Source organism: Rhodoflexus sp. (genome assembly GCF_053489755.1).
Window position 1 is genome coordinate 115,344 of sequence record NZ_JBRCHD010000053.1, and the last position, 47,438, is coordinate 162,781.

At 48.0% G+C, this 47,438-nt stretch carries 38 protein-coding genes, 1 tRNA gene and 1 pseudogene (1 of these 40 only partly in view); 20 read left to right on the forward strand and 20 right to left on the reverse strand.

Annotated elements, in window-relative coordinates; translation table 11 throughout:
* The 4 genes from hisC (ACWIP2_RS12255) to ACWIP2_RS12270 form a co-directional block, all read right to left on the reverse strand.
* Positions 1 to 362, reverse strand: the beginning of a protein-coding gene (gene hisC, locus ACWIP2_RS12255; protein WP_448520225.1) for a histidinol-phosphate transaminase. It extends 700 nt beyond the left edge of the window; only the first 362 of its 1,062 coding nucleotides appear in the window; its start codon is at positions 360 to 362; its stop codon lies off the left edge, out of view.
* Between the two features lie 69 nt (positions 363 to 431).
* Positions 432 to 1,964: an aldehyde dehydrogenase (NADP(+)) gene (locus tag ACWIP2_RS12260; protein ID WP_448520226.1), complete on the reverse strand. Its 1,533-nt coding sequence runs from the start codon at positions 1,962 to 1,964 to the stop codon at positions 432 to 434.
* Positions 1,961 to 2,374: a methylmalonyl-CoA epimerase gene (mce, locus tag ACWIP2_RS12265; RefSeq protein ID WP_448520227.1), complete on the reverse strand. Its 414-nt coding sequence runs from the start codon at positions 2,372 to 2,374 to the stop codon at positions 1,961 to 1,963. The genes ACWIP2_RS12260 and mce overlap by 4 nt, the downstream gene beginning before the upstream one ends.
* Before the next feature lie 12 nt (positions 2,375 to 2,386).
* Complete coding sequence (locus ACWIP2_RS12270) at positions 2,387 to 2,887, reverse strand: hypothetical protein (RefSeq protein ID WP_448520228.1); 501 nt, start codon at positions 2,885 to 2,887, stop codon at positions 2,387 to 2,389.
* 112 nt (positions 2,888 to 2,999) lie between these two features.
* Here ACWIP2_RS12270 and ACWIP2_RS12275 point away from each other — a divergent pair, with 112 nt between their 5' ends.
* Both ACWIP2_RS12275 and ACWIP2_RS12280 read left to right on the forward strand, forming a co-directional pair.
* Positions 3,000 to 3,197 (forward strand): hypothetical protein, encoded by a 198-nt coding sequence (locus ACWIP2_RS12275; RefSeq protein ID WP_448520229.1) that lies wholly within the window; start codon positions 3,000 to 3,002, stop codon positions 3,195 to 3,197.
* A gap of 71 nt (positions 3,198 to 3,268) precedes the next feature.
* On the forward strand, positions 3,269 to 3,934 hold the full coding sequence (locus tag ACWIP2_RS12280; protein ID WP_448520230.1) for a DUF697 domain-containing protein: 666 nt from the start codon (positions 3,269 to 3,271) through the stop codon (positions 3,932 to 3,934).
* Positions 3,935 to 4,125: 191 nt separating this feature from the next.
* Here the strand turns inward: ACWIP2_RS12280 and ACWIP2_RS12285 are convergent, their stop codons facing one another.
* Positions 4,126 to 4,839, reverse strand: coding sequence for a hypothetical protein (locus ACWIP2_RS12285; protein WP_448520231.1), 714 nt, complete (start codon positions 4,837 to 4,839; stop codon positions 4,126 to 4,128).
* A 397-nt stretch (positions 4,840 to 5,236) separates the two neighbouring features.
* Between ACWIP2_RS12285 and ACWIP2_RS12290 the strand changes: the two genes are divergently transcribed.
* Together ACWIP2_RS12290 and ACWIP2_RS12295 are read left to right on the forward strand one after the other, a co-directional pair.
* Positions 5,237 to 5,569, forward strand: a complete 333-nt coding sequence (locus ACWIP2_RS12290; RefSeq protein WP_448520232.1) for a PadR family transcriptional regulator — start codon at positions 5,237 to 5,239, stop codon at positions 5,567 to 5,569.
* A gap of 55 nt (positions 5,570 to 5,624) precedes the next feature.
* Positions 5,625 to 8,054 (forward strand): PspC domain-containing protein, encoded by a 2,430-nt coding sequence (locus tag ACWIP2_RS12295; RefSeq protein ID WP_448520233.1) that lies wholly within the window; start codon positions 5,625 to 5,627, stop codon positions 8,052 to 8,054.
* 384 nt (positions 8,055 to 8,438) lie between these two features.
* On the opposite strand, the gene ACWIP2_RS12300 is transcribed toward ACWIP2_RS12295, so the two are convergent.
* A complete protein-coding gene (locus ACWIP2_RS12300; protein WP_448520234.1) occupies positions 8,439 to 8,831 on the reverse strand; it encodes a hypothetical protein in 393 nt (130 codons plus the stop codon).
* A gap of 126 nt (positions 8,832 to 8,957) precedes the next feature.
* On the opposite strand from ACWIP2_RS12300, the gene ACWIP2_RS12305 reads away from it, so the two are divergent.
* Positions 8,958 to 10,940, forward strand: coding sequence for a putative porin (locus ACWIP2_RS12305; RefSeq protein WP_448520235.1), 1,983 nt, complete (start codon positions 8,958 to 8,960; stop codon positions 10,938 to 10,940).
* Here ACWIP2_RS12305 and ACWIP2_RS12310 read toward each other — a convergent pair whose 3' ends face one another.
* Positions 10,941 to 11,696, reverse strand: coding sequence for an SDR family NAD(P)-dependent oxidoreductase (locus ACWIP2_RS12310; RefSeq protein ID WP_448520236.1), 756 nt, complete (start codon positions 11,694 to 11,696; stop codon positions 10,941 to 10,943).
* Between the two features lie 112 nt (positions 11,697 to 11,808).
* Between ACWIP2_RS12310 and hisC (ACWIP2_RS12315) the strand changes: the two genes are divergently transcribed.
* Both hisC (ACWIP2_RS12315) and ACWIP2_RS12320 read left to right on the forward strand, forming a co-directional pair.
* Positions 11,809 to 12,912, forward strand: coding sequence for a histidinol-phosphate transaminase (gene hisC, locus ACWIP2_RS12315; protein ID WP_448520237.1), 1,104 nt, complete (start codon positions 11,809 to 11,811; stop codon positions 12,910 to 12,912).
* Positions 12,913 to 12,941: 29 nt separating this feature from the next.
* Positions 12,942 to 13,330: pseudogene (locus tag ACWIP2_RS12320) on the forward strand (VOC family protein).
* Here the strand turns inward: ACWIP2_RS12320 and ACWIP2_RS12325 are convergent.
* From ACWIP2_RS12325 to yidD, 3 genes are all read right to left on the reverse strand, one after another.
* Positions 13,294 to 14,229 (reverse strand): hypothetical protein, encoded by a 936-nt coding sequence (locus tag ACWIP2_RS12325; RefSeq protein ID WP_448520238.1) that lies wholly within the window; start codon positions 14,227 to 14,229, stop codon positions 13,294 to 13,296. The pseudogene ACWIP2_RS12320 and the gene ACWIP2_RS12325 overlap by 37 nt on opposite strands.
* Entirely contained in the window at positions 14,210 to 15,043 is an 834-nt protein-coding gene (gene cas6, locus ACWIP2_RS12330; protein WP_448520239.1) for a CRISPR-associated endoribonuclease Cas6, read from the reverse strand. The genes ACWIP2_RS12325 and cas6 overlap by 20 nt, the downstream gene beginning before the upstream one ends.
* A gap of 119 nt (positions 15,044 to 15,162) precedes the next feature.
* Positions 15,163 to 15,375, reverse strand: coding sequence for a membrane protein insertion efficiency factor YidD (gene yidD, locus ACWIP2_RS12335; protein WP_448520240.1), 213 nt, complete (start codon positions 15,373 to 15,375; stop codon positions 15,163 to 15,165).
* Positions 15,376 to 15,465: 90 nt separating this feature from the next.
* On the opposite strand from yidD, the gene sucD reads away from it, so the two are divergent.
* The 5 genes from sucD to ACWIP2_RS12360 all read left to right on the forward strand — a co-directional run bounded on the left by sucD (position 15,466) and on the right by ACWIP2_RS12360 (position 24,108).
* Positions 15,466 to 16,356 (forward strand): succinate--CoA ligase subunit alpha, encoded by an 891-nt coding sequence (gene sucD / locus ACWIP2_RS12340; RefSeq protein WP_448520241.1) that lies wholly within the window; start codon positions 15,466 to 15,468, stop codon positions 16,354 to 16,356.
* A gap of 54 nt (positions 16,357 to 16,410) precedes the next feature.
* Positions 16,411 to 16,950 carry a bifunctional pyr operon transcriptional regulator/uracil phosphoribosyltransferase PyrR gene (gene pyrR, locus ACWIP2_RS12345; RefSeq protein WP_448520242.1) on the forward strand — a complete coding sequence of 180 codons (540 nt, stop codon included), beginning with the start codon at positions 16,411 to 16,413 and terminating at the stop codon, positions 16,948 to 16,950.
* A gap of 205 nt (positions 16,951 to 17,155) precedes the next feature.
* Complete coding sequence (locus ACWIP2_RS12350; RefSeq protein WP_448520243.1) at positions 17,156 to 18,106, forward strand: aspartate carbamoyltransferase catalytic subunit; 951 nt, start codon at positions 17,156 to 17,158, stop codon at positions 18,104 to 18,106.
* 142 nt (positions 18,107 to 18,248) lie between these two features.
* Positions 18,249 to 19,955, forward strand: coding sequence for an ATP-dependent nuclease (locus ACWIP2_RS12355; protein WP_448520244.1), 1,707 nt, complete (start codon positions 18,249 to 18,251; stop codon positions 19,953 to 19,955).
* 43 nt (positions 19,956 to 19,998) lie between these two features.
* Positions 19,999 to 24,108 (forward strand): DUF445 family protein, encoded by a 4,110-nt coding sequence (locus ACWIP2_RS12360; protein ID WP_448520245.1) that lies wholly within the window; start codon positions 19,999 to 20,001, stop codon positions 24,106 to 24,108.
* A gap of 14 nt (positions 24,109 to 24,122) precedes the next feature.
* On the opposite strand, the gene ACWIP2_RS12365 is transcribed toward ACWIP2_RS12360, so the two are convergent.
* Complete coding sequence (locus tag ACWIP2_RS12365) at positions 24,123 to 24,731, reverse strand: fasciclin domain-containing protein (RefSeq protein WP_448520246.1); 609 nt, start codon at positions 24,729 to 24,731, stop codon at positions 24,123 to 24,125.
* Positions 24,732 to 25,426: 695 nt separating this feature from the next.
* On the opposite strand from ACWIP2_RS12365, the gene ACWIP2_RS12370 reads away from it, so the two are divergent.
* Positions 25,427 to 25,909, forward strand: a complete 483-nt coding sequence (locus ACWIP2_RS12370) for an Lrp/AsnC ligand binding domain-containing protein (RefSeq protein WP_448520247.1) — start codon at positions 25,427 to 25,429, stop codon at positions 25,907 to 25,909.
* Positions 25,910 to 25,914: 5 nt separating this feature from the next.
* On the opposite strand, the gene ACWIP2_RS12375 is transcribed toward ACWIP2_RS12370, so the two are convergent.
* Both ACWIP2_RS12375 and ACWIP2_RS12380 read right to left on the reverse strand, forming a co-directional pair.
* The gene (locus ACWIP2_RS12375) at positions 25,915 to 27,144 is read right to left on the reverse strand and encodes a bifunctional 3,4-dihydroxy-2-butanone-4-phosphate synthase/GTP cyclohydrolase II (protein ID WP_448520248.1); all 1,230 of its coding nucleotides are present in this window, start codon (positions 27,142 to 27,144) and stop codon (positions 25,915 to 25,917) included.
* Positions 27,145 to 27,192: 48 nt separating this feature from the next.
* Positions 27,193 to 28,608, reverse strand: coding sequence for a hypothetical protein (locus ACWIP2_RS12380; RefSeq protein ID WP_448520249.1), 1,416 nt, complete (start codon positions 28,606 to 28,608; stop codon positions 27,193 to 27,195).
* 95 nt (positions 28,609 to 28,703) lie between these two features.
* Between ACWIP2_RS12380 and ACWIP2_RS12385 the strand changes: the two genes are divergently transcribed.
* From ACWIP2_RS12385 to ACWIP2_RS12395, 3 genes are read left to right on the forward strand one after another with little or no spacing between them, the layout of a single operon-like run.
* The gene (locus tag ACWIP2_RS12385; protein WP_448520250.1) at positions 28,704 to 31,271 is read left to right on the forward strand and encodes a M14 family zinc carboxypeptidase; all 2,568 of its coding nucleotides are present in this window, start codon (positions 28,704 to 28,706) and stop codon (positions 31,269 to 31,271) included.
* Positions 31,272 to 31,320: 49 nt separating this feature from the next.
* Positions 31,321 to 32,655, forward strand: coding sequence for a vanadium-dependent haloperoxidase (locus tag ACWIP2_RS12390; RefSeq protein WP_448520251.1), 1,335 nt, complete (start codon positions 31,321 to 31,323; stop codon positions 32,653 to 32,655).
* Between the two features lies 1 nt (position 32,656).
* The gene (locus tag ACWIP2_RS12395) at positions 32,657 to 33,424 is read left to right on the forward strand and encodes a class I SAM-dependent methyltransferase (RefSeq protein WP_448520252.1); all 768 of its coding nucleotides are present in this window, start codon (positions 32,657 to 32,659) and stop codon (positions 33,422 to 33,424) included.
* Here ACWIP2_RS12395 and ACWIP2_RS12400 read toward each other — a convergent pair.
* Both ACWIP2_RS12400 and ACWIP2_RS12405 read right to left on the reverse strand, forming a co-directional pair.
* Complete coding sequence (locus ACWIP2_RS12400) at positions 33,402 to 35,123, reverse strand: AAA family ATPase (protein ID WP_448520253.1); 1,722 nt, start codon at positions 35,121 to 35,123, stop codon at positions 33,402 to 33,404. The genes ACWIP2_RS12395 and ACWIP2_RS12400 overlap by 23 nt on opposite strands.
* Before the next feature lie 111 nt (positions 35,124 to 35,234).
* Positions 35,235 to 35,308, reverse strand: a tRNA-Ala gene (locus ACWIP2_RS12405).
* Positions 35,309 to 35,314: 6 nt separating this feature from the next.
* Here ACWIP2_RS12405 and ACWIP2_RS12410 point away from each other — a divergent pair.
* Positions 35,315 to 38,986, forward strand: coding sequence for a hypothetical protein (locus tag ACWIP2_RS12410; RefSeq protein ID WP_448520254.1), 3,672 nt, complete (start codon positions 35,315 to 35,317; stop codon positions 38,984 to 38,986).
* Between the two features lie 6 nt (positions 38,987 to 38,992).
* Here ACWIP2_RS12410 and ACWIP2_RS12415 read toward each other — a convergent pair whose 3' ends face one another.
* The gene (locus ACWIP2_RS12415; RefSeq protein ID WP_448520255.1) at positions 38,993 to 39,634 is read right to left on the reverse strand and encodes a hypothetical protein; all 642 of its coding nucleotides are present in this window, start codon (positions 39,632 to 39,634) and stop codon (positions 38,993 to 38,995) included.
* Between the two features lie 108 nt (positions 39,635 to 39,742).
* Here ACWIP2_RS12415 and ACWIP2_RS12420 point away from each other — a divergent pair, with 108 nt between their 5' ends.
* On the forward strand, positions 39,743 to 40,777 hold the full coding sequence (locus ACWIP2_RS12420; RefSeq protein ID WP_448520265.1) for a quinone-dependent dihydroorotate dehydrogenase: 1,035 nt from the start codon (positions 39,743 to 39,745) through the stop codon (positions 40,775 to 40,777).
* A 7-nt stretch (positions 40,778 to 40,784) separates the two neighbouring features.
* Here ACWIP2_RS12420 and rlmD read toward each other — a convergent pair whose 3' ends face one another.
* A complete protein-coding gene (gene rlmD / locus ACWIP2_RS12425; RefSeq protein ID WP_448520256.1) occupies positions 40,785 to 42,227 on the reverse strand; it encodes a 23S rRNA (uracil(1939)-C(5))-methyltransferase RlmD in 1,443 nt (480 codons plus the stop codon).
* A gap of 68 nt (positions 42,228 to 42,295) precedes the next feature.
* On the opposite strand from rlmD, the gene ACWIP2_RS12430 reads away from it, so the two are divergent.
* Both ACWIP2_RS12430 and ACWIP2_RS12435 read left to right on the forward strand, forming a co-directional pair.
* Complete coding sequence (locus ACWIP2_RS12430) at positions 42,296 to 42,751, forward strand: NADH-quinone oxidoreductase subunit A (protein WP_448520257.1); 456 nt, start codon at positions 42,296 to 42,298, stop codon at positions 42,749 to 42,751.
* Positions 42,752 to 42,784: 33 nt separating this feature from the next.
* The gene (locus ACWIP2_RS12435; protein WP_448520258.1) at positions 42,785 to 43,918 is read left to right on the forward strand and encodes a glycosyltransferase family 4 protein; all 1,134 of its coding nucleotides are present in this window, start codon (positions 42,785 to 42,787) and stop codon (positions 43,916 to 43,918) included.
* 59 nt (positions 43,919 to 43,977) lie between these two features.
* Here ACWIP2_RS12435 and phhA read toward each other — a convergent pair whose 3' ends face one another.
* From phhA to ACWIP2_RS12450, 3 genes are all read right to left on the reverse strand, one after another.
* Positions 43,978 to 44,718: a phenylalanine 4-monooxygenase gene (gene phhA, locus ACWIP2_RS12440; protein WP_448520259.1), complete on the reverse strand. Its 741-nt coding sequence runs from the start codon at positions 44,716 to 44,718 to the stop codon at positions 43,978 to 43,980.
* 692 nt (positions 44,719 to 45,410) lie between these two features.
* A complete protein-coding gene (locus ACWIP2_RS12445; protein WP_448520260.1) occupies positions 45,411 to 46,841 on the reverse strand; it encodes a hypothetical protein in 1,431 nt (476 codons plus the stop codon).
* The coding region (locus ACWIP2_RS12450) for a hypothetical protein (RefSeq protein ID WP_448520261.1) at positions 46,801 to 47,438 on the reverse strand (638 nt) is incomplete at its 5' end. The genes ACWIP2_RS12445 and ACWIP2_RS12450, both read right to left, overlap by 41 nt.

A 47,438-nucleotide genomic window follows, 5' to 3' on the forward strand; every position in this document is an offset into this window, starting at 1 on the left:
TTGATTTCCGCGCTTACCTCATACATGCCGTAGGTAGGTGGGCAAATGATGACGTTATCCAAATACGGCTCGCAAAAAGCGCGATAGAGCAAGTCAATCGCCTCATCGCTGCCGTTGCCCAGAAAAATCTGTTCGGGGCGGCAATGTTTCAACTCGGCAATTTTGGCTTTCAGTTCGTGCTGATAGGGGTCGGGATAGCGGTTGAAAGGCTGCTCGGTAACCGAACCGAAAGCGTTTTCGTTGGCATCCAGAAATACGCCCTCTTTGCCGCTGTACTCATCGCGGGCGGAGGAATAGGGTTTCAACCCCGCAATATGCGGTCGCAATAATTTGCTGATAGTGAATGTATTAGCTTCTGTCATTTTTAAGACTGAGAGTATGCTTTTAACCTGACAGGTTTCCAAAGCCTGTCAGGTTTTGAGAATATCCCGCTACCGCAAAGATAGCGGCAACAAGGCTTCGGGGCAATTTTGAAAGGCGACGGGGCGCAGGAAGCGGCGCATCGCATCGGCGCCAACCGAACCAAACCGCGTATCGGTGGTGGCGGGGAACGGGCCACCGTGTTGCATTGCCGGCGATACTTCCACACCCGTAGGTACGCCGTTGAAAATCAGCCGACCCGCTTTTTCCATCATGGCAAACAAGCGGTTGCGGCGGGCTGTTAGTTCCTGTTCTTCGCCAAAAATGGAACAAGTAAGTTGTCCTTCCAACTGCGCCAGACATTGCCACATTTCGCTTTCATTTTGACAAACAACGGCTATGCTGCAAGGGCCGAAAATTTCATCAGCGAAAATCGGGTTTTCTGTGAACCGCCTCCCGCTGATTTTCAGCAAAGTAGGAATGCCGACGTTTTGGTCTTCCAATCGCGCTTTGCGGTCGGAGACCGCCAGAATTTCTACGCCTGTTTGTTCCATCGCGCGCGTGCGGCGATGGCTATAGTTCGTAGCGATGCCCGCGTTGAGCATCGTTTCAGCCGGAACTTGCGCAATGCCTTGCGAAAGATGACGCAAAAACTGATTGGTCGCGTCGCTCTCGGACATGAAAAGCAAACCGGGTTTGGTGCAAAACTGCCCCATGTTGTTGCAAATGGATTGCGTCAGTTCTTTGGCGATTGCCTCGCCGCGATTTTGCAGCGCCTCGGGCAAAAGCAACACAGGATTGACGCTGCTCATCTCGGCAAAAAATGGAATCGGGTCTGCTCGTTCTTGCGCCAAGCGGTAGAGCGCCATACCGCCCGCCAATGAGCCTGTAAATCCGCCCGCTTTGATGTGAGGATGCCGTATCAAGCAACGCGCCGCGTTTGTGCCGTTGTCGAACACCATAGAAAAAATACCTTCGGGCATTTGGGTATCTTTGGCAGCCTTAACGATAGCCTCGGCGGTCAGTTCGCTTGTGCGCGGATGCGCGGGATGCGCTTTGACAATCACAGGGCAGCCGGCAGCCCATGCGGCGGCGCTGTCCACCCCTGCCACCGAATAGGCTAAGGGGAAGTTTGCTGCGCCAAAAACTACCACAGGGCCAATCGGGATGAGCGTTTTGTGTAAGGATGGCTTAGGGATTGGCTGGCGTTGCGGTTGGGCGGCATCCGTTCGCGCTTCTTGCCAGCCGCCTTTTTCCAATAAGTCGGCAAAAGAGGTAAGTTGGAACTGCGTGCGTATGCGTTCGCTCATAATGCGGAACGGCGGCAGCGCGGTTTCCATCATAATTGCCTGCATGAGCGGCTCGGCAGCGGCTTCCAGTTCGGCAGCAACAGCGCGTAGAAAGGCAGCCCGCTGTTGGTCGCTGATTTGCAGCAGCTCCTCGGCTGCTTCTTTGGCAAGCTCAACGGCGCATCGGCATTCACTTTCCGTAGTTCTGTAAAAAACAAAGCCCGTAGGCTCGTTGGTGCGTGGATTGATGGAAGGAAAAGTTACGGCGCTTTGTCCGCTTCTGCCAAAACCCAAAAATTGCGCGCCCTGTATCATACCTCTTCTGGTTTAATTTCCTGACAGAGTTCTACCAGTACGCCGCCCGTAGATTTAGGATGCAAGAAACAAATGAGTTTGTTGTCTGCTCCGCGCTTGGGCGTTTCGCTGAGCAGTTGAAAGCCTTCTGCCTGCAAGCGCTTCATTTCCGCCTGAATATCAACTACTTCAAAGGCAATGTGGTGTAGCCCTTCGCCTTTTTTATCAATGAATTTGGCAATTGCGCTATCGGGGCGGGTGGCTTCTAAAAGTTCAATTTTAGTTTCGCCCATTTGGAAAAAAGAAGTCTTTACGCCTTCGCTACCTACCTCTTCAATTTTGTAATGCGCTTTGCCAAAAAGTTTGTGAAAAAGTTCATTGGCCTCTGAAAGCCCTTTGATGGCAATTCCGATGTGTTCTACTTTTATCATATGTTTGTTTGCTTATTGTTCAGTAAAATTGATGTGAAACTGCCCGCCTGTAACGCGCAGGCGCTCGTTTTGGTTGGCGATGTTAATTGCATTAGCCGTAAATCTGCCTTTGATGGTATTGCCCGCAATTTCTGTAATGATCAGTTGCAGGTCGTCGGGGGCGGTGGCGGCAAAACTGCGCGTATTGCCCAGAAAAAGCGTCAGCGAAACGTTGCGCTCCACGCGAAAAGGCGGGCGAATGTTACGCGCGTCAAAACCTGTAAAACGCAACTGTGCCGAACGGCGGTCGGCAGAGGACAGTTGGCGATACAAACTCAAAAAGCCGATAGGCATTGGCAGGTAGCCGTTGGCATCGGCCGCCGGAATATCGCCCGCGCTGCTGAAAATATAAACAATATTGTCTGTTTGCAAGCGAATTTGTCCTTCGGGAATCGTAACAGGCGTATCCAAGTCATTGCTGACCGACAACCAACTGCAACCGCCCAGCAGTATGCCCAACAGCATAAATTTCATATTGCAGATAATTGTGCGCATCGCCGCTAATGAGGTTTTTTCAATTTTATTTCGTAAATTACTAAGTGTAAATGGTTTTCAACAAATTTGTTGCAATCTAATCATCCCTGTTATGCCAAAGAAAATCAGCAAAAAACCGACGGAAGAACAAGCCAAGCCAAAAGTAAACAAAGCGTTGGAAGGCTTTGAAATAAGTATCAATTCGTTTGGCGAAATTGTTTCCACTAAGAGCATTGACGAAATCAATCGCTTTTTGGACGAGCATTTGCCCGACCGCAAAATCACCAAGCGCGATGAGAAGAACAAATAAGGGCTAACTTTATCAGGCGGCATCCGTTCAATACCATAGAGTTTCCGATGTCGGATTCAAACGCTTCAACAATGATAGACTATTTTTTAAACAAGATTAAAGAAAGCATGGGCAGCCGAAAAGATAAAGCCGAAGCTGTGATTAAAAGCAGCGTGATATGGTCAATGGGGGCGGGACTTATCCCAATCCCGGTGGCTGATATGGTAGCCGTTACGGCTATTCAGATGGATATGCTCAAACAGTTGTGCGTGATTTACGAAACCAATTTTTCCGAATCGCAGTTCAAAACTTTGCTTGCAACCCTAACGGGTAGTGCGCTTTCACGCATGGGTGCAGAAGCGATTAAGATTATTCCGGGATTAGGCAGTGTCATCGGCGGGGTGAGCATGGCCGCTATTTCGGGGGCTACTACCTATGCCGTCGGGCAGGTGTTTATGACTCACTTTGAAAACGGTGGCACGATGCAGAACTTTGACGTTGAGGCTTTTAAGGATTTCTACAAAAAACAGTTTGAGCGCGGCAAAGCCTTTGTGGAAGAGTTGCGCAAAGAGAAAGCAACGGCAGATGCAGGCAAAGCTACCGGCGGCGAACAACAGCCCCAATCGGCAGGCGGCCGTGCTACAAACGCCAGCGATGCGCTAACTAAACTCCGCGAACTTTCCGACCTGTTAGACAGAGGCTTAATCACGCCCGAAGAGTTCAAATTGCTCAAAGAAAACCTGCTGAAAACTATTTAACATAAATTAAGGTTGTTAAACTAGCTTTTTTGTGTAATTTTGAGAACTACACGAGCGCTTACGTTTCTATGCCATTTCAGGCACAAGAGGTTTAGGACTGCAAATGGTAGGATGTTCAATTTCTTTTTTCAAATCAATAGGGTTAAGTTGTAAGTTTGGAAAAACCTCGCCTGTTTTCAGGCGGGGTTTTTTTATTGTATGTACAGTCTCCGATATGCCTCCCATGCAATATCGGCGTAGCTATATTGTGGCCCTGCATAGCGTTTGCCATAAGGAAAAAGTGGCGTTTGCAGGTAATAGTGCAACTGTTCGGTGCTAATGTGCAGCCCCGCATTGTAAAAAACCGCTAATCGTTTGACGCGCTCTCTGGTGGTGCACAACGCCAGTTGAGTAGCTTGTCGCCAAGTTGCAATGCGTTCAAAAATCAGGAGATAGTGCAACTGAGCAGCCGGCAGTTTGAGGCGTTGGATGCGGAGGCTACGCGCTTCTTGCTGCGGTAGATGAGGCAGTTGCAGCCATTGGCGTTGTTGCACGGTCAGTAGGGGACAATCTGCCATCTTTTCCAATTGCTCGATAAACGAGGGCTTCATCTGGAACTGCCCGATGGAAAAATCCACAGCACGGCTGCCTTTCTTTACATAGAGCAATTCCAGCGCAGTTGTTTCAAGCAAATTGCTGAGTTCGTTATAGCGCACCATTTCCGGGAAAGCCGCTGCGAGTGCTACAGGGAAATGCTTTTCTGTAAACATTTGCCACGTTAAATGACGACGTAGCCAGCTTTCAGCCCGCTGATACTCACTTGCATATGCCTCGCGAAAATCTGCGGCTGTTTGTGCTGCAATCAGCATCGGCTGCAATAGAAATAATAGCAGGAGGCGTATCATACTGGTAATTAATACTATCATCGGGCGGGTAGTTGTTTCCGCTAAGAGCTAAAAATAAAAAAGGATACGACATTGCCGTATCCTTTAGTCTCACCAGTAAATATGAAAATGAAAAAACTATTTGCTCTTAAATCTGCCACAAATATATATTCGCTTTTTTGAACTACAAAATTTTATATTCGCATACGCAAATCTAAATACTCGGAAAGAGTCGAGTCTGTATCTCATAGTGCTGGTTATCAGCTGATTATTCTAAAAATTTATTTTTGCGCTCAGTATTAATTTTTTCTGTGAGGGGTCAGAGAAGAAATTTTTTTGCAAGGTACTTTGTATTGCAAGGTAACTTATTTAACTTAGTTCCGTATATCACCATGTAGCGATTGGGTAATTTAGCGAACCATTGAACTATGACACGATCATGAACCTTGAGAATACACAAATTCAGATGCGCAAAGGGGTGCTGGAGTTTTGCATTCTGAGCATTATTTCCCGTGGGGAAATATATGCTTCCGATATGCTGGAAGAGCTTACCCGCGCTAAAATAGTGGTGGTAGAGGGAACGCTTTACCCGCTGCTGAACCGACTGCGCAAGGCAGGGCTGGTAGATTACAAGTGGGTAGAGTCTGCCTTTGGGCCACCGCGCAAGTACTACACACTCACCGAAGAGGGGCGAAGATTTCTTAAAGAATTGCGTCAGACATGGGACGAACTGGTTGCTTCCACGCAGGCGATTGTCAATTTACAAGCCTGATCGCTGCAACCTCATAACTATATTTCACATCCTTTAGCATGATTTGACATTCACCATGAAAAAGAATATCAGTATCAACATCAGCGGCATTATTTTCCATATAGAGGAAGACGGCTACGATTTGCTGAAACAATATCTCATGAGTATTAACCGCTATTTTTCTACCTACGAAGACAGCGCAGAGATTATTTCAGACATAGAAAACCGCATCGCCGAAATTTTTCTTGCCCGATTGGGCGAAAACAAGCAGGTGATTACTGTTGAAGACATCAACGACCTGATAGCTACGATGGGTAGCGTTTCGGATTTTGAGGCAGCAGAAGCCGATAGCAATACTGCCTATCGTCGTTCTGAAGAGCCATTGCAGGCAGAGGAGCCGCTGCACAGCAAGCAGGCACCCGAAACCGACCGGCAGGCAAAAACCAAACGCAGCACGCGCAAACTCTACCGCGACCTGAAGCGCAAGTTAGTCGGCGGCGTAGCAAGCGGTATTGCGCACTACCTGAGCATTGACCCGCTTTGGATTCGGCTGGCGTTTATGGCTACGCTGGTAGATGTGATTTACTTTACCTCTCTGAGCGGCATTGCGCTCGTAACATATGCTATCCTTTGGGCGGTGTTGCCCGGCGCAGAAGATTTGCCCGATGACCAAAGCTACAAGCGGCTGTTCCGCAATCCCGAAGATCGCGTGTTGGGCGGTGTTGCAGGTGGTCTGGCGGCGTACTTCGGGGTAGATGTGCTGGTGGTGCGATTGCTGTTCATACTGGGAATTTTCTTAGGCGGGGTGGGAATTATCACCTATCTGATCTTCTGGATGATTACTCCTGAGGCTAAAACCCTCACCGACAAAATGCAGATGGAAGGCGAACCTGTTACCTTGTCTAATATTGAGCGAAAAATCAAAGAAGGACTGAACATGGATCCGGAGCAGGACGAGGAAAATACCTTTGTCAAAATTCTGCTCTTCCCATTCCGTTTGCTGTCGCTGATCATTGCCTCGCTGACGCAAATTATCCAGCCCTTTGGCAATTTTCTGGGGCAGTTGCTGCGCGTAGTAGCTGCTTCGGCGATGATTGTGGTGGCTGTCATCAGCGTAATCTCGTTGGTTATCCTATTCAGTATGCTGATGGGTATGGTTTACACAGACATTCATGTGGATAGTATTCCGCTAAGGGTCTTCAGCAATAGCGTACCTGTAATGGGAATTGTTTCGCTGTTTATCACGGTAGTTGTACCGATGATTGCGCTGGGTATTGCCGGGCTGTCGCTGCTTACTAAACGCCACATTGTAGGCTCGGTAGTAGGCTGGTCGCTGTTTGGTATCTGGATTTCAGGTATTGCGCTCACTTCAGCGATGCTGCCTTTCGTATTGCAACAATGGCAGACAGAGGAAATCCTGCGCACTGAACAGGTATTCGCAAGTGCACAAGCGCCTTTTGTACTGGAGGTCAATAAACTTGCCAAGAACAAATTTGATATAGTTGAGCTAACTATCAAAGGCTACGAGGGTAGTGAAATAAAATTGGTGCGCATGGTAAAAGCACGCGGCAGCAATGCACAAAATGCGCTGGAAAATGCTCGAATGGTGCGATACAATGCTACACAACAGGCAAATGTCCTTCGGTTCGACGAAGGTTATGGGCTGGATGCCAATGCAGTCTTTCGCGGACAACATATCAACTTAGAATTGCTGGTACCGTATGGGCAGGAGTTTATTATGCACCCAAGTCTGGGGCGAATCCTGCGCCATACGCTCTACCCGCACGGCTACAATGTGGGCGACCTTGACAACAACCACCGCTGGAAATTTACCGAAGAGGGGCTGAAGTGCCTCAACTGTCCCGAAAAAGAGACTAAAACTGCATTTGATGATCAGGAAATCGGTATTCATGCCAAGCGTTACACCAATTATGCCGACTTCAGCAAACTATCGTTAGAGGGCAATTATGATGTGCAAATCAGTCGGAGTAAGCACTTTGAACTTGTTATAGATGCGGATGATGAGCAAGCGCTGACGGGTATTAGTGTTGTGCAGGAAGGTAACTTATTGAAAATCATCAATAAGGCTAACGAAGAAGAAGTGCAGAATGTCCGCGTGATGGTTGGCTTACCAATGCTTGCCGCATTGTCAGTCAAAGGTGAAGGAGAGGTGAAAGTAGCCGAGTTCAAAGCCAAAGATTTTGACCTGAATCTGGACGGCGCTATTACATGTGAAGCCAACGTCAAGGCAAAAAATATTAAAACCTCACTTGGCGGCAGTTCTATTTTACAGTTAGCAGGGACAACTAATACACTGATTATCAATACCTCACAGGAAGCTGATTGCAATGCTTTCGGCATGAAAGCAAAGGAAGTAATCGCCACAGCAGCAGGTAGCAGCAACATAAAAGTTCATGCCGACAAAAAAGTGATAACAAATACTACGGGCGAAGCAGAAATCAGCTACAGGGGCAGTCCTAAAGTAGTGCAAACCAATCGCGATTAGCTTTATTTTGTGCATGATTCGCTCTGTACTTGCCTCTCTTATTTTCCCCTGTTGAAGGTAGATAGGAGAGGCGTTATTGATTATAAATTGGATGATGGGTCAATCGAGGCTGTCTAAAAAGGCTGAATGTAGCGCAGACTTTATTCTGTAGTTATTTGATTATCAAGTGATTAGCAAATCACAGGCTAAAGTCTGTGTTGCTTTTTGGACACCCTCTCAATATCGGTAAATAATTGCCCTGTAATACGCCCTCTAAGGTGTGCTGATGTAGATAAAAACTGCATGGTAGATGATTCACTTGCGCATTATTCGATGCTCTAAATTTTGGGGGACATTACACGGCCCGTGCAACAATAATCCACAGTCAATCAAACAGATAAGCGGTTATTTTGTCGGTGTATGGGTGGTGCGGGAGTCATCACCTACCGTACCGGTGCTTTTAAGCAGGAAACGGTTGGTACTATCCACTACGCTGCCTTTAGATGTGCGGATGTCAGTGCCTAATCTCGGCAGTGCGGTATGCTCTACACCGTTGATGGGAGTTACTACAACGCCGCGGTTCTGGTATGCCGTATCTGCGGCGGCGCTTCGGGCAGTAGGCGAAGCTACCGCAGAGATAATCTCTGTGCTTGCAGCAGTGCGCGGCGGCAACTCGGAGGCAATCACAGCGAGCGGCGGCATATCATAACGATCGTCTTCCCAGAGTAGCATCCCCAGAAGCGCAATATCTGCAAGGAAAAAAAACAAGAACAACCGAAAGCCTAAGCTCTGTATCAAAGGGGTAACAAATTGAGTTTGTGAATTTAGATAATTTACGGGCAATCTGGCATTTAACAAGTCTTGACAGCTTCAATATGCTTTTTTGGCATAGCTTTGCTGCCGCAAAAAGTACGAATCTTGCACATGAGCACAATAAAGGCAGCAAATTACCGTGCAAAAGTTTTTTTTCCAACAGCTCTGATTTTTTCAGTGCTTTTTATGCTGGTGAGGCCCTGCCTTTTGGCGCAACAGGCAGACGCTGCCAAAGTAAAGAAAGACTCTGTGCGCTATGGGCCCAACACTACCCGCTACTACAATTGGCATACGCTATACCATAATATTACTGATACGCTTTACATTGACACAGCCTACGCCAATCGCCACCGTTACAATCTGGTACAGCGCAATGAAAATACTTGGCAGGATTTGGGCATCTTCGGAACAGCCGCGCAGCCGATTTTCTACCGCGAGCCGGAGCAGATAGGCACGCGCTTGGGCATGCGATCGCTTGAGGCCTATCGTCTGCAACGCGATGAAGTACGTTATTTTGATAGTTACTCGCCTGTAACCGATCTGGATTACATCCAAGGCGGGAAAGGCCGGACGCGTCTGCGCGTTACACATGCCCGCAGCATTACGCCCGATGCGAGTGCAGCTATTTTTTTCCAAAGACAGGAATCTAATAAGATTTTGGGCAGAAACTCGCGTCGCAACGACCCGATGCTGACCGTGCAAAACTATGGAGCGATGACGCGCTTTTTTTCGCGCGATCTGCGCTATAAGCTACTGGCGCATTTTATTTATTCCGATCATGCGATTCAGGAAAACGGCGGCTACAACACAGACGATCTGTCTCCTCCCACCTCTGCAACGCTGGCCAATGTCATCCCGCAGGAGCTGCGCTACAGTCTGGAACAAGTAGTGAGCCGCGAAAAAGTACGCACCTTTCATCTCTACCAGCAATACGACCTCAAAAAAGACTCTACGCAGGATGCCAAACTGACGACGCAGGTTTTTCATCAGTTGGAATGGTTGCGCCAGATTAACGAATATGTGGATGAGAATCCGCGTGGCAATCTGGCGACTTTTTACCGCAATTTTCCGTTTAATATCAATCTTTTTCGGGCGCGAGAGTTGCGCTACGCTACCAACTACGAGCAGTTGGACAACAGAGCGGGCATCAAAGGACAATGGAACAGGTTTCGTTATCGTGCCTACCTCCGCAACCGCATCTATGACTACTCGGCTGAATATATGGATGTCAGCACGTTAGGCGATTCTGTACGACAGGTGCAACTTCCTCCTGAGTGGTTTGCAGGTTTTGCGGCGAATATTCCTATTTATAGGCATCACAAAATGGAAGCCGAAGCCGAAGTGCAACTGCCTCTGCAAGACTACCGCGCTAAGGTCATTTACATCAATAAGTGGTTTAGGGGAATGTGGCTGCGCACGGTTTACCGCCCTGATCTTACGCAGCGGCACGTTTTCGGTAGCTTCTTCCAATGGGATAATGTTGATTTTATTCCTACTGTTTCCGATCGCCTCAGCTATGCCACAGGCTTTATCCCTGTACCTTATTTGCGCAAATACCTATCGTTTTCGCGCTTTGCAGGTTTTGAGAATATCCAGAATATGGTTTACTACGACACGGCCGGCATTGCAAGGCAGACCACCGAAGGGGTGCGCCTAATCCACGCGGCAATCAATATGAAAGCCCAATGGAAAGATTTGCAATTGCTGACTACAGTGCGTTTCAGCCAGAACATCGGCGCAGATGTTTTTCGCGTACCATTGTTCTTAGTCAACTCGCAGTTTTTCATGCAGCGGAGGTTTTTTGAAGACCGGCTAGACGGACAGTTTGGACTGGATTTTCACTGGAAGTCAGCTTTTTATGCAAATGCCTATATGCCTGCTACGCAACAGTTCATCCTCAACGATCGCTACCTGACCGATGGTTATCCAGTGCTGGATCTGTTCTTCAACTTTAAAATCAGTAGGGCGCTGCTTTTTGTGAAGGTGAACAATATTTTACAGGACATTGCGGGCAGGGCTTATTTCCACACGCCGCGCTACTACGCACAGCCCCGCTCGTTTGAGTTAGGCATCAACTGGCTGTTTTTTGATTGATTAACTTTCGCGTTTGACGATTGTACTGCTTGCCTGCGCCGTAGGCAGTAGCAATAACTCTGCAATATTCACATGTGCAGGACGAGTAGCTACAAAGAAAATCACATCTGCTACGTCTGCTGCTGTCAGCGGATTCATGCCGCGATATACGTTTTTTGCCCGCTCTGCATCGCCTTTGAAACGCACCAGCGAAAACTCGGTTTCCACCAGCCCGGGATTGATAGAAGTTACCTTGATATTGTGCTGATTGAGGTCTATGCGCATACCTTTGGTGAGCGCATCTACGGCAAATTTACTCGCGCAGTAAACGTTGCCGTTAGGGTAAACCTCTTGTCCTGCTAAGGAGCCGATGTTAATGATATGTCCACCCTGACGTTCAATCATTTGTGGAATGACGGCTTTTGAGACATAAAGTAAACCTTTTACGTTGCTGTCTATCATGGCATCCCAGTCTGCTATTTCGCCGTCTTGAATCGCCGCCAGCCCGTGTGCGTTGCCTGCATTATTGATGAGAATATCAATCGTTTGATAGGTGTCGGGCAGAGAGCCAATTTTTGCTGCTACTTCCGCAGCATTGCGTACATCAAAATTAAGGGTATGGACGGCTGTTTTGGCGCTGAGTTCGGCGGATAGTGCATCTAATCGCTCTTGCCGTCTGCCGCAAAGCACCAATCGGAAATCGCTGCGGGCAAATGCGCGTGCTGTAGCCATCCCGATACCAGAGGTGGCCCCTGTGATTAAAACGTTGCGTATCATAGCCTATGTGTTTATTAAGCGGCTAAATTTAGTCGCTCCGGCGGAATTACAGCAGTTTTTTTATTAACTTGGTTTGATCAAAAGGCTGTATATCCATCAAACCAATCAAGATATGAACAGAAGAAACTGGCTCAAAATCAGTGCGCTGCTGACGGCAGGCGCCTACACCGGCACAGTTTATGCCATGCAAACAGGTTGCTATCAGCCACTTTCTGATTTGCCTAACGATTTGCTTAGGCTAGGATCTAATGAAAATCCTTACGGTTGTTCGCCGAAGGTAATGGAGGCGATGCGCGATGCACTCAAAGAATGTAACCGCTATCCGAACTACGATCTGCTGATTCAAAAAATTGCTGCTCATCATCAGATAGCCCCCGAACAAGTTTTCATCAGTGCAGGCAGTTCCGAAGCGCTGGCGCTGTCGGCGGTTGCTTTCTGTCGCGATCAATCGCAAAATATCGTAACAGCCAAACCTACATTCAATGTATTTCCCGACGTAGCAGAGCGCATGGGCATACAACGCATAGATATTCCGCTTACGGCAGATAAAACAATAGATTTGGATAAAATAGCGGCGGCTGTCACCAATAAGACAGCAGCGGTTTATGTTTGCAACCCCAACAACCCGACGGGAACTAAAGTAGCAACCGATGCGCTGCACAGTTTTGTAGCGGCTGTTTCCAAGCAAACGAGAGTTGTCGTAGATGAAGTTTACCACGATTTTATTGATGCGCCCTCGCTGATTCCGATCACAGCAAACAATCCCAATATAGTAGTTATTCGTTCATTTTCAAAGGTTTACGGGCTGGCAGGTATGCGCATAGGTTATGCGATTGCACACCCCGATACGGTCAAAATTATGCAGGCGCTTATTTCGCGTCCAGGTATTACGATCAGCCAAGCAGGGGTAGCCGCAGGCGTTGCCGCCTTAGACGACCAAGATTTTGTCAAAATGTCGGTCAATAGAAACACAGAAAGCCAAGAGGTATTGTACAGCTACTTAAAGCAGGCGGGCATCCGCTATATTCCTTCGTATGCCAATCTGGTTTACTTTTCACTGGATGGATTTGCCAAAAGTTACGTACAGGACATGCGCAAGCGCAAGGTAATCCTGCGCGAAATAGACGATTACGGACAGCGTTGGTGTCGTGTCAGCATGGGTACGCCCGACGAGATGCGGCAATTCGTTGAGATACTCAAAACCATGCGCGGATAATATCTGCCGGTGCCGGACTATCTTTGCCGATGAACCAACGATTGGCGCAGGTAGCCCTCGTCGTGCGCGACTACGACGAGGCAATTGATTTTTACACCCAAAAGTTAGGCTTCGACTTGCTCGAAGATACCCGCATGAGCGAAACCAAGCGCCGGGTGTGGTTGCGCCCAAGGGCGAAGGCGGCTGCAAGCTATTGCTCGCCAAAGCTGCTAATGACGAGCAGGTTTCGCGCATTGGCAATCAGACAGGTGGGCGTGTATTCCTGTTCCTGCACACCGACGATTTTGACCGCGATTACCAACACCTGATCAACGAAAATATCACTATCGTATGTCCGCCTTCGGAGGAGTTCTTCGGAAAAGTAGCCGTATTTGCCGATCTCTACGGCAACCTGTGGGACTTGATCGAGCCGCGTTGAGTGGGGTGCAACCAGATCGTGCGCTGCCGCCAGTCAATTGTCAGGTTAAAGCGCCGCAAAAATGCAAGCCCAAGCAGCCCGTAATTGCTTGGCGAGTGAAGCACGGGAATCTTATCGAAGGTGTATTTTCCTTCTATCTGCAAAGAATCCATTAGCAGCCCTTTGGCCTCCGAAATACCGTAGATAAGGTCTGCCGTTGCAAATGGTTCAGGGATGCGCTCGTACATGAACGAGGTGTGATTGGCTGTAAATTCAGCATCGAGCAGTACGCCGCCGCCAAATCCTGAGCTTACCTGCATCAGCATCTGGTAAGGAAAGCGATTGAATTTTACCTGCCACTTGGGGCTGCGATAAATATTCCGGTTGAAAGGTAGCGCAATCGTCTGCGGCAGGTCTGCAAACTTTTCGGGTGAGGGCGCAACAATCACGCGGCACTGTTCCCAGTCGAAGTGCCAAGTGCTGTGCTGCATCAGGTTCGCGCCAATCACTCCTGCAATACCTTTTTGCTGCAAGTTTGCAGCGGCTGCATTAGTCAGCCTTCCGCTGCCAATGTTCTTGTATTGCCGTTTGCCTATTGAAAGATTAAAAGCTCCGAATTGCATTGCCAGCGTATCGCCCGTAGCCGCTGTCAGCAATGCTGTTATGTCGCCATCTATCGTTTCAGTAGTCAGGCAGGGTAAGCCCGTATCAATCAGCCGGCGCTGCCCGTCGCTATCCGTCGCTATGATTGGGAATAGCGAATCGGTTAGCAGTAGTGTATCGTAGGCATCGTTATTAATAACTTCACCCGCCTGCATGAGGGCATGAAGTTGCTCTTGACGGGTTTGGCAGGCATACAAAAAAAAGCAAGCGGCAAATAGCGCCGCTGTTCTCAGGTATTTATCTGTAAGTAGGTACAACTCTGGGTGGTAATTTCTGATTGAGTTCGTAAGGTATGCTGCGCAAAGTTGGATCTGTATTGGCAAGATCTAACATGCCGTAGCCTGCTGTTGTTGCTTCGCCCAGCCCGCAGAAGAAAACAAATTCCTGTACTTTCGGATCGGCATACAGCGAAAAAGGCATGGTATAACCTCTTACTTCTATTTTGGTTTGCTGATGAAAGAGCGTGTAGATGCGGGCAAATTTTTTTGCCTCTTTAGTTACCTTAGACAAGTAATAATGGTCAGGCACGATCTGGAATTTGAAAAAACTTGCCATCTGCTCAGGGGTAAACAAACCGGAGCGCTCAATTCTGTTCATTGTCGATTCGTACAAAAGGTCTGAAAACTGATCTGTATCAGGCATGATAAATTCTTTTACCCCCATTTCATTGTCAGCCTGCATGGTGCAAACCAACGGCGAAAGACAGATATATTTCATCACCTCGCTGAAATTCGGGGTATGTTCGCGTTCTACCATTTCAGGCGACAAGATCAGCCCGCCTACTTCAATGAACTGATTACTAAACAATTGTTGGAGAAAATAGTCGGTAAACTCCTGATCTATGCAGGCAAATACAAGGGTTACACGGCTTGAGAAATACTGCAATCCGTTGCGGCTGACTTTTGTCTGCCCCTTGATGCCGGAAAAATTGTAATACTCAAACGCTACACGATCACCGCCGTCCATACCGGCTGTCAGATCTTTGATCATAGCAGCCAGCAGGTGTTGGTGGTGGAAGGGTAGAACACCGCCTTTATTCCTTAGCTTAAAAATGATTCTAGTCCGTAGCACAATTCGACATTATTTAACCGCTTTCGCGAAAAAAATTATTGATTTAGGTTTTTAACATTTTCAAACGTAAATTGTTTAGCAGAAGTTTAACTTTCACTGCTCTTGCACAGTGATAAGGCTTAGGGTATAGGATCGTAGCCGCTTCCGCCCCACGGATGGCAGCGCCCGATGCGCCGCAAACCCAATAGGAAACCTTTGATAATGCCGTGCTTCTCAACAGCTTGCACCATATATTCAGAACAGGTCGGCACGAAACGACAAGACGCAGGATACAGCGGGCTGATTGCTGCCTGATAAATTCTGAGTAAAAAAATAACGAAGCGCTTAAGCATATGGTGTTGAAATAAATTACTTGCAAGATTCGTGCATAAATGCAAGCCGAAACCCCTATTTTTGCCGCAAACTTAATAATTGCTGTCCTAATGAGCGTTTTAGTCAATAAATCTTCTCGTATTATCGTACAAGGGTTTACCGGATCGGAAGGAACCTTTCATGCCACACAAATGATCGAGTATGGCAAAGAGTGTAACGGTGCGCAGGTAGTTGGCGGCGTACGTCCCGGCAAAGGCGGAACAACCCACTTAGACCTGCCCGTTTTCGATACTGTAAAAGATGCCGTAGCAGCTACCGGTGCAAACGTATCCATCATTTTCGTTCCGCCCGCAGGCGCTGCAAACGCTATTCTGGAAGCAGCTGAAGGTGGTATCGAACTGGTAGTATGTATCACCGAAGGTATCCCTGTCAAAGATATGATGAAGGTGAAGCACGCCCTGCAAGGCAGCAAAACCCGCCTGATTGGTCCTAACTGCCCCGGCGTTATCAGCGCAGGACAGGCAAAAGTAGGCATCATGCCGGGCTTTATCTTCAAAGAAGGACGCGTAGGTATTGTTTCCAAATCGGGTACTTTGACCTACGAAGCCGCCGATCAAATCGTTAAGGCAGGGCTGGGTATTTCTACTGCAATCGGTATTGGTGGCGACCCCATCATTGGTACAACGACGAAGGAAGCCGTTGAACTGCTGATGAATGACCCTGACACAGATGCAATCGTAATGATTGGCGAAATCGGTGGACAATTAGAAGCTGATGCTGCCCGTTGGATCAAGGCAGACGGCAACCGCAAACCTGTAATCGGCTTCATCGCCGGACAGACCGCGCCAAAAGGTCGCCGTATGGGACACGCCGGCGCAATCGTTGGAGGCGACGACGACACCGCCGCAGCCAAAATGAAAATCATGCGCGAACACGGCATCACAGTAGTAGATTCGCCCGCACTCATCGGCGAAACCGTTGCCAAAGTTTTAGGAAAATAATTGCTCTTGCAGAAAGCCGTTTGTAACTTCAACAAACGGCTTTTTTATAGGCTTATGGAAAAATTGCAGTTGTTAAACGGGCAGTTGTTAGACCTGACCATGCAGCGCCTCTGCCACCAGTTAGTAGAAAACCATGCAGATTTTACTGATTCGGTACTGGTGGGGATGCAGCCGCGCGGGCGCTACTTTGCCGACCGTATCAAGGCGCGCTTAGACCACATCACAGGCGGCAATGCACCTATCGGCTATCTGGACATTACCTTCTACCGCGACGATTTTCGGCGGCGCGAAGCCCCTTTGCAAGCAAATGAAACTATTATGCCTTTTGACGTAGAAGGCAGGCACGTCATACTTATTGACGATGTGCTTTTTACGGGCAGAACCATCCGCGCTGCGCTTAGTGCGCTGGGAGAATACGGCAGACCTGCATCGGTAGAACTCATGGTGCTGATAGACCGCCTGTATAGCCGCGACTTGCCCATTCAGCCCAACTACACAGGGCGCACCGTGAACAGCATTCTCTCGCAGCGCGTAGTAGTTGAGTGGACGGAACAAGGCGCTACCGAAGATGCGATCTGGCTGGTTACCAAGTAGTTTTTGAGGCTGTCCAAAAAGTAACACGGACTTTATCTGTGATCATTGAAATACCTGATAATCAGACAGCTACAGACTGAAGTCTGTGCGACATGTAGCCTTTCTGGACAGTCTCGGTATGCTCAGTGCAATCCGTACTTATCCGCGTGCTGGTATTTGTAATGAATAACCATTGATTGTAGGAACAAAAATTTCCAATTTTAATATGGCTGCCCTCTCGGTCAATCACCTGCTCGGCATCAAAGAACTGACCGCTCAGGATATAGAACTTATTTTTAATATGGCCGATAAGTTCAAAGAAGTGTTAAACCGCCCGATTCGCAAAGTGCCCTCGCTGCGCGATATTACCATTGCCAACGTATTTTTTGAGAATTCTACCCGCACGCGCCTCTCGTTTGAACTGGCCGAAAAACGCCTTTCGGCAGATGTCATCAACTTTTCTGCTTCGGGCAGTTCGGTGAAAAAAGGCGAAACGCTGCTGGATACGGTAAACAACATTCTGGCGATGAAAGTGGAAATGATTGTGATGCGCCATGCCAGCCCGGGAGCGCCGCATTTTCTTTCGCGCCATATCAACGCCGCCATTATCAACGCAGGAGACGGCACGCACGAGCACCCCACGCAGGCGCTGCTGGATGCCTACTCTATCCGCGAAAAACTCGGTTCGGTTGGCGGCAAAAAAATTGCTATCATCGGCGACATCAGCCATTCCCGCGTGGCGCTTTCCAATATTTTCTGTCTGCAAAAGCTGGGCGCAGAGGTGATGGTTTGCGGACCTTCTACGCTCATTCCCAAACACATGGCAAGTCTGGGCGTAAAAGTCGTACATGACACCCGGCAGGCGCTCGAATGGTGCGACGTAGCCAACGTTTTGCGCATTCAGTTAGAGCGGCAGCAAGGCAAAAACTTCCCTTCCTTGCGCGAATATGCCCGCTACTACGGCATCAACGGCAGCCTCTTGCAGCAAGTCGGCAGACCGATTACAATTATGCACCCCGGTCCGATCAATCGCGGCATAGAACTGACCAGCGACGTAGCCGATTCGGCCCAATCCATCATTTTAGATCAGGTAGAAAACGGCGTAGCCATTCGCATGGCAGTGCTATACCTGCTCGCCGAAAAAATCAAAGTCTATGGCGCAGGCAAGGCAGCGTAACTGATTACCGTATTTTGCGTAATTTTTGGGAAGGCATTTGCAGCAGCAGCATGCCTGATAGCAAACCTATTATCTTTACAGATACGCAGCCGTAAAGACTATTGAAGCGCAGCGTATTGAAAGTTTGAAAATCATTGGGTTTATGATCACTAAAATTAGAATAAAAAATTTCAGGCAGATTAAAGATGAAACGATAGAACTCGGGCAGGCAGTCGTAGTAGTAGGACCAAATAATGGTGGAAAAAGTACCCTGCTACAAGCTATCTCTCTGTTTGCCATTGCAGTAAAAGCATGGGGCACAGAGCGGATTAGTAAGAAAAGTAAGGCTCAAAAAAGGACAGGTGTCGCTATCAACTTAGAAGACTTATTGAATATTTCTATTACAGACTTCAAAGAATTATGGTCTGACTTAATCGTAAGAGAGGGCAGTACCAATGAGGCAGGAAAACCTATTGCTAAAAATATCAGGATTGTACTCACCGCAGAAGGATATACAGAGGGTCAAACATGGCAAACCGGATTTGAATTTGATTATGGCAGAGATAGTCTGGTGTATGTACGGCTTACACAAGATGAACAAGGGAGCTTGTATGAGTTTCCTGAAATATTGCTACATGAGAAAATAGGTTTCCTTCCTTCTGTTTCCGGGCTAAAACCTACGGAAGATAAGTTAGAAGTAGGCTCTATTCTCAGATACATTGGCAATGGTAATACATCAGATATTTTAAGAAATGTTTGCTACCTCTTATATGACAAGGAAGATAAGTCTGATTGGCAAAAATTTGTAGCTGAGATAGAAGGATTATTCAGGGTAACGCTAAATCCACCTAAGTATGTGCCTGCCACGGGTTTGCTGAAAATGACCTATAATGAAGGAGCAAAGAAGAATGTAGATTTATCGTCATTAGGAAGTGGAACAAAGCAAGCGATTCTGCTATTTGCCTACCTGCTGGCATTTCCTAATACTGTAAATTTATTGGATGAGCCTGATGCCCATTTGGAAGTAATCAGACAATCAAATATTTATGACAAAATATCAGATATTGCCAAGAAAAACAACAGCCAAATCATTATAGCAAGTCACTCAGAAAGTGTGATGAACAGAGCCTTTAGCAAAGATCAGGTGATTTCCAGTGTTTTCGGTCGGTTTGATCGGGTAAATCATAAGCAGTATGTAGAATCAATGCTTAGGAATTATGGATATGAGCAATACCTGATTGCAAAACAAAGACCCTATCTGCTCTACTTTGAAGGCACCACAGATTTAGATTTTATCAAAGCATTCTGCAAAAAATTTTCTTACACACACATTCTTCAATTCATTGAAGAAAAAACCTACCCTTATCCTGTTGGAAACGATGTGAATGCTGTAAAAAAGCATTTTGATTCTCTCAAAAAATTTATTCCGGATTTAAAAGGGTTTGCCATTTTTGACAATCTGAAAAGGCAGATTGAGAATAAACAGTCGGGGCTGTTGATTAAGCAGTGGAACCGAAATGAAATTGAAAACTATATACCACTTCCTCAAACATTATATGCCTATATCAACCAACAGGGCTTTGGCCCTATCTGGGAGGAAAGATTTAAGGAGTTAGTCAACGAACGTATCCCCCCTGTGGCATTGAAGGATATGAACGACAGCTTCTGGATAAATACAAAAATCAGCGACAATTTTTTAACACCACTTTTTGAAAAATTCTTAGATGAAACAGGTCGCCCACGCGGTATTATGGACAAGTCAAAATTTTATCAACTGGTAGATTATTCTGATGCTAACCTACTTGAACAAGAGTTAAAAGAAACTATTCTTCAAATTTACCGGCATTTTACCAATGAAAGTGAACAATAAATTCATAACAAAATAATCAATAGGGCTGCCACCAACTGAATCAATGCTAACCACTCTCCTCGCTAAAATCCTAAGCGGCGCTTATGTTGGCTATGCCACCAACGACCTTGCGATACAAATGCTGTTTCGCAAACGCTTTGGGTTGGGAGGCATTGTGCTGCGTACGCGCGACGAATTTATTGCCAATATCAGCCGATTGGTGGAGCGCGACATCATCAACCATCATACGCTGAGCCGCGAATTGGCAGAAAATCCGGGGGTTTTTCAGGACAGCCTCGCCGATGCTTTGCAGGATTTGGCAATGCGCAGCCTATGGCTCTATCTGCCTGAAAATGAGCGAATAAGTGCGATATCAGGATTTTACGCGTCTGTTCAACGCATCACCGAAAACGCAAGGCAGGTGCTGCACGATGCACATTTACAGCAATCTTTTGCGCAAGTCATCGGCAGAGTGGATGTAGGGTTGCTGCTTTCGCCTGAGGTGCTGGCAACGCTGGAAAACCGATTGACAGCCCTATTGGAATATTCGCAAAAAAGGAAGCCACTGCTTAGCAACACAATTCTATACGCTGACTTTCAAGGATTTACATTTGCGGATATACTTTCGCCGACAGACTATAAAACACTTGGCAGCCAACTGACCCAACCGCTGCGGCAGCTATACACCGTAGCAGGGCGCGAAAGCACCGAAACTTTCTTTGAAGTTGCAGAAGCCTTGTTGCTCAATCCCGAATGGCTCAACCCTGTGGCGGAGCGTTTGCGCACACAGACTGTCGGCGCACTGCTGGGCGAAGAAAACGGCAAAGTCTTGGTCAATACGCTTGCTGAAAGGTTGCTCGCCGTTGTGGAGTCGCCTGAGGGCAAGCAGGTGCTGGAAAGTTTTGCTCACTTTTTCTGGGAGGTGCTTGGGCAGGAAAAAACGACCGTCTTTTCGCTGCTCAACGAAAATCTGGCAGAGCGCTTTGATACTTTTTTGCGTAGCTACCTGCCTGTTGTGTTGCAAAAACTGATTGAATGGCTGCAATCGCGCCGCCATCAGTTGGAATCTATCATAGACAACACTTTTCGCAAAAATATCAAGTGGAAGTTTCAAGACATTATCCTGCAACTTTTTATCGGCAGCGTCAGCCAATATGCCGATGTTGTGCGCCGCATTGTAGATATTCTGGACAAACACAGCCAGAATCCTGCGGAAACTGCCAAAATGCTCACCGAGCAAATCATCCGCTTTCTCAAAGAAAACACCATCGGGCAGATTGTCCGGCAGTTGCGCCAAAATGAAAATCGTTTGCGTTTGGCCACCGGCAGCGATGCGGAGAGTGCCGACCCGCTGGCAACTTTGCTGCAAAAAGCCATCGTAGGGCTGCTGCAATCCCCTGCCGACTCGGTTTTGCGTTTCTCGGCGCTGGCAGAGCGGCCGCTTGGCGATTTTATTGCGCAGGAAGAAACCGTTAAAATGCTGCAACAGGCTTTGCGCTACATCTGGCAGGAACAAGCCAAAAAACGCTGGCTGTATGCGCCTGCCGCAGGGCTGCAATTAGAGCGGGCGACTTATCATTTCTGGACAAGCGCCTACTATCGCCCTTGGGGAGAGTGGGTTTCGCAAGCCCGTTTTGACAAAGCCTTGCGACAAACAGATGCAAAAATTCCTGCACTGCTGCAAGGCAAAATTGCGCCCAATGCGGCAGCGCTGCAAAAAATCATGCAGCAGGAATTGCCCGCACTCATTATGAGCGGGCAGGCAGAGCAACTGATAACGGGCTACGTCCATATGAGCCTGCAACGATTGGGCGCACAATCGTGGAGCATTGCCCGCGAAGCCTTCCAATCGTGGTCGCTTTCGCTGCCTGCCCGACTGCAACAACTGCTGCTGCAAAATTTAGAGTTTCTGCTTACGGGGCGCATAGAGGCGGTTGTGAGCAGTAGCCTGCGAAAAATGCCCAACGAAAAACTGCTGGATTTGGTGGAGCGCTTCATGGGGCGCGAACTCAAGCCGATTACGCTGCTGGGTGCGCTGCTGGGCGGTGTGGCAGGCGGGACGCTGGCTTTTCTGCCGTCTATCAATGGCGATGGTGTCATTTCTTGGCAGGATATGGCGCTGGCCGCTGCTGCCTATGGCGCAACGGGATATGGCACCAACTGGCTTGCGCTACGCATGATTTTCCGTCCTTACCGTCGGATAGAGTGGGCGAAAGGGCGCACGTTGCCCTTTACGCCCGGCGTTGTTGCCAAAAATCAAGGGCGGTTTGCCGAAAATATGGGCAAATTCGTAGCGGGAGGGCTGCTCAATCCACAAAATATCGCCGCTACTTTTGAAGATAAAAGGGAACTGATTCGCCAACAGGCGCGGGACTACGCCGCGCAGCCCGATTTGCTGATTCCTGAAAAGTGGTTGCAGAACAACCGCACAGCCATTGCAGCCGCACTCACCGATTGGGCGGCGCAATCGCTGCCGAAGCATGAAACTGCTATTAGAGCACAGGTAGTAGAAAAAATCGCCACTTTCCCGCTGGGAAATCTGCCTTGGGAAAATATCCGACAGACACTCGCCGATCAGTTGCAAAATGCCGACAGCAGGCGGGTTTGGGCTGAAAAAATTGCTCAAATTATTCTTGAAAATCTGCAAAAAACCCAAACGCTTAGGGATTGGCTGGGCAGAGATTGGGAAAAATACGCCGAAACAGGTACGGCTCTTGCGATGCCTGCACTTGCAACGGCGGTGCAGTCGCTCAACGTTGCCGATTTGAAACGCTACCTCCTGCCGCCTTTGGAGCAGATCTGGCAGCGATTCAACGAAGCTCCACTGGGGCAATACGTCGGCAAAGTGCAGCAGGAAAAGCTCAAAGCGCGGCTCAATCAGGCATTGGAAAAGCAGCTCAAAGGCGAATCGCTGCGCCAGTTGCTGTACCAACTCATAGAAAACCGATTGGCGCAGGAGTTCAACCCACAGCGCAAAATCAGCGACTTGTTCAACGGGCGACTGATGGAGGTCATCAACCGCAATCTGGACAGCGTGTTAGACGGCATCATTGCCGTAGGAATCAGTTGGCTGCAAGACAATAAGTACTTGCTTGCCGAAAAAGTTTACGAACAGGCGTATTCACAGAACAAAGCAGGTGCATTTGTCTATAAAAGCACCATCAAAGACAGCGTCGTAGAACTTGCCGAGCAGGGCATCCCCGAATTTTTCAGGCGTGAATCCAAAGGATTGAAGGAACTCATCGGCGACTGGACGGCGCAGTTGGGCGAAACCCCACTTTCAACCATCGGTATCCGCGTAGATGAACTGTACCTCAAACAACTCAGCGATACGCTATTGGCAAAACCTGAATTGAGCGATGCGGCAAGTCGTGCGCTTAGTCTGCTCGTAGATGAATTAGTGAAAATGCCTGTTGCTGCTTTTGCCAACGTGTTGCAAATCAGCGATGCGGAGAGCCTCTGGCAACGCACCGAAGCCCTTGTAAGCACGGCTTGGGAGGAGCTGCAAACGCCTTTGCAGCGTTCCTTGCCCGAACTGCTGCCGCTGGCACTACGGGCGGCGCTTGAAATGGCAGCGGAACTCTACGGTACACTTTCGCCCGCAGCGCTTGCCCAAATGTTGAATCGGGAGGAGTTGGCATTGTGTATGAAAACAGCCTTGCAAAAATACCTTGCACAACCTGCTACACACCAATGGCTACAGAATGCCTTGCAAGGCTGGCAACACCAGCTTTCAGGGGAAACACTGGGCGATATTTTGCCTGCCGAAAAACTCGCCGCGCAGACCTTTGCAATGCTGCACCAGCTATTCACCGACGGTGAAAATCACCAACAGGTGCAGCAATTTGTGGAAAATTTACTGAGTGCATTGTTGCCCAAACTGCCGCAGAGCCTTGCCCCCGAAACCCTGCAAAGCCTCGCCGATGCGCTGATTAATGCCGTCCTCAACACGGCAGAACAACATTTGCCGGCCATCGTCAATGCAGTGGACATCCGCAAAGTCGTTGTCCGCGAAGTATCGGAAATGAACCCTCAGGAGATTGAAAACCTGTTCTACAGCTTCGCTGCGCAATATTTCAGGCAGTTGATTAACTATGGCTTCGGCTTCGGCGTTGCATTCGGATTAGTCATAGACCTGATGCTGGGCTTAGGGCTGGGTTATGTGTTGAAATAGCGCTGTTTTATGACCTATTGCAAAAGCATTTTAGGTTTCAGCGCACCTTTTAGCACGTGGATAACGCCATTGCTTGCCTGAATATCAGCCTGCACAACTTCGTTGCCGTCAATCATGATTTTGCCATTTTTCACACTAACTGCAATGTCATAACCTGCCATTGTTTTTAGCTTCATGCCATCTTTCAAATTGGCAGCGGGAAGCATATTTTCAACAATGTGTAACTTGAGTAATCTCTGAAGGCGCGCTTTGTTGGCAGGCTGCATGAGTTCGTCAATTTTAGCGACAGTCAGCGCGGAATCTGTTGGCGCGAATACCGTGTAAGAAGTGCTGCCTTCTACTTCCAGCATGGCGGCAATTTCTGCACGCTGTAGCGCAGCTACGAACTTACCTAAATTAGGTTTAAGTAAGGCTGTTTGAGCAATGGTTTTGGGCAGGGCATTGATAGAATCCTGCACACGCTTGGCCTCTGCTTCTAAGCGGGCAATAGAATCTGCTATTCGGATAGAGTCTTGCCGGGCTTTTTCAAGGGCAGCCTTGCCGCCGTCGCCACAGGCATTCAACAGCACAGAAGCAAGCAAAAGGGCGAATACTCCGCCAGTTATCTTATGTACAATCATCATGGTATGAACGGTTAATAGAGTATTCAAAGTTAATAGGTCAGGACGTTTTTCGCGCAGAAATCACAGAGTAAAATTAATTAACCAAATTAACTATTGCAATAAAAAAGACGCGCATGGCGCGTCTTCTTTAAACCTTAACCAATAAACAACACATAAAATAAACACATGCTTGCTGTAGGGGAAGGAGTCGAACCTTCACAGGGCTGTTAGGCAACTACAAAGAAAATGAAGCAAGCGATTGATTGACTCATATTCTCTGTAGGCTTTGTCCTGAAATCCCCACCCCCGAGACAGGAGGGCATGGCTGCCAGTTTCATCACCCTACATTGTAAAGTTTTTAATGAAATGCCTTTACATTAAAAACTTTTGAATTATTTTGCTCCGAAATATCGGGTTTGAAAGAACGTTTATCAAGCTGTAGGGGAAGGAGTCGAACCTTCACGGGGTTGTTAGGCACTAAAGAAAGTGAAACAAGTAGTTATTTCACACTCTTGAGGCTTTATCCTGAAATCCCCACCCCCGAGACAGGAGGGCATGGCTGCCAGTTTCATCACCCTACATTGTGTGTGTTTTGATGTAGCAAAATTACAACAAGCAATACTAATATTGCAAACTTTGCAACAAACTTTATTTAAATTTAGTGAAATTGCAATATTTACACTTGTTCATTAAGAAAATCGTTTTTTGAGCGCCCTATGAACGACAAAAATTTAGAAATTGATAATATCGACATCAGGATATTGTCTGAGTTAATGAAAGATGCCAAAACTCCTTATACCGAAATTGCAGATAAGGTGTGCGTTTCAGGTGGCACAGTACACGTGCGAATGAAGAAATTGGAGAAAATGGGGATCGTGCGGGGCGCATCGCTCATCATTGATTTCAGCAAGTTGGGCTACGACATCACTGCTTTTCTGGGTATCTACCTCCAAAAAAGCTCGATGTACGAAACGGTTTGCAATGAACTGGCGAAAATTCCTGAGATTCTCACGCTGAACTATACAACAGGCGCTTACAGCATTTTTGCCAAGCTCACCTGCCGCGATACGAATCATTTGCGCGAGGTTTTATACGAAAAAATCCAGAAGATAAGAGGGATAGAGCGGACGGAGACTTTTATCTCGCTGGAGGAGCGCATCAACCGCCCACTGCAAATTGATCAAAACCTGTACAAGTAAGACGACTATTCGTCTATCGTGATTTTGTGTCCCATTTTGTCGCGCTTAGTACGTAAGTAATTGACGTTATGCCTGTTGGGTGGAAACTGAATAGGTACGTTTTCTACAATTTCCAGCCCATAGCCGATCAATCCGGCGCGTTTTTTCGGGTTGTTGGAAATGAGTTTGATTTTGCTTATACCCAAATCGCGGAGGATTTGCGCCCCTACGCCATAGTCGCGGGCATCCATCGGCAAGCCCAATTCTAAGTTGGCTTCTACAGTATCTCTGCCCTGCTCCTGCAATTTGTAGGCTTTAAGTTTATTGACTAATCCAACGCCGCGTCCTTCCTGATTCATATAGAGAACAACACCTTTGCCTGCCTGTTCTACCATTTGCATCGCGCCCTGCAACTGTTTGCCGCAGTCGCAACGGCAGGAGCCGAAAATATCGCCCGTAACGCAGGAGGAATGCACGCGCACCAGTACGGGTTCGTCTTTGTCCCACGTGCCTTTGATGAGCGCCATGTGAATATCGCCCGTGTTGGTTTGGCGGTAGGCTGCCAGCTCAAAATCGCCGTAGTCGGTAGGCATCTTCACGCGCTCTTCCATGACAATGAGCGACTCTCTTTTCAGCCGATAAGCAATCAGGTCTTTGATGGCGACTAATTTTAGCCCCTTTTCATCGGCAAACTGGCGGAGTGCGGGCAGTCGAGCAGGTTCGCCATTTTCGTCTAATACCTCAATGATAGCTCCGGCAGGGTACAGCCCCGCCAGCCTTGCCAAATCTACACTTGCTTCGGTGTGTCCGGCGCGGCGCAGCACACCGCCGTTAATGGCTTTCAGCGGAAAAATGTGTCCCGGACGGCGAAAATCTGCCGGGGTAGCGCTTTCATCGGTCAGCGCTTTGATTGTTTTGGCGCGGTCGCTTGCTGAAATACCCGTTGTTACGCCGTGTCCTTTTAAATCTACCGTAACAGTAAATGCGGTTTGGTGCATGTCGGTATTTTTACCGACCATGAGGTCTAATCCTAATTGCTCGCAGCGCTCTTCGGTGAGTGTGCAGCACAGCATCCCACGCGAAGACAGCATAAAATTCACCGTTTCAGGCGTAATCAGTTCGGCGGCGCAAACTAAGTCGCCCTCGTTTTCGCGGTCTTCATCATCTACCATAATGATAACCTCGCCGCGACGGATAGCTTCAATAGCCTCTTCTATGGAGTCCAAACGGATAGAATCTTGTGGAGTTGCGTTCATGCTGTTGTGTTTGCCTGCATTCTTGCAGAGCTGTCAAATAATAAAACCTCAAAAAAGCGCTTTGAGTTTTTGAAAGGGCAAAGTTTGTAAAAAACGGTTGCTTGAGCAAACCAGCAGCCAAAGTAAGGGCAAATAACTCACCTTATAGCGGGCAAGCGCGCCGATGTTAGGCGAGCTGAGCGTCAGCATTGCCGCAAGCGCCGCCGTAAACAACGCCGCCGCCATAATTTCAGCCAAATAGCGGTTGGAACGAGGCAAGCGAATACCCAATGCAAGCAGCAACAACAGCAGATTTTCCATACCCGTCAGTTTGCGCAGCAGGTTGCCGCTTTCCCAAGGCATGGGCGAAAAAAGCGCCGCTTTGAGCGCAAAAGGCACTTGACTTATCAGGCTGATGAAATCGGGCTGTAAATCCAACCAGATGAGATTGTCTGCATCGCTAATGGCAACCATCCGCTCATAATTTCGGTGGACGGCAATCGCCAGCGCATCAGGCGAAAGGTTCGGGTGTAGCTGACCAATTGCCCACAGCAGCAGCGGCAGCAGGATGAGCGCTGTTAGAAAAAACTGCCACAGTTTTTTTTGCCATTGCAGCAGCCAATAAACCGCCACAGCAAGCACAGCAGCCGCGAATATGTAATACTTGACCTGCAAAATCAGCCATGCGGAGAGTATGGCAATGATGACGACTGCCGTGGTTTGCGTCACTGCCGTGATTTTTTCTTCTGCCGTGGTTTGTGTCCTCACAAACCACCTACGGGTGGTCTGTTGTTCGTGAGAATTGTACGGATGTTGTTCGTGGGGACACGAACAACGGTGAGGGATTTTTCCTTTCAAAAAATCAGCTTTTGTCTGCGGTATCCGCCGCAATCCGTGTGCGCCGAAACGCAAGCGCAGCGCCGCCCAAAAAAGCAGCCCCAAAGCGCCCCAGAGCAGCGTTTCTTTGAGCAGCCCCGCCGACCAAAAAACCACAGAAGGCACAAGAAAAAAAGCAATCAAGACAGGTATTTTCAGGTCATTGTTGCGGCGGCAGAGTTCATTGCCCAGCAACCAGAAGCCCGCAAAGGCGAAAGCTGAAAACCAGCTGCTGATGAGCCAGATATTTTCGCCCGTTGTGAGGCTTACCAATGCCGTTATTTTACAAATGAAAACAAAAGACGGCGTAAGGTCGGGGAAGCCGTAGAGGTAGTAAAAATCGCCCTGCGGCATATCATAAGGAAACTGCCAAAATCGCAGCGCCGACTCTAACAGGATTTCGCGCAGCAACATGCTTTGCTGAAAAGTGTGCATCACGTCGCCGCCGCCGTAGTAGCGTTGCAAAACGACAATTACTGCCCAGCCCGCCGCTACTTTCAATAATAATCCCGGCAAAAAAACAGCGCCCAGCGGCTGTGGGCGTAGTTTTTTCGTCAGTTTATGCAATACAGGCGGCACAATTAGCAGGTGAAGCAGGGCATAAAGCATCCTTTTGCATCAAAGAGGATTCTGGAAAGCAAGTACCAAAATTAAAGAGTTTTTCCGATATTGCCTGTCAGGTGTTTTTATTCCATCATTCTCCCATGAAGCGATTGTTCCTTACGATGTTATGCCTGCAAGCGCTGGTAGTTGGCGCAAGGGCGCAGGCAAATTATTTCTATCCCAATAGCGGGGCGATGAATCCCGCCATTCCTACGCCCGAGCAATTCTTGGGCTATCCGATAGGCAGCCACCACACGCGCTACGACCGCGTAGTTGCCTATTTTCAGGAACTAGCGCGGCTGTCAGACAAGGCAACTTTTGAAGTCTTCGGACAGAGTTATGAGCATCGTCCGTTAATAGCTTTAATCATTACTAGCCCTGCCAATCACAGCCGACTGGAAGACATCCGCCAAAAACACTTGCAGCGCAATACCTCCACTGCCTACGACAACGAGCCGCTGGTGGTGCAAATTGCCGCCAACGTACACGGCAACGAGGCATCAGGCGGCGAAAGCGCCCTGCTGACAGCTTATTACCTGCTCGCTTCGGAAAGTGAAGAAGTGAAAAACTGGCTGAATAACATGGTCATCATCATTGAGCCGGTGCAAAACCCCGATGGCCGCGACCGATTCAACACATGGGCGAATATGCACAAAGCCAACCCTTTGGTGGCTGACCCCTTAGACAGAGAGCATACCGAAGCGTGGCCTGGCGGCAGAATGAACCACTATTGGTTTGACCCCAACCGCGATTGGTTTCTGTTAGTACATCCCGAAGCGCAAGCGCGCGCCCGATTTATTCACAAGTGGCGACCTTATGTATTCGTTGACCACCACGAAATGGGTACAAACTCTACCTTCTATTTTGACCCGGGAAAGCCGAGCAGCGATAACCCAATCGTCCCCGACAGGCTCTACAAGCAAGTGTATCCCAAATTTAGCAAGTACTTTGAACAAGCGATGAACAGCATTGGTTCTCAATATTTTACACGGGAAGTATTTGACAAACTTTACCCGGGCTATGGTTCTAGCTACATCAATTTCTACGGCGGCGCAGGCTTCCTGTTTGAGCAGGCAAGTTCGCGCGGACACGTACAGGAAACGCCCACCGGACAAATTACTTTTGCTTTTGCCATCCGCAACCAGTTTCTTTCAGCATTAGCGACCCTGCGCGCCGCACAAGCCGAACGCAGCGAATTGCTCAACATGCGCCGCGATTTTTTCCGCATCAGCCGCGAGCAGGCAGCCCGTAGTCCTATCAAAGGCTATGTTTTTGGCGATGCAAACGATGCTACGCGCACCAATGCCTTTGTGAACCTGTGTTTGCAACACGAAGTAGAAGTTTACGAAGTGGAAACGCCGCTCAATCTGGCGGGCAATCGCTTTGAGAAGGGCAGCGCCTACATCGTGCCGACCGAGCAGCCGAACTATATCATGGTGCGCTCACTGTTTGAAAAGTCCATTCCCTACGCCGATAGTCTGTTTTACGACGCTTCCGCTTGGTCAATGGTACACGCTTTTAATCTGCCTTATGCTGAAATTAGAACGGCATTTGCCAGAGGCGCAAAAGCAACCGCGCCCAAAGTTGCCAATCCGCCCGCTGTTGAAAAATCCTCTTATGGCTACTTGATTCGTTGGACGGATTACAACGCGGCGCAGGCGGTTTACCGTCTATTGGACGGCGGCGCAATAGTGCAAGCCGCCTTTCGTCCATTTAGCATGAATATTGACGGGAAAACCGAAAATTTTGGCTATGGAACAATTTTTTTGCCTGTTCAACAGCAAAAAATTGGCGCAGATTCGCTGTTCAGTTTGTTGAAGAAAGTGCAGACGCAGGCTAAAATTACTATTCAAGGTATCAGCAGCGGCAGAAGCGCCGACGGCATAGATTTAGGCAGCAACTACGTGCGCACCCTGAAAAAACCCGAAGCGCTGATGATTGTCGGGCAGGGAGTCAGTCCTTATGAGGCTGGAGAAGTTTGGCACTTGTTGGATACCCGCGTTGGTATGCCCATTAGCAAGGTAGATGTCGGCAATCTGAACCGCATCAATTGGAATCGCTACAATACCATCATCATGGTAAACGGCGCTTATAGTATGGATAAAACCTTTACCGACCGCCTGAAGATGTGGGTACAAAACGGCGGCACGCTGATTGCCCAAAAATCCGCCGTTGAGTGGGCAGTCCGCAATGGCTTAACCAAAGAAAAACTCATGCCCGCCGATACAGTGAAAAATCCTAAACCTGTGCGCTACGACTACGACAACGCGGTTTACATAGAAGGTGCAAAGTCCATAGGCGGAATTATTCTGGAAATGGATGTGGACACAACGCACCCCATCGGTTTTGGTTTCCACAGCCGCAAAGTATCGGTATTTCGCAACGGCGCTACTTTCCTCAAACCATCGGACAATCCTTACAATACTGTTGGGCAATACACGGCTAATCCGTTAATTGGAGGGTATGTTTCATCAGCTAATCTGAAAAAAATACAAAACGCGCCAGCCATAGTCGTAAGCGGCGAAGGCGCGGGGCGCGTGATACTCTTTACCGACAATCCGAATTTCAGAGGCATTTGGTACGGTACGAATCGCCTGTTCCTCAATGCAATTATTTTTGGCGGCAATATTACTGTACCGACGGTTAGCGGTAATCAGGAGGAGGAATAGCGCTCAAAAGATTATTTTTGCATAGATGTTTAGAAACAACGATCGTCTTATGAAGTATCTACTGCGCGTTGGAATCATACTTTTCTTGTGGCAAATTTCGGGCTGTAAGCCGCCTCAAGACTACGAGAAGCAACTTGCAAATCCTGATTTTCTGCATCGTTCAGTGCAGCAACTGACCGATGTGATTGTACATGATATTTTCTCGCCGCCTGTCGCTTCACGGATATATGTGTACGCTTCGATAGCAGCTTATGAAACCGTAGCGCTTGGCAATCCGGAATACAAAAGTTTGGCGGGGCAACTTACCGACTTGCAGCCGTTGCCTGCCATTGATACTGCAAAAAAGTATTCTGTTCCGCTGGCAGCAGTCCATGCCTACTTAACAGTAGGCAAAAAGCTCATTTTCTCAGAAGAAAAGATAGCCGCTTTTCAGGAAAAAATCTATGCAGAAATGAAGGCGACAGGCATTCCTGAGGCGGTTTACGAGCATTCTATGGAAGTAGGGGAGGCTGTTGCCAATCATATCATTGCTTGGTCTGGGGGCGACCGCTACAAAGAAACGCGCAGCGCACCTAAGTTTACCGTAACTACTTCGGCGGGGCGTTGGCTGCCTACTCCGCCTGCCTACATGGACGCAATCGAGCCAAACTGGAATCAGATTCGTCCTTTTACCTTGACCAGTGCCGATCAGTTTGCACCATTGCCTCCAACACCTTTCAGCACCGATACGGCGAGCAAGTTTTACAAGGAAGCGTATGAAGTCTATAAAATTGGCTTGTCACTTACCAAAGAGCAAGCAGAAATTGCAAATTTTTGGGATTGTAATCCTTATCACGTCAGTTTGCAAGGACATGTAATGTATGCAACCAAGAAAATTACACCCGGCGGACATTGGATCAGCATTGCCTCTATTGCAAGTCGCACCGCCGGGGATAGTTTCGAGCGGGCTGCCGAGACCTACGCATGGGTGGCTATTGGGCTTGCCGACGGCTTTATCAGTTGTTGGGATGAAAAGTTTCGCAGCAATCTGGTGCGTCCTGAAACATATATCAATGAGCACATAGACAAAGCATGGATACCTTTGCTGCAAACGCCCCCATTTCCCGAATATACGAGCGGACACAGCGTAGTATCGGGCGTTTGCGGTGAAATTTTAACGCATTTGTACGGCGAACCATTTGCTTATCAGGACAGTACAGAGGTGCGCTATGGCTTGCCGGTTCGCAGCTATACGTCCTTCCGTCAGGCGGCACAGGAAGCCTCCGATAGCCGGATTTACGGCGGCATTCACTACCGTCCAGCGATTGAAAACGGCTTGGAACAAGGCAAAAAAGTGGGCGCTTACATCATCAGCCGCCTGCAAACGCGCCAGAGAGAACGCTAAAATGGAAAGAAAATATTACGAGGAATATTACACACTGGAGCGCACCAATTGGTGGTTCAAGGTGCGCAACCGCATTTTGATGGAGCGCATCGAGCAATTTGCCAATGGAAGAACAGATTTGAAAATCCTCAATATTGGAGCGGGAACCGGACGAACGACCGAGCTTTTGCAGGCGTTCGGCGAGGTCAGTTCTATAGAATACGATGCCTACTGCGTTGCATTCACGCGTGATAAACTGCCCTTTGAGGTGCAGGAAGGTTCGATACTGGACTTGCAATTTGCCGATGCCTCTTTCGATCTGGTTTGCGCTTTCGACGTGATCGAACACGTAGAAGATGATGCGCTGGCCGTGCGCGAGATGAAGCGCGTATGTCGCCCGGGCGGACACGTAATGGTCAGCGTTCCGGCATTCCAGTTTCTTTGGAGTCATCACGATGTAATTAACCACCACCACCGCCGTTATACGATGACAGGTTTACGGCAGATTTTTGAAGAAAATCATGCAGCTAATCATCCGCATGGCAAAATTATTTACAGCACTTATTTTAATTCGCTACTTTTTCCGCCTGTAGCTGCCTTTCGCTTGATTGCCGAGTGGTTGCCAAAAAATCTGATACGCAAGGGAACGGGTGCAGATAATAACGTAGTGCCAGAAGGCAGCCCTGTCAATCGTTTGCTGGAAGGTATTTTTGGGATTGAACGCCCGATGCTGCGCAATGGCTGGAAGTTCCCTTTTGGGGTTTCAGCTATGCTGATTTATCAGGTGTAGGTATTTCTGATACAAAAACGCGGTCTTTCATCACCACAACCGACAAGGCTCTGAGCTTGTGTTGGCTTTTGAGAAAGTTATCGTTTTGCAGGTAGTATCGCAGTTGATCTGCAGCCTCTTGTTGCAGCGTTTTGAGCTTGGCACGGTTAGCCGATTTGAGATATTTTACTTCGAGCAGGTACTGAAAGTGTTGCTTAGTGTTATTGGGGCGCACTAGCATCTCGATATCGGTATAGCCGCCGCCCGATAGTTCGCGTTCGGTTTGGATAAGGAAAATACCTGACTGCATAGCATAGGCAATCATAAGCATTTTGACGTACTTTTCATCAAATTTCTGAAAGTCGCGATTGGAAAGTGCCTTCAGTGTGCGCTCGATCAGTTCAAAAAAGGGCTTTTCGTTGCCCATCGCCATTGCTGCGAGAATATCACCTACGCGGATTTCATCGTACTTAAAGTCGGCACGTTGTTGCAAGAGGTAAGCATAGTACTGCCAGTATAATTCCGCAATGACTCGGTTGGGGATCTTGAACAAAATTTGTCCTGCGTCGTTTTCCCCTGCGATGGTAAGGTTACCCAGGTAGTAGAGGAAATTGACGAATTCGGTTCTTCCAAAGGGCTTTTCGAAACTAAACTGGTAAAGTTCGGCATCGGCAATTTGTCCTTCACGCAAGATTTCCTCCAGTACTGCTACATTTGACTGCCAGTTAGCTACCTCAAAAAGCCGCTTGATCTTGCCGTAGTCCGGCATGATGTTAGGGTCGAGCATTTGCCTGGGGTAACTCTGCCGTAGGTAAAACTCTTTGAGAAAGTACAGCACCATATCCGGGTTGTATATATTTTGCGGGCTTTCAGGATGGAATTTATAGCCATTGTAATAGCGCCTTAAATCATCTGTAATAGTAGCTTCTTTTGTTTTGTCGGCTAAGATCATTTGTAGCAAGCCCCGAACCTCCGTCTCAGAGAAGCCTATCATATCATTGAAATACAGGTCTTTAGTCAGGTGCGTAATGATATTGAAGCCGCTGGTGAGGCTGTCTAAAGTAACGGGCGAAACCCCTGTGAGGAAAAAACGATCTACTACGCCCGACTGCGTAGCATTTTTGATGACTTCGTAAAATTTGCGTACATAGCCATTTTGCGAAACGGCGCTTTTGAAGCTATCTATGCTTTGTAGCAAAATTTCATCTGTAAAATGATCATACTCATCGATAAACAGGTACAGGCGTTCTGATGCATTATAAACCTCGAACAATGTGCTAAGAATCTTTTCTGCATCTTCTTCCTTCATAATCAGCGCTTGCTGGGCTTCTGAAAAAATAGGATGATGTATCAAGAAGCCTGCAACGGAAGACTTTACTGAAAAGTTAAACCCTTGCCGGCTGCTTTCGGGCGTATCGGTATTGATGCCGCTGAAGTTGAAATTGAGTACACGGAAACTATTGGCGCGAGCAGTTGGGTGCTTGCCAATGTAGTATTTGCCGAAAAGTTTGTCGAACTTGTCGCGATGGCGGATGTCGTAGTAATACGACAGCATCGACACCAGCAGGCTCTTACCAAAACGACGCGGACGGAGAAAGGAAGCAAAAGGTGTTGCATTTTCCAAAGCAGCAATAAACGGCGTTTTGTCAACAAACACATAATCGTTGCTGACTAATTGTTCAAAATTGCTCAGTCCATATGGAAAACGAATGTCTTTCATACTTGTAAAGATAGCCAAAGGATGCAAAACACGATTGAGAGGGGATGCGTCAGCTAAACAAAAAAGCCTTTCGTTGGTACGAAAGGCAGGGGCAAAACGGGCAGAATTTTGTGGAGCGTATCGGAATCGAACCGATGACCTCTTGCATGCCATGCAAGCGCTCTAGCCAGCTGAGCTAACACCCCATGAGTATGCCACAAAATTACAGGCTTCCTGCAATTCTGCAAGCCTTTTTCCAAATTTGCTTATTTTTGAGTGAAGCCAAAATTCTTTCGGGTGATTCCGCGTTGAAAAAGTTGTTGCGCATTCTCAGGTATTTGTTTGTTTGCGGTTTACTGTTGGGCAGTTCGCTGCAACTATTGGCACAACGACCGACGGCAAGTCCACCACCCGAAACCTGTAAAACTTTTCCGCTGAAGTTTGAAATATCGGCAGATGGTAGCCGTGCAACGGCAGTTTTAATGCCTGACAGCCTCAGTCTTGTGCCCGCTTCGTTGCGGATAGCAGCAACATTCCCCGACTATCCTTTGCAACTTCGCTACGATTTGCAGGAAAATCAGGTGGTTGTTCAGGCGGCAACCGCACAGGGGCAGCAGCTGCCCGACTCTGTGCGACTTTGCTATCGGCTATTGCCGCTGCTGCTGGGTAAGCCGCTTGCGCGTCGTAGCCAGACGCGGTACGATTCGGGCGCTTACAGCGAGGTTACTTCCGACATGACTAAACCTGTATATACCACCGCCCCGCCGCGCGAGCAACTTTTCAACGTACAAGGTTTGCAAAAAAACGGGAGCCTGACGCGAGGCATTGCCTTTGGCAATCGGCAGGACGTGTTTGTACAGTCCGCGCTTAACCTGCAATTAGAAGGCAATATTTCCGAAGATTTGCACCTGACAGCGGTACTTACCGACCAAAATGTTCCTTTTCAACCGGAAGGAAACACCTTGCAGGTGCGGCAGTTTGACCGCGTACTGATGAAACTGCGCCACAAAATGGCTGCTTTGAGCGTAGGGGACGTAGTTTTGCAGCAGCCGCAGCAATCGCCTTCGCACTTTCTCAGATTTTTCAAGAATGTACTCGGCGGCATGGTAGAAACTGATTATGCAACTCGCGACAGTACAGGCAATGCACGGGCGCAATCGGTAGCTGCCGTTGGAGTTGCCAAAGGACGCTTTGTTTCGCAAACCATTGAAGTACAGGAAGGGGTACTTGGCCCCTATAGGTTGCGCGGGCCCGACGGCGAGCGCTTTGTCATTATCCTTGCCAACTCGGAAAAAATATTTTTGGACAATCAGTTGCTGGTGCGCGGCTTTAACTACGATTACGTAATAGACTACAACACCGGCGAAATTACCTTTACCAACCGCATTGTCATTACGCGTTTTTCGCGGGTGCGGGCAGATGTAGAGTTTGTATCGCAAAACTATGCCCGCAGCATTTTGCAGGTGGGGCATCAGCAGCAACTCGGCGAACGGACGCAGGTATTCGGACAGTTTTACCGCGAGCGCGATAACCCACGCAACCCGCTGCTGGCACAACTGAGCAACGAAGACCGCCGCTTGCTTGCCAATGTGGGAGATAGTCTTAACAATGCCCTTGCGCCTGCAATTTTTCCTGTAGAGGCTTGGGACGTGAATCGCATTTTGTACCGTGCCCGCGATACGCTCATTGAGGGACGGATTGTGCGCTTCTACGAGCGGGCGCAGCAACCGGGTGGCGAACTTTTCAGCATCACTTTTTCGGAAGTCGGTTTCGGTCGTGGCGATTATGTGGCAGGCAGCCCGACCGCCAACGGGCGCGAGTTTATCTGGGCGGGATTAGGTCAGGGCAATTTTGCGCCGGTGCGCCTGCTGGCTGCGCCCAACGAGCGCCAAATGGCAACGCTGGGCGGCTCTTACAAACTGCACGGCAACGGAAGTTTGTTTGCAGAAGCAGCCTTTAGCAGCGTTGATATCAACATGTTTTCCGATTTGAACAACGAGGACAACAGCGGCAGCGCCATCCAACTGGGCTATCGCAACGCGGGAGAAAAAATCAGGCAGGGGGCTTTGCAAGATGCCGAGTGGAACGCTGAGTTATCTTTGACGCGAACCGATGCTAATTTCCGCCCGATAGATCGCTTTCGCTATATCGAATTTGACCGCGATTGGTCAATTGAAGATGTTTCGCTGGGCATTGTTTCCCAGCCTGAGGACGACTACCTCTGGCAGGTTTCGGGTGGTTTGCGAAAGGGAGCGCGTTATGTACAAGCCAAACATTTGCGCAGGCTGCGCGGCAATCAGGCAAATGGTTTTCAACAATGGGCAGAAGCCGGCTATCTGCTGGGCAAATGGCAGCTGCAAACAACGGGCTTTCTGATGCAAAATCGTTTCCAGCGCGGGGGCGAATCGTTTCGGTCCGACTGGCAGCGCCTCACCGCCGATATTGCCTACTTAGGCAATCGCTTTGTGCCCGGCTACCAGTTCAGTACCGACCGCAATGCTGTGCGCAATACCAACCGCGATAGCGTCGTAGCTACCGCGATGAATTTCTATGAGCATAAAGCCTACATTCGCAACGGCGATAGTGCAAAATTTCAGATCAATGGTTCTTATGCCTTTCGCGAGGATTTTTTGCCGCTGGCAGGTGATCTGCAACGGGGTACAAGGGCGCACACCGCCAATCTGAATTGGCAGAAGCGCACCGAGTTGCAATGGTTCAATCTATTGCTGACCTATCGCAATCTCGAAAACCTGATACGCAACGGCGAACAAACTCCCCGCAACGAAGAGACGCTCATGGGGCGCTTGGACTGGCACGCAACCTTTTGGCAGCGGACAATCCGCAGCGAACTGACGCTTGCCAACAACACCGGGCGCGAGTTGCGGCGCGAGTTTGTGTTCCTGCAAGTCAATAACGGGCTGGGTACGCACACTTGGCGCGACGACAACGGCGACGGGATTCAGCAACTCAACGAGTTTTACCTTGCCATCAACCCCGACGAGCGGAATTTTATCAAATTTTTTACTCCAACCGATGAATACATCCCTGCCTTTGCCAATAGTCTGAGCTGGCGCGTGAACATGGGTTTTCCCCGCACATGGAACAAGGCAAAAGGTATTCGGCAGTTGCTGGCAAAGTTTAGCAATGTAAGCGCGTGGACGATCAACCGCCGCCTCACCGACCAGCGGCTGACCGCGCGTTGGCTGCCTTTTGCTTCGGTGGCAGACAGTGCGCTGCTGGCTACGCAGGAGGCGCTGCGCAGCACGCTGTTTTTTAACCGCACCGATCCAAAGTGGGGCGCAGATTTTGCCTTTGTGCAAACCCGACAAAAGCAATTGCTAACCAATGGCTTTGAGGGGCGCACCCTGACCGAGTGGCAACTGAACCTGCGGCGCAATTTCAGCACAGAGATCAACCTACGCGTACAGTTGGGCAGCAGCACGACCAAAAATGCTTCGGATTTTATGCCCAACCGCAACTTTGCGATTGCAGCGCGGCAGTTCAAGCCGGAATTGGCGTGGCAGCCTTCGCCCAAAATCCGCCTTTCCGGCGGCTATGTGTACCAGCAAAAAGATGCGGGCAGCGAGGCAGAGCAAGCGCGGTTCAACGAAATACTGGCAGAGATGCGTTGGGCGCAGGAAAGCAAGCGCAACATTCAGGCGCGACTCAGGCTAGCAAATATTCGCTACAACGGGGAAATCAACAGCCCTGTTGGCTATGAAATATTAGAGGCGCTACAACCCGGAACGAATCTTAATTGGTCGCTCAACTGGCAGCAGCGCCTCGGCAATGGTTTGCAACTGACGATGCAGTACGAAGGACGCAGTTCGCCCGCGCAGCCTGTAGTGCACATCGGTCGGATGCAGGTTACAGCCTTATTTTGATGGCTGTTACTGTTTTTCTAATTCCAACTCCTCAATTTTACCTGCTGCATTTTTCTTTATGTTTGCAATTTTGTGCGGCGCTTTTTTCTGATCTTTCAGGTAGTTGAGATAATTGGCAATCGTCGTAGGGCGGTCATAGTCCTTTTCCCCGTTGAATACACCGATGATAATTAGCACGGGTGCGTTGGGAGATGCGAACATTTGCAGCGCTTCTTGGATGCGGTTGTTAGCTGCTGTTGTGTTTCCTGAGCCAACAATATCGCGGAAATAGTCGTGGATGGTGCGCTCTACTTTGACAACCTCGTTTCTACGTTGCTCCTCCTCTGCACGGATGCGTCGCTCCTCTTCTGCGCGTCGTTCGCGCTCTGTTTTCTCGGTAGCTAATTTTTGCTCCAGTTGTCTGATGAGTGCCTGCACTTCCGGATCATCAATATTTTGCGCTTTGATGCGATTCAAAGCCTGATCTCGCTCTTCGATAGATTTACCGTCGTCGTTGAGCAGTGCCTGCAATTCGGACTTTGCCTGCGCAATTTGCTTGGCTTTGGCTTCACGTGCCTGTTGTTCGGCTATTTTCTGCTTGTTTTTGCAAGCCGTTGTACCGCCGAGCGCCAGTACGCCGATCAGAAATATCCACAAATACTTTTGCATAGGTTCAATTAGTTATGAATTTGCTACGGAAGCCCGAAAGTAATAAAATCGTGCCGAAATGCGTTCCTTTGGCGTAATTTTGAAAGTCTAAAACTTGTCAATCCGTTGCTGTACCGCTCGTTCATTCGCCCGCTGCTGTTCCAAATGGATGCCGAAAAGGCGCATCATTTCACTTTTGGACTGATTAAATCGCTGTTGTCCCTGCCTTTGGCAAAAACGATTGCCCGTGCGCTTTTTGTGCCTGATAGTAAGGGGCTGCAAAAGCAACTCATGGGCTTGACTTTCCCCAATCCGGTTGGACTTGCTGCGGGGTTTGACAAAGATGCCCGCCTGATTGATGAATTAGCTTGCTTTGGCTTTGGATTTATTGAGATTGGTACGCTGACTCCGCGTCCGCAGAGTGGTAATCCGCAGCCGCGCTTGTTCCGTTTGCCGCAAGACGGCGGACTGATCAACCGCATGGGGTTTAACAACGAAGGCGTAGATGCTGCCGTAGAACGCCTGAAAAAACGCCGAACCGATCTCATTATCGGTGGAAACATCGGTAAAAACAAGGATACGCCCAACGAGGAGGCGCTGAATGATTATCTGGCCTGTTTCGACGCTTTGTACAAGGAGGTTGATTACTTTGTAGTCAATGTGAGTTCGCCTAATACGCCGGGGCTGCGCGAATTGCAGGAAAAAGCCCCGCTGACGGCACTGCTTCATGCGTTACAGCAGCGCAACAGAGAGCAAGCCCAACCCAAGCCTATCCTGCTGAAAATAGCCCCCGACCTAACCGAGCAACAGTTAGACGATATTGTGGCAATCGTTTTGGAAACACAATTAGCAGGCGTGATTGCAACCAACACCACGATCAGCCGCGAGGGGCTGCAAACAGGAACAGAAACCCTGGCTGCCATTGGCAACGGTGGGCTAAGCGGAAAGCCCGTCCGCGACCGTTCGACGGCAGTCATTCGCTATCTGGCGACAAAAAGCAAGAAGCAATTCGCAATTATTGGGGTTGGCGGGATTTTCACCGCCGCCGATGCACAGGAAAAATTAGCCGCCGGAGCAGATCTCGTGCAGGTTTACACGGGCTTCATCTACGAAGGGCCTGCCATGATTAAAAACATCTGTCGGGCACTTAAAAATCCTGTTTAGCAGCCGATTAGCTTGCTGCCTGCAAGCGCTGCTCTACCAGATCGCGCCGCTCTAAAAGTACGATATTCTCTACGTGTGTAGTTTGTGGGAACATATCCACCGGCTGCGAAACCAGCGGTACGTACTTTTCAGCCATCAATGCTAAGTCGCGTGCCTGCGTAGAGGGGTTGCAACTTACGTACACTACGCGCTTAGCATCGCTGTGATTGATTGCCTGCACGACGAGTTCGTGCATACCCGCGCGCGGCGGATCGGTGATAATGACATCGGGTTTTCCGTGTTGCGCCATGAAGGCATCGTTGAAAATCTGCGCCATATCGCCTGCAAAAAATGAGGCATTATCAACCTTATTAAGCGAAGCATTGAGCCATGCGTCTTGTACAGCAGCTTCAACGTATTCAATTCCAACTACTTTTTTAGCCTGATTGGCAACAAAACAGGCAATCGTTCCTGTGCCTGTGTACAAATCATAGACAACTTCTTCGCCTGTCAGCCCTGCCAATGAACGGGTAGCCTTGTAGAGTTCTACTGCCTGTCGGCTGTTGGTCTGAAAAAAAGACTTCGGACCGATGCGGAAACGCATATGCTCCATCTGCTCTTCTATGTAGGGCAATCCTTTGTAGAGGATTAGTTCCAGATCGTCGAAAGTATCGTTGCCTTTTTGGTTGACTACATAGAACAGCGAAGTAATTTCGGGAAAGCGATCAGCGAGGAATTGCAGGGTCGCCTCGATCTGATCGGGCAGGTCGTCGTAGAATTGCAGAACGAGCATCCATTGCCCCAGCGTCGTATTGCGGACGGTCAGGTTGCGCAAAAAGCCTTTTTGCAGCCAGATGTCAAAGAAGGTATAAGCGTTCCGTAAAGCAAAAGCCTTTAGCTCGTTGCGAATAGCATTGGAAGGATCTGCCTGATGATAGCAGGTTTCTATATCAATCACTTTATCAAAATGTCCGGGTACGTGAAAGCCGACAGCATTTTGCTCCATGGCAGGCGCTTGATCCAGCATTTCGCGTGGAAACCAGCGTTTATTGGAAAAAGAAAATTGCAGTTTATTGCGGTAGTGGATCGTTTGCGCGGAGGGTAAAATAGGTCGGTGTTCAGGTATGAATACTTTGCCGATGCGCTCGATACAGTCGTGGACGTGCTTTTGCTTCCACTGCAACTGCGCTTCGTAAGTAAAATGCTGGAGACGACAACCGCCACAGTAGCCAAAGTGCATACAGTATGGCTCGCGGCGCTGCGGCGAAGGTGTAATCAGGCGCGTCAGGCGGGCTTCCATCAGGTTTTTCTTGCGGCGATAGACCGATACATCGGCTACATCGCCCGTTACTGCCCCTTCTACAAAGACGACCATCCCGTTGTATCGGGCAAGCCCTTTGCCTTCAGTGGTCATTTCTTCGATTGCAAGCTGTTCGAGCAAGAGTTCTTCTTTCCTGTTGTTCCGTGCCATGCTGCAAAATTAGAGTTTGTTTGCGATCCGAAAAGCTATGAGTTTAGGGCTTTGCTGTATCTTTGTAAATGGATTTACTCGTCCCTGCGCTTTTTTTCATTGCCGGAAGTCTGATTTTTGTGGCAATTACCTTTGGCGTGTGGCGTTTGCTGCGTCCGCACCGCCCCGATAGCAATAAACTGACAGCCTACGAATGCGGCGAGGAGCCGATAGGTACAGCACATGGCATATTCAATAGTCGCTTTTATATTATTGCGCTTGTTTTTTTATTGTTCGAGGCAGAGTTGCTCTTCCTTTTTCCATGGGCAGTAGCAGCTTTCCAGCCACAACAAGCCGTTGCTAACACATGGGCTGTCTGGGTTACGATAGAAATTTTTGTATTCCTGTTTATTCTCACCCTTGGGCTGGGCTACGTCTGGCGAAAAGGCTATTTCGATTGGGGTAAAAAAATAAATCTGGTAAAAAACATTCAAAATAGTCCGATACCGCGTTCTGTTTACGAAGCATTCAATAAACGGCAATAAAATTGCTGTCTGTTATCGGGCTATCCTCTTGTTATGATAGAAGAACTTTTTTGTTGCGCACTGCTTGCATTTGGCATTTCGTTCGTACTGACACCTGAGATTATCAAGGTGGCAAACAGTTACCAGATCCACGATATGCCTAACGAGCGCAAGGTACATTCGCAGCGCATTCCTCGTTTTGGCGGACTTGCCATCTTCATGGGTTTAATCATCACAATGTTGTTATGGTCTTTTTGGCGCAATCAACTTTTTAATCTCCCGCTGCTGGCTGCCGCTACCGGCATTGTGATCATCGGTTTCCGCGATGATTTTTTACCGCTGAAAGCGAGTATTAAGCTCCTTGCAGAAATTGCAGGGGCATTTATCATCATATTTTTCGGTGGTATCCGCATAGACTCGCTGCATGGTCTGCTGGGAGTGGGAGACATACCGCTATACCTGAGCTATCCGGTAAGTATCTTCACAATTATTGTGATCACGAATGCCTTCAATCTGATTGACGGGATCAACGGGCTTGCCGGATCTATTGCCATATTGGTTTTTGGAACTTATGGCTACTGGTTCTACATCAACAGCGACATGGCGACAGCAACGGTTTGCTTTAGCATCATCGGCGGCACGCTTGCCTTCCTGATTTTCAATTATCAGTCAAAGATCTTCATGGGCGATTGTGGTTCGCTGCTTCTGGGCTTTACCGCCGCTGCTATCACAATCAAGTTTCTGGGCGATAATGCTGCTTTAATGCCTACAGAAACACACTATCTTGCAAGCCCTGTGATGTTTGTGTCTTGTTTGCTGGCTTTTCCACTGTTCGATACGATCCGTGTTTTCGTATTGCGCATTTCTGCGGGGATTTCGCCTTTCACACCCGGTTTGAATCACATCCATCACTTGTTAATTGGGATGCACCTCCCTCATGCCGTAGCTACTACTATCATTCTTGCAACCAACCTTTTGTTTATCATAGCGGCCTTGCTCTTACAAGGCTTCAACGACAACGTTCTTGTAGCAGGCGGGATTATAGCAGCTACCTTACTGACGCATTTGTTAAAGTTACAGTCATCGCGTTTCCAAGTCAAACGCAAGGGCAATATCTTACACGATACACAGACCATCCCATACAAATCTAAGGGCATACTGCGCGAAAAAGTAAGCGAAGGCATATAAAAACCCATCATGCAAAATTGCCTGACGGGCTAAGTAGTCAATGCTTTAGCATGTTTCTTTTATGCAACACTCATGCTGCTAATGTGCTTTTTGATTACACGGGCAACCTCAGGGAGCGATTCGTATAGCTGACGATAAGAATCAATGACGAAGTATTTTTCCTGAAATTTGTCTTTGATGTAGGGCGTATTGATGATGTGCTCTACATCGAAAGGTACGCGCTGCGGCTGATCGCTAAGGCAGTAAACAGATTCCCCGCTGGAGGAGAGAATACCTGCACCGTAGATGCGCAGCCCTTCTGTTTCGTCCTGAATAAGCCCGAACTCAACTGTGTACCAATACAGCCTCGAGATAAGCTCGATGGCCCACTCATTTTCGATATGTTCCAGTGCAATATTGCTCAGCCCGCTCAGGAAGTTACAAAAGTCCTGATTGGTGAGCAGTGGTACGTGCCCGTACACATCGTGGAACATGTCGGGTTCTTCGAGGTAGTCCAGTTCGGCAAGTTTGCGTAGCCATGTGGTGGCAGGAAACTTTTTATTGAGCAATAATTCAAAGAAGGGCTTGTTATCAATCAGGCCGGGCACTACTACCAACTGCCAGCCGGTATATTTTGCCAGAGCCTCGTTTACTTCGTCAAAGTGCGGGATGCGATCACGGCGGAAGCCCACTTTTTGGATGCCTTCCATATATGCACTTGATGCAAGACCGGGCAGTTGTGCCATTTGTCGGTCAAACAGTAGTTGCCACACCTGTCTGTCTTCGTCTGTGTAGCGGTTGTAATCCTGCTTCTCTGTCATTGTTGTACAAAATTGTTTAGTAAAGCAATTATTGGCAAGTTAATTAATTAGCGGCATATTTCCACATCTGTCAAAAGAAAAAATAAAAAGCCGCTCTCAAAGAGGGCGGCCTTTCTTCATCGTCAAATTAATTTGTATAAAAACTTAAACTTTATCACATCGCTTTTTGCAAAAGAATGTGCTTCAGCCGTGCAAATATAGGCATTTTATGCGATTAGGCAAAAAAACTGCTGCAACTATATTGCATTGGGCAGGCATTAACCTTTGCAAGGCGCACCTTTAGAGCCCTCAATAGGCGCGTTCATACTAAAATGAGTATCTATACCACGTAGATTTTATTGGTAGCATTGAACTGTTTTACATAAGCGCTACAGGGCATTTCCGAGGTGATTGACCCATCATGCAATTCATAATGGCATTATTTTTCAAAAAAAAGCAAAGTTTTGTTCAGGGAATTGATGTAATGCTCGTATTTTTTAAATAAAAGGTGTTTTTGAGGGATAAAACGTTCGGTGCAAACCGAGCCGAAAGCATAGCGTTTCTATACAGGATATTTTTCCAGAAAAAGGCGCAGCTCGGGCATTTTATCTTGCAAGAAGTCTTGTAAATTTTGCATACATTTTTAGCGTCGTCATTGCCTGTGTTTTTCAAAAATTTTGCCGCCTTCTTAGCTAAAATAGCCCTCCTTTTTCTCACTCTTCAAGCCAAGCCTTAAAGCCCAAAAAATAAAAAAATAATTCTTCCTCCGTGCATTGCTCCATGGGTTTCCCTGTGCGTATCCGGACGTATAAGGCAAATAAATTACCAAGTACCGTTTGGGTATAGTAGTGCTGCTCGCCCATCAGGGGCAGGCAGGTAGCGTAGGCTTTTTGTAGCAAGTCTTGGGCTTGTCGCAAATTCTGCTCCCCGCCCAAATCCTTGAATACCAAGGCTAAATTGGATTGGCGTATTGCCACTGTGGGGGCATGCTCGCCAAAGTTAGCAATATCCGAGGCAAGGGCTTTTTGTAGCAAGGTTTGGGCTTGTCGCAAATTCGCCTCCCCGCCCAAATCCTTTAATACTAAGGCTAAATTGGATTGGCTTATTGCCACCGCAGGGGCGTGCTCGTCAAAGTTAGCAATATTAGAGGCAAGGGCTTTTTGTAGCAAGTCTTGGGCTTTTAGCAAATTCTCCTCCCCCCCCAAATCCTTGAATACTAAGGCTAAATTGGATTGGCATCGCGCCACTGTGGGGGCATGCTCGCCAAAGTTAGCAATATCCGAGGCAAGGGCTTTTTGTAGCAAGTCTTGGGCTTGTCGCAAATTCTCCTTGCCGCCCAAATCCTTTAATACTAAGGCTAAATCATTTTGCCATCGGGCTATTTTGATACTTGAACTTCTTAATTCTTCTAATAACCTGCCCTCTTCTTGGTAATATTCTAAGGCTTTGTTAAGAAATTTTCCGCTTGCTTGATAGCAGATATTCCCTGCCACATCCAAAGCGTTGGCTAATCCCTCTTTGTTTTTTGGGTCATGCTCTCTGTATATGCTTATGACCACTTCTTGGTAGTAAACCGCTTCTTCATATTGATGTATTTTTTTACAGGCATATACAAATGACTGATAAATTTCTAATAAATCACTTCGGTGTTGGTGAGCGACTTCACTTTCTTTTTGCTCAATGTACGCTTTGAGCGCCTTGTAAGACAACTTGATGTCAGATTTTAGCGAGAATATATTTTTCTCAAAATATCGTATGTCTTCTATCAAATTAAAGGCATCTTTACTGATGTAGTCGGTAGCTTTTGAAAAGTTTTCTATTGTTTTTTGGGCTATGGGTAGGTAAGTGGCAATAATAGTCTGTATTTCATTTTTATCTTCGTCTATGCACTCGGAGAGTCTTTGCAGCAATTGGGCAGTATCACTTTCTAAGCGGCTTTTATTTTTTTCTCTGCTAAGTTCTTGTACCAGAGGGCTAACTTGATAGCATATTTTGTTTTGGTCTTTGATTTTATCTATCCAGCCTTTGCTTGCCAGTTTATCAAGCGCAGATTCTATTTGTGCTTCTGCTTGCGCTTGCAACAGGTTGCATAGCATTTCGTACTCAAAAGGCTCTGCGGGCAGTACGGCAAAAACAGACATCATTTTTACTTCGTCTTCCGATAACTCGTTGAGGTCGTATATCCCCCCCTATTACTTGCAAAGCTCTTCCCTCTATATTTTTGTATTCGGGCAAAACCTCGCCTTTTTCTCGGATACTGAATAAACCCTTTTTATTAAAATCATCATAAAGATTTTTCAAAGAATAGGTTTGTTTCTTTTCATTGAGGTTTGCTAAGTTTTGAGCTAATATTTTTACTACTAAGGTATTTCTATCTACCGCTTGGTATATTTTTAAGAAAATATCATCTTCGTTGCCCGTATATGCTTCGTAGTATTTTTTAAAAAGCTGTAGCGCGTCCTCGTTCTCCAAACCTTTGATTGTATAAGGCACGATGCCTTTGAGGTGAGGAATAGCAGAAACTCGGGAGGTAATTAGAATATGAAACTTTTGAAGTTTGGATAGAATATCATAATAGCTTTTTTTTAGTTCTTCTGCATCATCGGCATTATCCAAAACAAGCAAACAAGGATTGTTCAAATTAGCTAAGGCGTTTCCCAGAAGTTGGAATCGCTCTTCGTCGGTTTCTTTTTCAAACTTCAACCCCAACTTTGGGGCAAGGGAAAGCAGTTGGTTGGCAA

Coding starts and splice junctions, on each gene's coding strand:
- ACWIP2_RS12260 (WP_448520226.1), bottom strand. CDS start 1,964: ATGATACAGGGCGCGCAATTTTTGGGTTTTGGCAGAAGCGGACAAAGC.
- mce (WP_448520227.1), bottom strand. CDS start 2,374: ATGATAAAAGTAGAACACATCGGAATTGCCATCAAAGGGCTTTCAGAG.
- ACWIP2_RS12270 (WP_448520228.1), bottom strand. CDS start 2,887: ATGAAATTTATGCTGTTGGGCATACTGCTGGGCGGTTGCAGTTGGTTG.
- ACWIP2_RS12275 (WP_448520229.1), top strand. CDS start 3,000: ATGCCAAAGAAAATCAGCAAAAAACCGACGGAAGAACAAGCCAAGCCA.
- ACWIP2_RS12280 (WP_448520230.1), top strand. CDS start 3,269: ATGATAGACTATTTTTTAAACAAGATTAAAGAAAGCATGGGCAGCCGA.
- ACWIP2_RS12285 (WP_448520231.1), bottom strand. CDS start 4,839: ATGATAGTATTAATTACCAGTATGATACGCCTCCTGCTATTATTTCTA.
- ACWIP2_RS12290 (WP_448520232.1), top strand. CDS start 5,237: ATGAACCTTGAGAATACACAAATTCAGATGCGCAAAGGGGTGCTGGAG.
- ACWIP2_RS12295 (WP_448520233.1), top strand. CDS start 5,625: ATGAAAAAGAATATCAGTATCAACATCAGCGGCATTATTTTCCATATA.
- ACWIP2_RS12305 (WP_448520235.1), top strand. CDS start 8,958: ATGAGCACAATAAAGGCAGCAAATTACCGTGCAAAAGTTTTTTTTCCA.
- ACWIP2_RS12310 (WP_448520236.1), bottom strand. CDS start 11,696: ATGATACGCAACGTTTTAATCACAGGGGCCACCTCTGGTATCGGGATG.
- hisC (WP_448520237.1), top strand. CDS start 11,809: ATGAACAGAAGAAACTGGCTCAAAATCAGTGCGCTGCTGACGGCAGGC.
- yidD (WP_448520240.1), bottom strand. CDS start 15,375: ATGCTTAAGCGCTTCGTTATTTTTTTACTCAGAATTTATCAGGCAGCA.
- sucD (WP_448520241.1), top strand. CDS start 15,466: ATGAGCGTTTTAGTCAATAAATCTTCTCGTATTATCGTACAAGGGTTT.
- pyrR (WP_448520242.1), top strand. CDS start 16,411: ATGGAAAAATTGCAGTTGTTAAACGGGCAGTTGTTAGACCTGACCATG.
- ACWIP2_RS12350 (WP_448520243.1), top strand. CDS start 17,156: ATGGCTGCCCTCTCGGTCAATCACCTGCTCGGCATCAAAGAACTGACC.
- ACWIP2_RS12355 (WP_448520244.1), top strand. CDS start 18,249: ATGATCACTAAAATTAGAATAAAAAATTTCAGGCAGATTAAAGATGAA.
- ACWIP2_RS12360 (WP_448520245.1), top strand. CDS start 19,999: ATGCTAACCACTCTCCTCGCTAAAATCCTAAGCGGCGCTTATGTTGGC.
- ACWIP2_RS12365 (WP_448520246.1), bottom strand. CDS start 24,731: ATGATGATTGTACATAAGATAACTGGCGGAGTATTCGCCCTTTTGCTT.
- ACWIP2_RS12370 (WP_448520247.1), top strand. CDS start 25,427: ATGAACGACAAAAATTTAGAAATTGATAATATCGACATCAGGATATTG.
- ACWIP2_RS12375 (WP_448520248.1), bottom strand. CDS start 27,144: ATGAACGCAACTCCACAAGATTCTATCCGTTTGGACTCCATAGAAGAG.
- ACWIP2_RS12380 (WP_448520249.1), bottom strand. CDS start 28,608: ATGCTTTATGCCCTGCTTCACCTGCTAATTGTGCCGCCTGTATTGCAT.
- ACWIP2_RS12385 (WP_448520250.1), top strand. CDS start 28,704: ATGAAGCGATTGTTCCTTACGATGTTATGCCTGCAAGCGCTGGTAGTT.
- ACWIP2_RS12390 (WP_448520251.1), top strand. CDS start 31,321: ATGAAGTATCTACTGCGCGTTGGAATCATACTTTTCTTGTGGCAAATT.
- ACWIP2_RS12395 (WP_448520252.1), top strand. CDS start 32,657: ATGGAAAGAAAATATTACGAGGAATATTACACACTGGAGCGCACCAAT.
- ACWIP2_RS12400 (WP_448520253.1), bottom strand. CDS start 35,123: ATGAAAGACATTCGTTTTCCATATGGACTGAGCAATTTTGAACAATTA.
- ACWIP2_RS12410 (WP_448520254.1), top strand. CDS start 35,315: ATGCCACAAAATTACAGGCTTCCTGCAATTCTGCAAGCCTTTTTCCAA.
- ACWIP2_RS12415 (WP_448520255.1), bottom strand. CDS start 39,634: ATGCAAAAGTATTTGTGGATATTTCTGATCGGCGTACTGGCGCTCGGC.
- rlmD (WP_448520256.1), bottom strand. CDS start 42,227: ATGGCACGGAACAACAGGAAAGAAGAACTCTTGCTCGAACAGCTTGCA.
- ACWIP2_RS12430 (WP_448520257.1), top strand. CDS start 42,296: ATGGATTTACTCGTCCCTGCGCTTTTTTTCATTGCCGGAAGTCTGATT.
- ACWIP2_RS12435 (WP_448520258.1), top strand. CDS start 42,785: ATGATAGAAGAACTTTTTTGTTGCGCACTGCTTGCATTTGGCATTTCG.
- phhA (WP_448520259.1), bottom strand. CDS start 44,718: ATGACAGAGAAGCAGGATTACAACCGCTACACAGACGAAGACAGACAG.
- ACWIP2_RS12445 (WP_448520260.1), bottom strand. CDS start 46,841: ATGATGTCTGTTTTTGCCGTACTGCCCGCAGAGCCTTTTGAGTACGAA.